This is a genomic window from Nocardioides sp. NPDC127503, from assembly GCF_040302165.1.
Classification (GTDB): domain Bacteria; phylum Actinomycetota; class Actinomycetes; order Propionibacteriales; family Nocardioidaceae; genus Nocardioides.
In genome coordinates, this window is sequence record NZ_JBEORH010000011.1 from 167,345 (window position 1) to 222,711 (window position 55,367).

55 protein-coding genes and 1 pseudogene (2 of these 56 running past the window's edge) are annotated in these 55,367 nt (G+C 67.8%); 39 read left to right on the plus strand and 17 right to left on the minus strand.

All coding sequences use genetic code 11. The annotated features are described in order from the left end of the window. From ABTW65_RS23625 to ABTW65_RS23645, 5 genes are all read left to right on the plus strand, one after another. Positions 1 to 975 carry the 3' portion of an ABC transporter substrate-binding protein gene (locus tag ABTW65_RS23625; RefSeq protein WP_350664676.1) on the plus strand. The gene continues 372 nt to the left of window position 1, outside the view, so the window shows 975 of its 1,347 coding nt (coding positions 373-1,347); the start codon falls outside the window, past its left edge; the stop codon is at positions 973 to 975. Then, positions 972 to 1,922: a carbohydrate ABC transporter permease gene (locus ABTW65_RS23630; RefSeq protein ID WP_350664678.1), complete on the plus strand. Its 951-nt coding sequence runs from the start codon at positions 972 to 974 to the stop codon at positions 1,920 to 1,922. The genes ABTW65_RS23625 and ABTW65_RS23630 overlap by 4 nt, the downstream gene beginning before the upstream one ends. 3 nt (positions 1,923 to 1,925) lie before the next feature. Beyond that, positions 1,926 to 2,762, plus strand: a complete 837-nt coding sequence (locus tag ABTW65_RS23635; RefSeq protein WP_350664680.1) for a carbohydrate ABC transporter permease — start codon at positions 1,926 to 1,928, stop codon at positions 2,760 to 2,762. Between the two features lie 38 nt (positions 2,763 to 2,800). Continuing rightward, positions 2,801 to 4,459 carry a glycoside hydrolase family 13 protein gene (locus ABTW65_RS23640; protein ID WP_350664682.1) on the plus strand — a complete coding sequence of 553 codons (1,659 nt, stop codon included), beginning with the start codon at positions 2,801 to 2,803 and terminating at the stop codon, positions 4,457 to 4,459. Between the two features lie 293 nt (positions 4,460 to 4,752). Beyond that, a complete protein-coding gene (locus ABTW65_RS23645; protein WP_350664892.1) occupies positions 4,753 to 5,205 on the plus strand; it encodes a phage integrase central domain-containing protein in 453 nt (150 codons plus the stop codon). Here ABTW65_RS23645 and ABTW65_RS23650 read toward each other — a convergent pair. After that, a complete protein-coding gene (locus tag ABTW65_RS23650; protein ID WP_350664684.1) occupies positions 5,119 to 5,967 on the minus strand; it encodes an N-acyl homoserine lactonase family protein in 849 nt (282 codons plus the stop codon). The two genes, ABTW65_RS23645 and ABTW65_RS23650, sit on opposite strands and share 87 nt — an antisense overlap. A gap of 50 nt (positions 5,968 to 6,017) precedes the next feature. Then, a complete protein-coding gene (locus tag ABTW65_RS23655) occupies positions 6,018 to 6,473 on the minus strand; it encodes an SRPBCC family protein (protein WP_350664687.1) in 456 nt (151 codons plus the stop codon). Between the two features lie 92 nt (positions 6,474 to 6,565). Between ABTW65_RS23655 and ABTW65_RS23660 the strand changes: the two genes are divergently transcribed. Beyond that, positions 6,566 to 7,018, plus strand: a complete 453-nt coding sequence (locus ABTW65_RS23660; RefSeq protein WP_350664689.1) for a MarR family winged helix-turn-helix transcriptional regulator — start codon at positions 6,566 to 6,568, stop codon at positions 7,016 to 7,018. Positions 7,019 to 7,211: 193 nt separating this feature from the next. On the opposite strand, the gene ABTW65_RS23665 is transcribed toward ABTW65_RS23660, so the two are convergent. After that, entirely contained in the window at positions 7,212 to 7,865 is a 654-nt protein-coding gene (locus ABTW65_RS23665; RefSeq protein ID WP_350664691.1) for a TetR/AcrR family transcriptional regulator, read from the minus strand. A gap of 93 nt (positions 7,866 to 7,958) precedes the next feature. On the opposite strand from ABTW65_RS23665, the gene ABTW65_RS23670 reads away from it, so the two are divergent. The 6 genes from ABTW65_RS23670 to ABTW65_RS23695 all read left to right on the plus strand — a co-directional run bounded on the left by ABTW65_RS23670 (position 7,959) and on the right by ABTW65_RS23695 (position 16,760). Next, entirely contained in the window at positions 7,959 to 8,822 is an 864-nt protein-coding gene (locus tag ABTW65_RS23670; protein ID WP_350664693.1) for an alpha/beta fold hydrolase, read from the plus strand. Further along, positions 8,819 to 9,856: a VOC family protein gene (locus ABTW65_RS23675; RefSeq protein ID WP_350664694.1), complete on the plus strand. Its 1,038-nt coding sequence runs from the start codon at positions 8,819 to 8,821 to the stop codon at positions 9,854 to 9,856. Before ABTW65_RS23670 ends, ABTW65_RS23675 begins: the two co-directional genes overlap by 4 nt. After that, positions 9,853 to 11,571: a bifunctional 3-(3-hydroxy-phenyl)propionate/3-hydroxycinnamic acid hydroxylase MhpA gene (gene mhpA, locus ABTW65_RS23680; protein ID WP_350664696.1), complete on the plus strand. Its 1,719-nt coding sequence runs from the start codon at positions 9,853 to 9,855 to the stop codon at positions 11,569 to 11,571. The genes ABTW65_RS23675 and mhpA overlap by 4 nt, the downstream gene beginning before the upstream one ends. Continuing rightward, positions 11,571 to 12,572: an amidohydrolase family protein gene (locus ABTW65_RS23685; RefSeq protein ID WP_350664698.1), complete on the plus strand. Its 1,002-nt coding sequence runs from the start codon at positions 11,571 to 11,573 to the stop codon at positions 12,570 to 12,572. The genes mhpA and ABTW65_RS23685 overlap by 1 nt, the downstream gene beginning before the upstream one ends. 767 nt (positions 12,573 to 13,339) lie before the next feature. Next, complete coding sequence (gene purU, locus ABTW65_RS23690; RefSeq protein ID WP_350664700.1) at positions 13,340 to 14,242, plus strand: formyltetrahydrofolate deformylase; 903 nt, start codon at positions 13,340 to 13,342, stop codon at positions 14,240 to 14,242. A 28-nt stretch (positions 14,243 to 14,270) separates the two neighbouring features. Continuing rightward, the gene (locus ABTW65_RS23695) at positions 14,271 to 16,760 is read left to right on the plus strand and encodes a GcvT family protein (RefSeq protein ID WP_350664703.1); all 2,490 of its coding nucleotides are present in this window, start codon (positions 14,271 to 14,273) and stop codon (positions 16,758 to 16,760) included. 52 nt (positions 16,761 to 16,812) lie between these two features. Here ABTW65_RS23695 and ABTW65_RS23700 read toward each other — a convergent pair whose 3' ends face one another. Next, positions 16,813 to 17,484, minus strand: a complete 672-nt coding sequence (locus ABTW65_RS23700; RefSeq protein WP_350664705.1) for a GntR family transcriptional regulator — start codon at positions 17,482 to 17,484, stop codon at positions 16,813 to 16,815. Positions 17,485 to 17,595: 111 nt separating this feature from the next. Between ABTW65_RS23700 and glyA the strand changes: the two genes are divergently transcribed. Genes glyA through ABTW65_RS23750 form a run of 10 tightly spaced genes read left to right on the plus strand, consistent with a single transcriptional unit; the run spans position 17,596 to position 29,290 of the window. Further along, complete coding sequence (glyA, locus tag ABTW65_RS23705; RefSeq protein ID WP_350664707.1) at positions 17,596 to 18,891, plus strand: serine hydroxymethyltransferase; 1,296 nt, start codon at positions 17,596 to 17,598, stop codon at positions 18,889 to 18,891. Continuing rightward, on the plus strand, positions 18,891 to 20,108 hold the full coding sequence (locus ABTW65_RS23710; RefSeq protein WP_350664709.1) for a sarcosine oxidase subunit beta family protein: 1,218 nt from the start codon (positions 18,891 to 18,893) through the stop codon (positions 20,106 to 20,108). The genes glyA and ABTW65_RS23710 overlap by 1 nt, the downstream gene beginning before the upstream one ends. 12 nt (positions 20,109 to 20,120) lie before the next feature. Then, positions 20,121 to 20,411 carry a sarcosine oxidase subunit delta gene (locus tag ABTW65_RS23715; RefSeq protein ID WP_350664710.1) on the plus strand — a complete coding sequence of 97 codons (291 nt, stop codon included), beginning with the start codon at positions 20,121 to 20,123 and terminating at the stop codon, positions 20,409 to 20,411. Beyond that, the gene (locus ABTW65_RS23720) at positions 20,408 to 23,317 is read left to right on the plus strand and encodes a sarcosine oxidase subunit alpha family protein (protein ID WP_350664712.1); all 2,910 of its coding nucleotides are present in this window, start codon (positions 20,408 to 20,410) and stop codon (positions 23,315 to 23,317) included. The genes ABTW65_RS23715 and ABTW65_RS23720 overlap by 4 nt, the downstream gene beginning before the upstream one ends. Further along, positions 23,310 to 23,942, plus strand: a complete 633-nt coding sequence (locus tag ABTW65_RS23725) for a sarcosine oxidase subunit gamma (protein ID WP_350664714.1) — start codon at positions 23,310 to 23,312, stop codon at positions 23,940 to 23,942. The genes ABTW65_RS23720 and ABTW65_RS23725 overlap by 8 nt, the downstream gene beginning before the upstream one ends. Then, the gene (locus tag ABTW65_RS23730) at positions 23,942 to 25,315 is read left to right on the plus strand and encodes an L-serine ammonia-lyase (RefSeq protein ID WP_350664716.1); all 1,374 of its coding nucleotides are present in this window, start codon (positions 23,942 to 23,944) and stop codon (positions 25,313 to 25,315) included. Before ABTW65_RS23725 ends, ABTW65_RS23730 begins: the two co-directional genes overlap by 1 nt. 30 nt (positions 25,316 to 25,345) lie before the next feature. After that, on the plus strand, positions 25,346 to 26,230 hold the full coding sequence (locus ABTW65_RS23735; protein ID WP_350664718.1) for a bifunctional methylenetetrahydrofolate dehydrogenase/methenyltetrahydrofolate cyclohydrolase: 885 nt from the start codon (positions 25,346 to 25,348) through the stop codon (positions 26,228 to 26,230). Further along, positions 26,227 to 27,111 carry a dihydropteroate synthase gene (folP, locus tag ABTW65_RS23740; protein WP_350664721.1) on the plus strand — a complete coding sequence of 295 codons (885 nt, stop codon included), beginning with the start codon at positions 26,227 to 26,229 and terminating at the stop codon, positions 27,109 to 27,111. Before ABTW65_RS23735 ends, folP begins: the two co-directional genes overlap by 4 nt. Continuing rightward, positions 27,108 to 27,962 (plus strand): methylenetetrahydrofolate reductase, encoded by an 855-nt coding sequence (locus ABTW65_RS23745; RefSeq protein WP_350664722.1) that lies wholly within the window; start codon positions 27,108 to 27,110, stop codon positions 27,960 to 27,962. Before folP ends, ABTW65_RS23745 begins: the two co-directional genes overlap by 4 nt. Further along, complete coding sequence (locus ABTW65_RS23750; protein WP_350664724.1) at positions 27,959 to 29,290, plus strand: bifunctional folylpolyglutamate synthase/dihydrofolate synthase; 1,332 nt, start codon at positions 27,959 to 27,961, stop codon at positions 29,288 to 29,290. Before ABTW65_RS23745 ends, ABTW65_RS23750 begins: the two co-directional genes overlap by 4 nt. A gap of 59 nt (positions 29,291 to 29,349) precedes the next feature. On the opposite strand, the gene fdhA is transcribed toward ABTW65_RS23750, so the two are convergent. Beyond that, a complete protein-coding gene (gene fdhA, locus ABTW65_RS23755; protein ID WP_350664726.1) occupies positions 29,350 to 30,561 on the minus strand; it encodes a formaldehyde dehydrogenase, glutathione-independent in 1,212 nt (403 codons plus the stop codon). A gap of 280 nt (positions 30,562 to 30,841) precedes the next feature. Between fdhA and ABTW65_RS23760 the strand changes: the two genes are divergently transcribed. The 3 genes from ABTW65_RS23760 (at position 30,842) to ABTW65_RS23770 (ending at position 34,284) form a co-directional block, all read left to right on the plus strand. Next, the gene (locus ABTW65_RS23760; RefSeq protein ID WP_350664728.1) at positions 30,842 to 31,582 is read left to right on the plus strand and encodes an IclR family transcriptional regulator; all 741 of its coding nucleotides are present in this window, start codon (positions 30,842 to 30,844) and stop codon (positions 31,580 to 31,582) included. Positions 31,583 to 31,849: 267 nt separating this feature from the next. Next, positions 31,850 to 33,100, plus strand: a complete 1,251-nt coding sequence (locus tag ABTW65_RS23765; RefSeq protein WP_350664730.1) for an aromatic ring-hydroxylating oxygenase subunit alpha — start codon at positions 31,850 to 31,852, stop codon at positions 33,098 to 33,100. Between the two features lie 17 nt (positions 33,101 to 33,117). Next, positions 33,118 to 34,284, plus strand: coding sequence for an FAD-binding oxidoreductase (locus tag ABTW65_RS23770; protein WP_350664732.1), 1,167 nt, complete (start codon positions 33,118 to 33,120; stop codon positions 34,282 to 34,284). Positions 34,285 to 34,345: 61 nt separating this feature from the next. On the opposite strand, the gene ABTW65_RS23775 is transcribed toward ABTW65_RS23770, so the two are convergent. The 3 genes from ABTW65_RS23775 to ABTW65_RS23785 form a co-directional block, all read right to left on the minus strand. Next, positions 34,346 to 35,020, minus strand: a complete 675-nt coding sequence (locus ABTW65_RS23775; RefSeq protein ID WP_350664734.1) for a GntR family transcriptional regulator — start codon at positions 35,018 to 35,020, stop codon at positions 34,346 to 34,348. Positions 35,021 to 35,100: 80 nt separating this feature from the next. Beyond that, positions 35,101 to 36,348 (minus strand): anthranilate synthase component I family protein, encoded by a 1,248-nt coding sequence (locus ABTW65_RS23780; protein ID WP_350664736.1) that lies wholly within the window; start codon positions 36,346 to 36,348, stop codon positions 35,101 to 35,103. Beyond that, positions 36,345 to 36,935, minus strand: a complete 591-nt coding sequence (locus ABTW65_RS23785) for an anthranilate synthase component II (RefSeq protein ID WP_350664738.1) — start codon at positions 36,933 to 36,935, stop codon at positions 36,345 to 36,347. Before ABTW65_RS23785 ends, ABTW65_RS23780 begins: the two co-directional genes overlap by 4 nt. A 62-nt stretch (positions 36,936 to 36,997) precedes the next feature. Between ABTW65_RS23785 and ABTW65_RS23790 the strand changes: the two genes are divergently transcribed. From ABTW65_RS23790 to ABTW65_RS23800, 3 genes are all read left to right on the plus strand, one after another. Next, entirely contained in the window at positions 36,998 to 37,528 is a 531-nt protein-coding gene (locus tag ABTW65_RS23790; RefSeq protein WP_350664740.1) for a RidA family protein, read from the plus strand. 131 nt (positions 37,529 to 37,659) lie between these two features. Beyond that, positions 37,660 to 39,450, plus strand: a complete 1,791-nt coding sequence (locus ABTW65_RS23795; RefSeq protein ID WP_350664742.1) for a BCCT family transporter — start codon at positions 37,660 to 37,662, stop codon at positions 39,448 to 39,450. A 23-nt stretch (positions 39,451 to 39,473) separates the two neighbouring features. Further along, complete coding sequence (locus tag ABTW65_RS23800; protein WP_350664744.1) at positions 39,474 to 41,801, plus strand: FdhF/YdeP family oxidoreductase; 2,328 nt, start codon at positions 39,474 to 39,476, stop codon at positions 41,799 to 41,801. A gap of 47 nt (positions 41,802 to 41,848) precedes the next feature. Here the strand turns inward: ABTW65_RS23800 and ABTW65_RS23805 are convergent. Next, positions 41,849 to 42,721: pseudogene (locus tag ABTW65_RS23805) on the minus strand (GlxA family transcriptional regulator); the annotation flags it as partial. Positions 42,722 to 42,828: 107 nt separating this feature from the next. On the opposite strand from ABTW65_RS23805, the gene ABTW65_RS23810 reads away from it, so the two are divergent. Then, complete coding sequence (locus ABTW65_RS23810) at positions 42,829 to 43,464, plus strand: isochorismatase family protein (RefSeq protein WP_350664746.1); 636 nt, start codon at positions 42,829 to 42,831, stop codon at positions 43,462 to 43,464. 13 nt (positions 43,465 to 43,477) lie between these two features. Here the strand turns inward: ABTW65_RS23810 and ABTW65_RS23815 are convergent, their stop codons facing one another. Beyond that, positions 43,478 to 44,341 carry an SDR family oxidoreductase gene (locus ABTW65_RS23815; protein WP_350664748.1) on the minus strand — a complete coding sequence of 288 codons (864 nt, stop codon included), beginning with the start codon at positions 44,339 to 44,341 and terminating at the stop codon, positions 43,478 to 43,480. 63 nt (positions 44,342 to 44,404) lie between these two features. Here ABTW65_RS23815 and ABTW65_RS23820 point away from each other — a divergent pair, with 63 nt between their 5' ends. The 4 genes from ABTW65_RS23820 to ABTW65_RS23835 all read left to right on the plus strand — a co-directional run bounded on the left by ABTW65_RS23820 (position 44,405) and on the right by ABTW65_RS23835 (position 46,458). Next, positions 44,405 to 44,782 carry a winged helix-turn-helix transcriptional regulator gene (locus ABTW65_RS23820; RefSeq protein WP_350664750.1) on the plus strand — a complete coding sequence of 126 codons (378 nt, stop codon included), beginning with the start codon at positions 44,405 to 44,407 and terminating at the stop codon, positions 44,780 to 44,782. A 199-nt stretch (positions 44,783 to 44,981) separates the two neighbouring features. Then, positions 44,982 to 45,587: a pyridoxamine 5'-phosphate oxidase family protein gene (locus ABTW65_RS23825; RefSeq protein WP_350664752.1), complete on the plus strand. Its 606-nt coding sequence runs from the start codon at positions 44,982 to 44,984 to the stop codon at positions 45,585 to 45,587. A 24-nt stretch (positions 45,588 to 45,611) separates the two neighbouring features. Further along, positions 45,612 to 46,184, plus strand: coding sequence for a CGNR zinc finger domain-containing protein (locus ABTW65_RS23830; protein WP_350664753.1), 573 nt, complete (start codon positions 45,612 to 45,614; stop codon positions 46,182 to 46,184). Positions 46,185 to 46,212: 28 nt separating this feature from the next. After that, entirely contained in the window at positions 46,213 to 46,458 is a 246-nt protein-coding gene (locus ABTW65_RS23835) for a hypothetical protein (RefSeq protein ID WP_350664755.1), read from the plus strand. Position 46,459: 1 nt separating this feature from the next. Here ABTW65_RS23835 and ABTW65_RS23840 read toward each other — a convergent pair whose 3' ends face one another. Continuing rightward, positions 46,460 to 47,755: a cation:proton antiporter gene (locus ABTW65_RS23840; protein ID WP_350664757.1), complete on the minus strand. Its 1,296-nt coding sequence runs from the start codon at positions 47,753 to 47,755 to the stop codon at positions 46,460 to 46,462. Between the two features lie 120 nt (positions 47,756 to 47,875). On the opposite strand from ABTW65_RS23840, the gene ABTW65_RS23845 reads away from it, so the two are divergent. Then, positions 47,876 to 48,274 carry a DUF5709 domain-containing protein gene (locus ABTW65_RS23845; protein ID WP_350664759.1) on the plus strand — a complete coding sequence of 133 codons (399 nt, stop codon included), beginning with the start codon at positions 47,876 to 47,878 and terminating at the stop codon, positions 48,272 to 48,274. Positions 48,275 to 48,359: 85 nt separating this feature from the next. Then, positions 48,360 to 48,914 (plus strand): hemerythrin domain-containing protein, encoded by a 555-nt coding sequence (locus ABTW65_RS23850; protein WP_350664762.1) that lies wholly within the window; start codon positions 48,360 to 48,362, stop codon positions 48,912 to 48,914. 15 nt (positions 48,915 to 48,929) lie between these two features. On the opposite strand, the gene ABTW65_RS23855 is transcribed toward ABTW65_RS23850, so the two are convergent. The 4 genes from ABTW65_RS23855 to ABTW65_RS23870 all read right to left on the minus strand — a co-directional run bounded on the left by ABTW65_RS23855 (position 48,930) and on the right by ABTW65_RS23870 (position 52,209). Beyond that, on the minus strand, positions 48,930 to 49,463 hold the full coding sequence (locus tag ABTW65_RS23855; RefSeq protein WP_350664764.1) for a PaaI family thioesterase: 534 nt from the start codon (positions 49,461 to 49,463) through the stop codon (positions 48,930 to 48,932). 6 nt (positions 49,464 to 49,469) lie between these two features. Then, positions 49,470 to 50,636 (minus strand): acetyl-CoA C-acyltransferase, encoded by a 1,167-nt coding sequence (locus ABTW65_RS23860; RefSeq protein WP_350664766.1) that lies wholly within the window; start codon positions 50,634 to 50,636, stop codon positions 49,470 to 49,472. 65 nt (positions 50,637 to 50,701) lie between these two features. Beyond that, entirely contained in the window at positions 50,702 to 51,493 is a 792-nt protein-coding gene (locus ABTW65_RS23865) for a thioesterase family protein (RefSeq protein ID WP_350664768.1), read from the minus strand. Positions 51,494 to 51,513: 20 nt separating this feature from the next. Then, positions 51,514 to 52,209 carry an SDR family oxidoreductase gene (locus ABTW65_RS23870; RefSeq protein WP_350664771.1) on the minus strand — a complete coding sequence of 232 codons (696 nt, stop codon included), beginning with the start codon at positions 52,207 to 52,209 and terminating at the stop codon, positions 51,514 to 51,516. 101 nt (positions 52,210 to 52,310) lie between these two features. On the opposite strand from ABTW65_RS23870, the gene ABTW65_RS23875 reads away from it, so the two are divergent. Further along, positions 52,311 to 52,745 (plus strand): winged helix-turn-helix transcriptional regulator, encoded by a 435-nt coding sequence (locus ABTW65_RS23875; protein ID WP_350664773.1) that lies wholly within the window; start codon positions 52,311 to 52,313, stop codon positions 52,743 to 52,745. A gap of 25 nt (positions 52,746 to 52,770) precedes the next feature. On the opposite strand, the gene ABTW65_RS23880 is transcribed toward ABTW65_RS23875, so the two are convergent. Beyond that, positions 52,771 to 53,232, minus strand: a complete 462-nt coding sequence (locus ABTW65_RS23880) for a DUF3817 domain-containing protein (protein WP_350664775.1) — start codon at positions 53,230 to 53,232, stop codon at positions 52,771 to 52,773. A gap of 65 nt (positions 53,233 to 53,297) precedes the next feature. Between ABTW65_RS23880 and ABTW65_RS23885 the strand changes: the two genes are divergently transcribed. The 3 genes from ABTW65_RS23885 (at position 53,298) to ABTW65_RS23895 (ending at position 55,026) form a co-directional block, all read left to right on the plus strand. Then, complete coding sequence (locus ABTW65_RS23885; RefSeq protein ID WP_350664777.1) at positions 53,298 to 53,852, plus strand: Dps family protein; 555 nt, start codon at positions 53,298 to 53,300, stop codon at positions 53,850 to 53,852. Positions 53,853 to 53,861: 9 nt separating this feature from the next. After that, on the plus strand, positions 53,862 to 54,257 hold the full coding sequence (locus tag ABTW65_RS23890) for a hypothetical protein (protein ID WP_350664780.1): 396 nt from the start codon (positions 53,862 to 53,864) through the stop codon (positions 54,255 to 54,257). Positions 54,258 to 54,351: 94 nt separating this feature from the next. Continuing rightward, positions 54,352 to 55,026 (plus strand): DUF6766 family protein, encoded by a 675-nt coding sequence (locus ABTW65_RS23895; protein ID WP_350664782.1) that lies wholly within the window; start codon positions 54,352 to 54,354, stop codon positions 55,024 to 55,026. 27 nt (positions 55,027 to 55,053) lie between these two features. Here the strand turns inward: ABTW65_RS23895 and ABTW65_RS23900 are convergent, their stop codons facing one another. Next, on the minus strand, positions 55,054 to 55,367 hold the 3' portion of the coding sequence (locus tag ABTW65_RS23900) for a DNA topoisomerase IB (protein WP_350664784.1). It continues 703 nt past the right edge of the window; 314 of the gene's 1,017 nt are visible here — the last part of the coding sequence; the start codon falls outside the window, past its right edge — the gene reads right to left on this strand; its stop codon occupies positions 55,054 to 55,056.

The following is a 55,367-nucleotide window of genomic DNA, read 5'->3' on the forward strand; positions in this document are numbered from 1 at the left end:
CTGGACGCCTACGACGAGGCGTACGGGTGGAGCGAGAAGGTCCCGGCGAGCGTGCTCGACGCTGGCAGGGTCGAGGACGGCGCCATCGGCACGGGCTCGTTGTATGTCGGGGGCGGTGCTGCCGGTCCGCTGGTGGGGGTCTTCTACAACCGGGAGTTGGCCGACAAGGTCGGGATGACCAAGATCCCAGCGAACCTGGACGAGCTCGAGGACGTGATGGCCAAGGCCAAGTCGACGGGGGTCACGCCGATCGTGGCGTCCAACGCCGACGGCCTGATCGGACACCTCTACAACCTGCTGCTGGGGGACTACCTGGGCTCGAAGTCGGTATTGGACGTGGTGTGGCGCAAGCCCGGCGCGAGCCTGGACACGCCGGAGGCAGTCGAGGCGACTGCGCGCCTGCAGGAGTGGGCGAAGGCAGGCTACTTCAACGAGGACGCCAACGCCATCAACCAGGACGCGTCCTATGGGAGGTTCGCCTCCGGGGAGGGCCTGTTCATGTTCCAGGGCAGCTGGATGACGCAGGCGTTGCCTGCTTCGTTCGACGGTGAGTACGGAGTCTTCCCGATGCCGCCGCTGGAGGAGGGCGACCCGGCCGTCAGCATGACCGCCAACACCCTGGCGTACTCCATCGCGTCCCGCTCGGACGAGAAGAACGCAGCCGCGCTGTTCCTGGACTTCCTCACCTCGCCCGAGGCAGCTGCGGTGGCCGCCGAGAACGGCTACCCGGCCGCGGGCGTGGCTGGAGCCGAGGAGGTCAGCCTCGAGGCTGACGCGGAGACCCAGATCCAGGCCGGATACTCCGCGATCGCGGCATCGAACGGCTTCTTCTCCTGGATCCAGAACTCGGTGCCGGCGGTGAATACCGATCTGCCGACGCAGCTGCAGCTCCTGGTCAGTGACAAGACCACTCCCGAGGATGCGGTCGGTCACCTCCAGGAGGCCTACCAGGGCGGACTGCAGGAGACGTCATGACCAAGGTCGGTATCGCATCGGGGGCAACGACGCCGCCGGTGGCATCCGAGCGGCGCCCCCGCCCTCGGCGTAAGGGCCCGGGGTCGATGGGCCGGCGATGGGGTGGATGGCTCTTCGCGCTCCCCGCCCTGGGGTTCTACGGGTTCTTCAACTTCCGCGCCGTCGTTCAGTCGGTGGAGTACTCCTTCTACGACTGGAACGGCATCGGCCCCTCGACCTGGGTCGGGCTGGAGAACTACCGGGCGATCTTCACCGATCCCGAGCTGCTGCAGCCGCTGATCCACGCGCTGATCCTGATCCTCTTCTTCACGTTGCTCCCGGTCGCCTTCGGCCTGGTGGCAGCCGCGACCATGCAGTCGATCAAGGGACGGTTCACCGGAGCGCTGGCTCGCACGGTGCTGTTTCTCCCGCAGGTCATCCCCGGCGCTGCGGCCGGTGTGGCCTGGGTGTGGATGTACTCCACCAACGGAGTGGTCAACCAGATCCTTCAGCTGATCGGCCTCGGCGGGTTCACCCGGGCCTGGCTCGGAGACTCCGACTGGGCGCTGGTGGCCGTCGGGTTCATCGGCACCTGGCTCTCGACCGGCTTCTGCACCCTGCTGCTGATGTCGGGCGTCGGCAAGATCGACCCTGCGCTGTACGAGGCCGCACGCCTGGACGGGGTCGGGCCTGTCGCTCAGTTCTGGCACATCACGATCCCCAGCCTCAAGCAGGAGATCGGTGTGTGCGCGACCGTGACCATCATCAGCGCCCTGGCCAGCTTCGACGTGGTCTACCTGGCCACGCAGGGCGGGCCCGGCGGCGCCACCATGGTCCCCGGCGTCAAGGTCTACAACCTGGCTTTCAGCGAAAGTCGGCTCGGTGACGCCTCCGCGCTCGCAGTCGTGCTCGCGCTCCTCGTCATCGCGATCATCGTGCCCCTTCAGCGCTTCTTCCGAGAGGACTGAGCCATGTCCTTCGCTCTCTCGCTCACTGTGCGTCGACGAGGCCCCGGCGCGGCCCTCATCGTCGTCGCCGGCCTGTACTCGATCGTCCCGCTGGTCAGCATGCTCTCCGCCGCCCTGGCACCTCAGGGAACCATTCCCGACGGGCTGTCGTGGCCCAGTGACCCGCACTGGCACAACTTCGTCGACGCCTGGACCGTCGCCAACGTCACCACCTTGCTCAAGTCGAGCGTCCTCATCGTGCTCGGCGTCGTCCCGATCTCGGTACTCATCGCGACGATGGCGGCCTATGCCATGACGGTGCTGCGGATCCCGTTGGGCAAGGTCTTCTACCTGGTGTTGCTGCTCACCCTGACCCTGCCCTACGAGATCGTGATCGTGCCGCTCTATCAGCAGGTCAACCAGCTGGGACTGCTCGACAGCCGGCTCGGCCTGATCCTGCCTCTGATCGGCCTCAACATGCCGTTCGCGGTGTTCTGGATGAGGGCGCATTTCCTCAATGCCCCAGAAGAGCTCACCGAGGCCGCCTCGCTCGACGGCGCGGGACCGTGGCGCGCGCTCGTGCATATCCACCTTCCGTTGGCCAGACCGGCGGTGACCTCCCTGGTACTGCTGATGTTCCTGTCGACCTGGAACACCTTCCTGCTCGCCCTGGTGCTGGTCAACGATCCCGACAAGCGCACCATGGCCGGCGCCCTGCAAGCGTTCCAGTCCCGCTACAGCACCGACATTGTGCTGCTCAACGCCGGTGCGCTGCTGCTGATGGCGCCGACCATCCTCGTGTTCATCCTCCTCCAGGGCCAGTTCACCAAGGCCCTTCTCCAAGGTGCGGTCAAGGGATGACCGGCCACCACTCCATCCCGACAAGGAAGGCCACAGCCATGCACACCGACTGGTGGACCGATGCCGCCGTGTACCAGATCTACCCGCGCAGCTTCGCCGACTCCAACGGCGACGGGATCGGTGACCTTCGTGGCATCACGTCCCGGGTGCCCTACCTCGCAGCCCTCGGCGTCAACGCCGTGTGGCTCAGTCCGTTCTACCCCTCGGCCCTGGCCGATGGCGGGTACGACGTCGACGACTACCGCGCCGTCGACCCCCGCCTGGGCACCCTCGATGACTTCGACGAGATGGTCTGGACGCTCCACGCTGCGCACATCAAGCTGATCATCGACATCGTCCCCAATCACAGCTCGAACCGACACCGTTGGTTCACCGAGGCGCTGGGATCGTCCAAGGGTTCACCAGCCCGGGAGCGCTATATCTTCCGCGACGGAACCGGCCCTGACGGCTCACAGCCGCCATCGGACTGGCAGTCGATCTTCGGTGGCAGCGCGTGGACCCGAGTCCCGGACGGGCAGTGGTATCTGCACATGTTCGCCCCCGAACAGCCAGACCTGAACTGGGACAACCCCGAGGTACGCGACGACTTCCTGACCACATTGCGGTTCTGGTCCGACCGAGCAGTCGACGGGTTCCGCGTCGATGTCGCCCACGGACTGGCCAAGGACCTCACCGAGCCGTTCCTGCCCGCAGCGCACCTTCCCGACCTGGCAGAGGCCGACGGCGCCCACCCGCTGTGGGACCGCGACGAGGTCCACGACATCTACACCGAGTGGCGCAACGTGTTCGACGAGTACGACCCGCCCCGGATGGCCGTGGCCGAAGCCTGCGTTCACCCCACGCGCCGAATCCGCTATGCCCGTGCCGATGGCCTGGGGCAGGCGTTCAACTTCGACTTGCTCGAGGCAGCCTGGAGTGCAGAGGAGTTCCGCGTCCGCATCAACGCCCACCTCGTAGAGGCTGAGACGTCTGCCGCCTCCGCTACCTGGGTGCTGTCCAACCATGACGTCGTCCGGCACGCCACCCGCTACGGACTCCCCGGCACCGAGCAGACACCACGCGAGGTGGCCATGGCCTGGCTGCTCAGCAACGGGACCCACCCGCGTCTCGATCCTGCCCTGGGACTGCGGCGCGCGAAGGCCGCGACCCTGCTCATGCTGGCGCTGCCGGGATCGGCATACCTGTATCAGGGCGAGGAGCTCGGACTGCACGAAGTCGGCGACCTCCCCGACAACGTCCTGCAAGACCCGGAGTTCCACCGATCCAACGGCACCCGAAAGGGCCGCGACGGCTGCCGAGTGCCGATCCCCTGGAGCGACCACGAGCCGTCCTTCGGCTTCTCGGAAGAAACCCCCCACCTGCCCCAACCTGCCTGGTTTGCCACTTACGCGGTTCAAGCCGAGGAGAGGGACCCCGACTCCACCCTGGAGCTGTACCGGCGAGCGCTCGCGCTCAGGACGAAGCTGTCCAGCCACGGATTCACCTGGGCCGACGAGGACCGCCCCGACGTACTCCATTTCATCCGTCCTGGGGGATGGCACTGCGTGGCCAACTTCAGCCCAGAGCCGGTGTCGCTACCCCGAGGGACCGTCCTCGTCGCCAGCTCACCGCCAGTCGATGACCAACTCCCGCCGGAAACCACGGCATGGATCCTCACCAGCCACGAATCAGGTGGCGGCGGCGACGTTCGCGGGTGACCACCCGCCTGCTCGCGTCAACCGTGGAACGGTGAGGTGAGACCGGACCGCAATCAATATGGCCGCAGCGTTGCTGCTGGTCTGTGCTTCCGCGCGAAGGCGGCGAGGCAGTCGACCCTGAGGCTTCCGAACCGGTGGGGAGCTGCTGCGTCGTGGGCAGGTCGAGAACTGGCGGGTTGTTGGTCACGGAGGCAATCTAAGAGCTTGACGCATCGGTGAAGGTCAACCCGGTGATCCCCAACAGGTATACGTCGTCTCGAATGACTGTTCGAGACGACGCATACCTGAGAGGTATGGATGGGAGTGGCAACTTGGACGACCAAGGAAGGCCAGGTCAGGACCAAGGTCCGCTGGCGCGCGGTCTACGTCGACCGAACCGGCGAGGAGCACGTCAGCATTTCGACCGTAAGACCGAGGGCCAGGACTGGTGTGCGCGACAGGTCCATGTTGAGTCGACCAGGACGACCTTCGAGATGGCCCTGAATGCCCACATCTATCCGAAGATCGGCGCCTGTCGGATCGCCTCGATCCGACAGGCCGACGTCCGGGAATTGGTCGCCAAGTGGTCAGCAACCGCGACGCCGACCACCGTCCACTTGCGCTACGGAGTGCTCGCCATAGTCATGAAGGCGGCCGCCAAGGAGCGGGTGCTCGCTGGCTCACCGTGCCGCCACGCCGTGGTGTGCGGCCTCGAGGCGGGCGGCGGCGCCCGGGTCGTGTGCCGGAAGGATGACGAGGCCAGGTAGGTGCTGGCGAAGCTGGTTCACCATGTCGATCGCGGTTCTCATCTGGCGCTTGCTGCCGACTCCGGGCATGTGGCCCTCCTTCAGCAGGTTGTCGTCGTAGGTCAGGTCGCCGACCATGAGCAACGGAGCTCGTCGTGGTCGACGGACCAACAGGGAGAGCGATCCTGCCGTGTGCCCAGGTGTCGGGAGCAGCAGCAGCGAGCCGTCGCCGTACAGATCGTGCCCACGGGTGAACGGGCCGACTGCGTCTGGGCCGAGTTCCTCGAAGGACACCTGGTTCCAGTTGAGACCGGGCAGGTCGATGTGTCGTGGCATCAAGCCGCGGGCTTCGGGCAGCGACTTGTGCAGCGAGTCCCACTCGTTTCGGCTCACGACGATCTCGGAGTGGCCAAGGTGTGGGAGTCCGCCGATGTGGTCCTGGTGAAGATGTGAGATGACGGCTGTGCTTACGTCGTCGGTCTGGTGCCCGAGGCGTTGCAAGCCTGCTGTCAGGGTCTCGTCGGCGGGGACCTCGAATCGCGCCAAGCGTGAGTAGACCTTGCCGTTGAGGCCGCCCGGGAAGTAGTCGGGGTCGGTGACCGAGGCGCGGTCCTGGCCGGTGTCGAACAGCACCAGCCCGTGACGATGCTCGATGACGTAGACGTTGATCGGGAGCGGTGGCGTCCAATGACGCGAGCTGAACAGCCAGACGTAGGTGTTCTTACGTGTGGGGCCGACGTGCTCCGGGCGGATTGCGACCGATCCGGTGCTGATGACAGACACGGACGAGATCGGGTCAGACGGTGTCATTGTGTGTTCCTGCTTCTATGTCGTTACTGGTCAGCGAACCGGCTGGCTCGCTCGATGATCGATGCGAGCTGCTGGAGGTTGTCCTGCATCCCGCGCTTGAAGAGCTGCTCAGCGAATGGCCCCAGAAGACCCGCGGGACCGGGTAGGCCCGCAGTGGTGATCGAGCCGTCGAGCTGCAACTGCGTGCGCCCCGATATGGGGGAGACTCGGTAGCGGTAGGTGAACGGCGTTGGGCCGGTGATCGAGGTGAAGGCGACTTCGGTGCTTGGAACGTACGCCGAGGTCTGGACCTCGTTCTCTGCATTGCCCGTGGGCAGGCGACGGCGGACTCGGTAAATGGCTGTGAGTGGCGTCGCTCCCTCCAGTAGGTGCACCGACTCCACCGCCGAGTACCACCGAGGCATCGTGCGGAGGTCGGAGACGAAGTCGAAGACGGTCTGTGGCGGGGCGGCGATCGTGGTGGTCAGGTGGAATGTCATTGGCTCCTGCAACTAATGTCGTGTCATCTAATGCCTCTCTATTAGATGACGTATAATCTGTTTCGTCAACTGCCGACCGAACGGATGATGCTGTGGACCTGATCGAGGAGTTCCGATACTTGGTGCTGGCGATCCAGCGCGAGGGCAACAAGCTCTTCGCGGAGCGACTGCGGCCGCTGGGGCTCACGCCGTCCCAGGCGGAGGTTCTGCGAGTCATGTCAGGGCGCGATTCGATGACGTTGTCCGAGCTGGGCGGCCTGTTGGTGTGTGAGACCACCTCGAGTCCCAGTCGGCTGGTCGACCGGCTTGTCGCAGCCGGACTGGTCCTTCGCGAGGTCGGCCCGAGTCGTCGTTCGGTCAGCCTCTCCCTGACGGCTCTCGGCAAGGAGATCGAGCTCGAGGTCAAAGACGCCGAGGAGCAGCTCTACGCCGCACTGGCGCCGCTGCTGGACGAGGACCAGCTCGCCTCGACGGTGGAGGCCCTGCGTCAGGTCGCTGGTGCTTTCCCGGCCGGACGCGCGCTGGCGCGCAGGAAGGCGACCTGAACCCGCAGCTTCGGTGACGCTCGAGGCTGTGTCGGTAGGGTCATCACCACGGAGGCGGGCGCGCTCAGCTACGAGGGCAAGGCGTACGCCGTCAAGCTCCGCCCGGCAGCTTCCGGTCGCGGCTGGCGCTATCAGCCAAGCGACCAGCGGTGATTCGTACCAGTGGCCGCACGGAGAGCCGAGGAAACCGTAATCAGAACTGGCTGAGATCGGGCTGCGCCGGGAGATCTCTCGAGCACAGGTCGTCGGCATCCTCTTTCGACATACCGAATCCCTGCAGCACGCGCGCGGTCATCAGATCCGCTACCTCGCCGGCGTCGAGGTCGGGCTCGGCATCGAGCAGTTGGAGAAGACCGAGCAGTGCTCCACCGGCAGCCATGAGGCCGAGCCGGGCAGACTCGATGTCGAACCGACCGGCGGAGATCGCCGCTTCGATGTCGTGCATGGCTCGAGGAGCAAGGCCCTTGTCGCGGGTCAGCACACGCGTGCCCTCGTTGAGCAGGACCCGAACCATTTCGGGGATCTGGCGCTGCAGCCGTCCGGTCATCCGGAAACTGACGGCGAACACCTCGGCCGGGTCCTCGTAGCCGGCGACGACCTCGTCGCGGAAGGCGACGTAGACGTCCAGGACTGACTCGACGGCTGCTTCGAACAGGGCTTCCTTGCTGTCGAAGTGGTTGTAGAAGCTTCCGAACCCTACGTCGGCGGCGTCGGTGATCTGTTGGATGCTGACCGCCGTGCGGCCATGGGCGAGGAACTCGCAGGCGGCACTGATCAGGGCAGCGCGCGTGCGCTCCTTGCGGCGGTCGAGTCGCGTCGGGCGTTCCGCGGCTGCCTCGGTGCTCATATCGGAACCATACCTGATGGATTCATCAGAAATCCTTGACAGATCGTCTTCTCAGAACTGATTATTTCATCACTGTTACCGAGGAGGCCGCTGATGAACGAAGTTGTGACACGGACCGAGCGCATGATCGAGGTGGGGCGGCGCAGCCTGTTCGTGACGGAGGCCGGCGACGGTGCTCCCGTCGTCCTGCTGCACGGGGGTGGCCCGGGTGCTACCGGTGCATCGAACTACTCCCGCAACATCGATGCCCTGGCCGCGCACTTCCGCGTGATCGTCCCGGACATGCCGGGATATGGACGGTCGTCGAAGGACCTGGACATGGCGGATCCGTTCGGAGACCTGGCCCTCGCGGTGCGCGGTCTGCTCGACGCCCTCGACATCGACCGTGCCCACCTCGTCGGAAACTCCTACGGCGGCGCCGCGGCGCTCCGGCTCGCCCTGGATCGGCCCGATCGCGTGAGCCGGCTCGTCCTCATGGGACCCGGTGGCATCGGCACCACCCGCGCCTTGCCCACGAGGGGGCTCAATCACCTGTTGAACTACTACGGCGGCGATGGTCCTTCGCGCGAGAAGGTGGCCACGTTCATCCGCGACTACCTCGTCCACGACGCCGGTGAGATCTCCGACGAACTGATCGACCTGCGCTACGAGGCCAGCATCCAGCCCGAGGTCGTAGCCTCTCCACCGCTGCGCAGACCCTCCGGTCCGGGGGCGCCGCGAACGCTGTGGCGAATGGATCTCACCCGCGACCCGCGGCTGGCGCGTTGTGAGATCCCGACCCTGGTGGTGTGGGGCCAGGACGACAAGGTCAACCGCCCGACCGGAGGCCCCGCCCTGGCGCGCACCATGCGCGACTGCGATCTCGTCTCGCTCGCTCGAACCGGCCACTGGGCACAGTGGGAGCGGGCCGAGCTGTTCAACACCATCACCGTCGCGTTCCTCGAGGGCGAGCGATGACCAGCGTCCTCGAGCGCCCCTTCACCGGCAGCCTTGCCGACAGCGTGTTCGGGGCGGTGCACCTGGGCTACCTCGTGGTCGAGTCGCGGCGGATGACCGCTTGGCACCGCTTCGGCGCCGACGCCATCGGCCTGCACGTCGACGAGCTCGACGCGGACACTCTCCGCTTCCGGCTCGACGACCACCAGTGCCGCTTCCTGATCCGCCGTGGCCCGGCTGAGGACCTGATGGCCGTCGGCTGGCAGGTCGACGACCACGCGACCTTCGACCGCATCCTCGCCCGGCTCACCGAGCGCGGCGTACCGATCGCCGAGGGCAGCGCAGATCAGGCGAAGCTGCGCGGGGTGGAGCGCCTGTGGTGCTTCCCTGGCCCCAAGGGCATCGTCCAGGAGATCTTCACGACCCCGCTCACCACGGGCCAACCCCTTCGGATGATCAGCTCGGGCTTCGTCACCGGAGAAGGTGGGATGGGGCATGTTGCGATCACCTCGCGCGACCCCCTCGGCATCCACCGCTACTACGACACGCTCTTCGACTCCCGGCTGTCGGACTACATCGACGAGAACGTCAGTGGCCTCACGCTGAGGATCCGCTTCCTGCGCGTCAACGAGCGTCACCACTCGCTCGCTGTTGCCAACGTCCAAGGCGTGCAGATGGACCCGATCCGCACCCGCGCCCAGCACGTCAACATCCAGGCCGCGACCCTCGAGGACATGCTGGGCGCCTACCAGCGCGTCCGCGAGCTCGGCTTCAAGATGGCCTGGTCCGTCGGACAGCACACCAACGACAAGGAGCTGTCGTTCTACTGCGTGACTCCTTCAGACTTCGAGCTCGAGGTGGGTTGGAACCCGATCGTCTTCACGCCTGAGCTCGAGCGGGCCTGGCGTGTCGCCACGCACCAAGGCATCAGCATCTGGGGCCACCAGCCCGTCGACCCAGGTGTCCTCGACAAGCTCGGCCAGATCCGTCAGGCCGCGCTGAACGTACGCCGCCACGAGATCACCGTCCCTGAGCTTTCCGGAGCCGCATCATGAGAACGCCGAGCCAGCAGACCCAGTACGACGTCGTCGTGGTCGGTCTCGGCCCGACGGGCCTGACGATGGCGACACTGCTCGGCCGCCGCGGACTCAGCGTGCTGGTCCTCGAGCGTGAGCCCGAGTTCTACGGGATGGCGCGCGCGGTCTACACCGACGACGAGGCGCTTCGCGTGTTCCAGACCGCCGGCGTCGCCGACGAGATCCACGCCGACATGAACGTCGACAGTGCCGTTCAATGGATCAAGGCCGACGGCACCCTCCTGGTCCAGTTCCGCCAGTCTCAGCGCCCGTTGTCGTGGCCTGTCACCAACTTCCTCTACCAGCCCTACCTCGAGAACCGGCTCGAGGAACTGCTCGCTCGTTACCCTCATGTCGAGGTCCGCCGCGGCCGCGAGGTGGTCTCCTTCGCCCAGGATAACGACGGGGTGACCGTCGTGCACGCGGGTTCCACGGGGTCCGGGTACGGCACGCGGGCGGCGGTGATCGAGGAGGCCACCGAGTCGGTGCGTGCCTCGTTTCTCGTCGGTGCAGATGGCGGCCGTAGTGTGGTGCGCACCTCGCTCGGCATCGACATGACAGGCAAGAGCTACCCGGAGCGGTGGCTGGTCGTCGATCTGGCGGCAAAGGACGGTGTGGACGCGTTCCGCCACCTGCCGTACTTCGACTTCGTCTGCGACCCGGACATGCCGACGGTCAGCTGCCCCCAGCCACGTGGGCACCATCGCTTCGAGTTCGCCCTCGAGGACGACGATGACAAGGACGAGTTCGAGTCGGACGAGACCGTGCGGCATCTGATGGCCCGCTACGTCGACCCGGACGAGGTCGTCGTGATCCGCCGGCTCGTCTACACCTTCAACGCCGTCGTCGCCGACCGGTGGCGCGAGGGCCGGATCCTGCTCGCAGGCGATGCCGCGCACATGACCCCGCAGTTCATCGGGCAGGGCATGAATGCGGGCGTACGCGACGCCGACAACCTTTCCTGGAAGCTTCAGGCGATCCTCGAGCACGGCGCTGACCTCAAGATCCTCGACTCCTACGAGGCCGAGCGCCGTCCGCACGCCAAGGCCATGATCGACTTGTCGGTCTTCAACAAGTCGCTGGTGTCGGTGAAGAACCCGACCATCGCACGTGCTCGCGACGCCGCGTTGTGGACGGCGCTTCGCACCCCCGGCGTCGGTGCCTGGGTTCGGCGCGCCGGCATGAAGCCGAAGCCGCGGTTCAGAAAGGGCGCCTATGTCGGGATGCCGCGCCGTGTGCGCGGCATCGAGGGCACCCTGGCGCCCCAGCCGCTGGTCCGCAGGTACGACGGCAGACCCGTCCGGCTCGACGACGCGCTCGGCATCGGATGGTCCGTGATCGGGATCGGTACCGACCCGCGTGAGGCACTCGGCGCGGACCTGGCGACATGGTCGAGGGTCGAGCCGTCCTACGCGACGCTCTACGACTTCGGTGCCCGCCCGCAGGGCGCGCCGGGGGACGGTCGCCGCCGCGCAGGCCTGGTCGACCTGGAAGACAACTCCGGCTCGTTCGTGCGCTGGCTGCGCCGCCACGGCGTCCGTCAGGGAGCCGTCGTCGTGCTCCGGCCGGACAAGTTCGTCTTCGGAACGTCCGGGAGCGACACGACCGCGCTGACCCAGGCACTGGTCGCGCAGCTCGGACTCGCCCCGAGCGCCGGTGTCCCGACGCCTCGCGAGCTCGCGCAGGTGGGTTGATGCGCCAGGAGATCGGACGCATCGACGTCCACCACCACGTAGTGCCGCCGGGTTACGCCCGGTTCCTGGCCGAGCAGGGTCTGCGGCCGGGCGGGGTCGCGGTCCCGCAGTGGTCGGCCGAGCGCTCGTTGCGGCTCATGGACCGCAACGGCATCGCCACCAGCATCCTCTCGCTCTCGACGCCCGGGGCATGGTTCGGCCACGACGACCAGGCCCGGCGGATCGCTCGAGAGGTCAACGAGTACGCCGCTTCCGCGGTTCGAGACCACCCGAGACGGTTCGGCTTCTTCGCGACCCTCGGCGTGCCGGACCTGGAGGGGTCCCTGGCTGAGGCCGAGTACGCGCTGGACACACTCGGAGCCGACGGCATCGTGCTACTCAGCAACGCCGCCGGGCGCTATCCCTATGAGAAACACCTGGACCCCCTCCTCGCCTATCTCCACGAGCGTCGTGCGGTGGTGTTCCTGCACCCGGGCGAGCTTCCCGCCGAGCCAGCTCCGGGCATCCCCTCCTTCACCGCCGACTTCCTCCTGGACACGGTTCGTGCAGCGACCGGGCTCGTGCTGTCGGGCGCTGTGGAGAAGTACGACGGCATCCGCTGGATCCTCGCGCATGCCGGAGGCTTCCTGCCCTATGTCGCCCACCGCGTACTACTCACCATGATCCGCGTCGAGCCCCGCCTGTCGCAGGCGAGGGCGCTCGTGGCACGCAAGCGCGAGCGGGAGCGCCGCTTGGACGTGCTCCGCCGCTTCTACTTCGACGTCGCGTTGTCGTCCAGCGCCCACGCCCTGCCCAGTCTGCTGTCGTTCGCACACCCGAGCCACGTCCTCTTCGGCAGCGACTACCCCTTCGCGCCAGCCCCGGCTGTCCGCTTCATGCGGCAGGAGTATGAAGACGTCGCGCTGAAGGCGGGCCAACGCGATGCCATCGACCGCACCAACGCCCTCGCCCTGTTCCCCCGGCTTGCCGAGCACGGCATCGCTAGACAGGGGCGCCCATGAGTCTTCGGACGACCACCGCCTCGCCCCCGTAGGGTCCGATGGACTCTCGTGAGGTGCGAGAAACCCCAGGTTCCCTGGGGCTTCTCTCTGTGCGCGGGGGGACTTGAACGACTTCGCTCCATGTTCGCTGAATCTCGGCCCGAGTTGACTTTGCGTCATCTCGCGCTCTCTCGACGGGTCTCCAGTTTCCGAGTCTCTTGCTGTTGCAGTCACATAATTGGTCACAGTATTGGCGGCATCCGTCCGCACGAGAGCGCGTACCCTGGCAAGGTCGTGAAGCTCACGCGACGATCGCGAAGGGCGATGACTCCACATCGCCATCATCAGTTTGCCCAGGTCAGGGCATAAATCGGCAGAAGAGGACAGTGTGCCGCACCCGTGAGGGGTGACGGTGCTCAGGTCAGGCAAACACTCCGAGCAGACAGCGGAGGGTTGTTGGTTCGAGTCCAACCGGGGGAGCCACCTAAGAGCCTCTGGCCAGGCAAATGAACTGGTCAGAGGCTTTCTTCATTTCGACGGTGGGCTGTATCTCCCGCCTTTCACCCGGCTTTGGTGTTCGCTGCGGATGCGTGAAGCCGGATCTCGGCCAACCGCGGAGGGTTCCCGCGGCCCCGGCCTGCCTGGCTGATGCCTGGCTCAGCGGCTCTCGCCCAAGTGCTCAGGCCCATTGTCCAGGGCGCGAAGCCCTTGACGGCGATCTGAGAGCCGTTCTACGATCATTCTGATATATGAGTTGTGTATCATTACCGGCAAATCAGGAGCTCAGCATGACCATCAGCCCGCCAAGCTCGACCGCCGTTGCGTCCGTGGCGACCGCTCCCACAGCTACGGCCAACGTGCTCACGCTCTCCTGTCAGGAGCGCCCGGGGATCATGCAGGCGGTCACGAGCTTCCTGTATGACCGCGGGTTCGACATCCTCGAGCACCAGCAGCACGACGACCGGGTGGGGGAGCTGTTCTTCCTGCGGACCGCCTTCGCGTCAGTCGATGGCGCGGACGTCGATGAGCTCACCGCCGCGTTCGGTCCGATCGCGGACCGGTTCGGCATGTCGTACGCGTTCCACGACGAGCGCAAGCCGCGACTGCTGGTGATGGTCTCCAAGTTCGGCCACTGCCTCAACGACCTCATCTTCCGATGGCGTGGTGGGACCCTGGGGGCCGAGATCGCGGTCGTCGCGTCCAACCATGAAGATCTCCGACCCATGGCGGAGGCGGCCGGACTGGAGTTCATCCACATTCCGGTCACGTCCGAGACCAAGCCGCAGGCCGAGCAGCGCATGCTCGACCTGGTCGAGGAGTACGACGTCGACCTGGTCGTGCTCGCCCGCTACATGCAGATCCTCTCGGACGGCCTCTGCCGCCAGCTCGAGGGTCGCGCGATCAACATCCATCACTCGTTCCTGCCCGGCTTCAAGGGCGCGAAGCCCTACCACCAGGCTCACGAACGTGGCGTGAAGCTCGTCGGTGCGACGGCTCACTACGTCACCGCAGACCTCGATGAGGGGCCCATCATCGAGCAGGAGGTCAACCGGGTCGACCACACCTACACACCGCAGGCTCTGGCCACGGTTGGCCAGGACGCCGAGTGCCTCGCACTCTCGCGCGCCGTCCGCTGGCACTGCGAGCACCGCGTCTTCATGCACGGCTCCAGCACCGTCGTGTTCCGCTGACCACCAACCCCGAATCACGGAGAAGCTCATGACGTCCTCGCCCCGCACAGTCATCATCGGCGCCGGCATCGTCGGCACGAACCTCGCGGACGAACTCGTGTCACGCGGGTGGTCCGACATCACGGTCATCGAACAGGGCCCACTCAGCCTGCCCGGCGGCTCGACCTCCCACGCGCCCGGTCTCGTCTTCCAGATCAACCCGTCGAAGACGATGACCCTGTTCGCCAAGTACACCGTGGAGAAGTTCCTGTCCCTGGAGAAGGACGGGGTGAGCTGCTTCAATCAGGTCGGTGGCCTCGAGGTCGCGACCACCGAGGCCCGCGTCGCTGAGCTCTACCGCAAGCTCGGCTACGCGAAGTCCTGGGGGATCGAGGCGCGGGTCATCGGACCCGCCGAGTGCAAGGACCTCTACCCGCACATCGACGAGTCGCAGGTCCTCGCGGGTCTGCACATCCCGAGCGACGGCCTGGCCCGAGCGGCCCGCGCCGTCGACATCCTCATCGAGCGTACGCAGGCGGCCGGCGTCACCTACCTCGAGCACACGGCTGTGACCGGAGTCCTCCAGGAGGGCGGTCGCGTCACCGGTGTGGAGACCACGAACGGTGTGGTCGAGGCTGACATCGTCGTCTCCTGCGCCGGGTTCTGGGGCGTCGAGGTGGGGAAGATGGCGGGCACCGACGTGCCGCTCCTCCCGCTCGCCCACCAGTTCATCAAGACCACTCCCGTCCCGGTGCTGAGCGGCAAGCACGAGGCACCCGACGGCGCGACCCTGCCGATCCTGCGACACCAGGACCAGGACCTCTACTTCCGGGAGTGGGGCGATGCCTACGGGATCGGCTCGTACGCGCACAAGCCGATGCCGTACGTCGCCTCCGATCTCGGCCCGACCCCGGAGCACGTCGACGACGAGAACATGCCGTCGCGGCTGGACTTCACGCCCGAGGACTTCGAAGGCCCGTGGGACGAGTGCCGCAAGCTGCTCCCATGCCTGCAGGAGGCGGAGATCGCGGAGTCATCGTTCAACGGCATCTTCTCGTTCACGCCGGACGGCGGCTCGCTCGTCGGTGAGTCCCGTGACGTCGACGGGTTCTGGGTGGCCGAGGCGGTCTGGGTCACCCACTCGGCCGGCGTCGCCCGGGCGGTGGCCGAGGTGCTGACCACCGGACGGTCTCAGTACGACCTCGCCGACCTCGAGCTCAACCGCTTCGAGGAGACGCAGCTGGCTCCGGCGTACGTCAGCGAGACCTCGCAGCAGAACTTCGTCGAGATCTACGACATCCTCCACCCGCTGCAGCCCAAGGACTCGCCCCGCGACATCAGGGTCAGCCCGTTCCATGCCCGTCAGGTCGAGCTCGGCGCCTTCTTCCTCGAGGCCGGGACCTGGGAGCGGCCGCACTGGTACGAGGCCAACGCGGCCCTGCTGGACGAGCTGCCGGAGGAGTGGAAGTCGCCGACGCGCGACGACTGGTCCGCCCGTTACCACTCGCCGATCGCGGCCGTCGAGGCCTGGAAGACCCGCACCGCGGTCGCCATGTACGACATGACGCCGCTGCGGCGCCTCGAGGTCTCCGGCCCCGGTGCCGAGACGCTGCTGCAGCGGCTCACCACCGGGGACGTCGCCAAGAAGCCCGGTGCGGTGACCTACACCCTGTTCCTCGACGAGCAGGGCGGGATCAAGAGCGACATCACCGTCGCCCGTCTCGAGCACGAGCTCTATCAGGTCGGTGCCAACGGCACCGTCGACCTAGCGTACCTCCGCCGGGAGGCCCGCAAGCTGCGTGCCGAGGACCCGGCCCTCGCCGCCCACGTCCGCGACATCACCGGTGGCACGTGCTGCATCGGGCTGTGGGGACCTCTGGCCAGGGACCTCATCGCCAAGGTCAGCACCGACGACTTCACCAACGACGGTCTGAAGTACTTCCGTGGCAAGCGGGCCACCATCGGCGGGATCCCCGTCACGGCCCTGCGACTGTCCTACGTCGGCGAGCTCGGCTGGGAGATCTACGCCTCCGCCGAGAACGGCCAGAAGCTGTGGGACGTACTGTGGAACGCGGGCCAGGAGCACGGAGTCGTCGCCGCCGGCCGGGCCGCGTTCGGCGCGCTCAGGCTCGAGAAGGGCTACCGGTCCTGGGGGGCCGACATGACCACGGAGCACGACCCGTACGAGGCGGGCGTCGGGTTCGCCGTGAAGCGCGCCAAGGAGGACTTCGTGGGCAAGGCCGCGCTCGAGGGTCGCTCGGTGGAGACGTCGGCTCGCCGGCTTCGCTGCCTCACCATCGACGACGGAAAGTCCATGGTGCTCGGCAAGGAGCCCGTGCTGTCGGGCGAGACCGCGGTCGGGTACGTCACGAGCGCGGCGTACGGGTTCACGATCGGCAAGCCGATCGCCTATGCCTACCTGCCGGCGGAGATCGGCGAGGACGACCAGGTCGAGATCGAGTACTTCGGTCAGCGGATCGCGGCGACGGTCACCCCGGAGCCGCTCTTCGACCCCGAGATGAGCCGCCTGCGCGGCTGACCCGACGGGTCGAATCGGGCGCCGGCCGGGGGGCCGGCGCCCGATCTCGCGTTTAGAGAACGCGACGGATCTCGGTCGAGAAGCCGTCGATGTGCTCGCTGGTCAGGCGCTCGGCTCGTTCGGAGTCGCCGTCGGCGATCGCATCCAGGAGCTGGGCGTGCTCGGAGATGTGGGAGGCCAGATCCGGGAGCTTGTCGACGACCAGGCACCAGATCCGCGTGGCCAGGTTGTCATAGCGGATCAGCACGTCCTCGAGATGCTTGTTGCCCGTCGCGCGATAGATCAACCGGTGCACCGACATGTCGAGCCTCATCAGCGTGCGCCGGTCGCCCGAGGCGTCCAGGGCGCGAACCTTCTCGGCCATGGCGCGCAGCTCGACGCGCGTCGGCTCGGAGGCAGCTGCCGCGGCTCGGTTCGCTGCGAACGGCTCGAGCTGCCGGCGGAGGTCGGAGATCGCGCCCAGCTCGGTGACGTCGACCGCCGTTGCGAACGTTCCACGCCGGGGGTAGGACACGACCAGGTGATCGGTCTCCAGGCGCTTGAGGGCCTCCCGCACCGGGGTGCGGCCGATCCCGAGGGAGGCCGCGAGCGCACCGTCGTTGATCGGCTCACCCGGCCTGATGTCCAGCATGATCAGCCGATCCCGGATGCGCTCGTAGGCCGCGTACGCCAGCGAGATCGGCGCGCCGATCGCCGTCGGGACGGGCGCCTGAACGTCGGTCATACCAAGTCACCGCTTTCTGATCCGGACCGTTGACATGTGTCTTCGCTACCAAGCATACTGGTGATCCGGAACTAATATATCAATCGTACTTCAAGAGTTTGGGAGTTCATCGTGGTTGACGTCTTGACCGCCTCGCTCGCGGACCTCGATCCCGAGGTCAGCGAGCAGATCGACGCCGAGCTGAGCCGCCAGCAGACGACGCTGGAGATGATCGCCTCGGAGAACTTCGCTCCCGCCGCCGTCATGGAGGCCCAGGGTTCGGTCCTCACCAACAAGTACGCCGAGGGCTACCCCGGCCGCCGCTACTACGGCGGCTGCAAGCACGTCGACGTCATCGAGCAGCTCGCCATCGACCGCCTCAAGGCGCTCTTCTCCGCGGAGTACGCCAACGTGCAGCCGCACTCGGGAGCCCAGGCCAACGCCGCTGCGATGTTCGCGCTCCTCGAGCCCGGAGACACCATCCTCGGTCTCTCGCTGGCCCACGGCGGCCACCTGACCCACGGCATGAAGATCAACTTCTCCGGCCGCCTCTACCAGGTCGTTCCGTACGAGGTCAGCCGCGAGGACTTCCTGATCGACATGGCCGAGGTCGAGCGCCTCGCTCTCGAGCACAGGCCCAAGCTGATCGTCGCCGGCTGGTCCGCCTACCCCCGTCAGCTGGACTTCGCGGAGTTCCGCCGGATCGCTGACCTGGTCGGCGCCCGCCTGATGGTCGACATGGCCCACTTCGCCGGCTTGGTCGCGACCGGCCTCCACCCGAACCCGGTGCCCTTCGCCGACGTCGTCACCTCGACGACGCACAAGACGCTGGGCGGCCCGCGTGGCGGCGTCATCCTCACCAACGACCCTGGCGTCGCCAAGAAGATCAACTCCTCGGTCTTCCCCGGTCAGCAGGGCGGGCCGCTCGAGCACGTCATCGCCGGCAAGGCGGTCGCCTTCAAGGTCGCCGCCGAGCCCGAGTTCCGCGAGCGCCAGGAACGTACGCTCCGCGGCGCCCGCATCATCGCCGAGCGGCTGCTCGCCGAAGACGTCGCGGCCGCGGGGGTCTCGGTCGTCAGTGGGGGCACGGACGTCCACCTTGTGCTGGTCGACCTGCGCGACTCCGAGCTCAACGGCCAAGACGGCGAGGACCGGCTCCATCGCATCGGTATCACGGTCAACCGCAATGCCGTCCCGTTCGACCCGCGTCCGCCGATGGTCTCCTCCGGTCTGCGGATCGGCACGCCCGCTCTGGCCACGCGCGGGTTCGGCGACTCCGACTTCAGCGAGGTGGCCGACATCATCGCGGCAGCGCTGAAGGACGACTTCACCGACGAGACGGCGGATGCGCTGCGCAGCCGAGTCACCGTGCTCGCCGAGAAGCATCCGCTCTACCCGCATCTCCTCGATTCGAACGGAGCCGAGTGATGGCAGACCTGCTGCCCGAGCACCCCGACTTCCTCTGGCGCAACCCGGAGCCCAAGTCCTCCTACGACGTCGTCATCATCGGTGGCGGTGGTCACGGCCTGGCGACGGCGTACTACCTGGCGAAGAACCACGGCATCACGAACGTCGCCGTTCTCGAGCGGGGTTGGCTCGCCGGCGGCAACATGGCGCGGAACACGACGATCATCCGGTCCAACTACCTGTGGGACGAGTCCGCGGCGATCTACGAGCACTCCCTCAAGCAGTGGGAGGTGCTCCCGGACGAGCTCGACTACGACTTCCTGTTCAGCCAGCGTGGCGTGCTCAACCTCGCCCACACGCTGCAGGACGTACGCGACTCGGTGCGGCGTTGCGAGGCCAACCGTCTCAACGGGATCGACGCCGAGTGGCTCGACGCCGACCAGGTGAAGGAGGTCTGCCCGATCATCAACACCAGCGACAACATCCGCTACCCGGTCCTCGGCGCGACCTACCAGCCACGCGCGGGCATCGCGAAGCACGATCACGTCGCCTGGGCGTTCGCGCGCAAGGCCGACGAGCTCGGCGTCGACCTCATCCAGGACTGCGAGGTGACCGGTTTCGTCAAGGACGGCAACCGGGTGGTCGGCGTGCAGACGAGCCGCGGCACGATCGCGGCCGGCAAGGTCGCGCTGTGCGCGGCAGGGCACTCCAGCGTCCTCGCCGAGATGGCCGGTTTCGACCTGCCGATCCAGTCGCACCCGCTCCAAGCGCTCGTCTCGGAGCTCCACCAGCCCGTCCACCCCACAGTGGTGATGTCGAACCACGTCCACGTCTATGTCTCCCAGGCCCACAAGGGCGAGCTGGTCATGGGTGCTGGGGTCGATGCGTACAACGGCTATGGCCAGCGTGGTGGATTCCACGTGGTCGAGGAGCAGATGGCGGCGGCCGTCGAGCTGTTCCCGATCTTCGCCCGCGCGCATCTGCTCAGGACCTGGGGTGGGATCGTCGACGTCACGCCGGACGCCTCACCGGTCGTGAGCAAGACGCCGATCGACCAGCTCTACGTCAACTGTGGCTGGGGGACCGGCGGCTTCAAGGGCACCCCCGGAGCGGGCTGGACGATGGCGCACACGATCGCCCACGACGAGCCACACGAGTACAACGCACCGTTCGCGCTCGAGCGATTCAGCACCGGTGCCCTCATCGACGAGCACGGCGCAGCAGCCGTGGCCCACTGAAAGGAGCGGACGATGATTCTCATCAGCTGTCCCAACTGCGGGCCTCGTGACGAGACCGAGTTCCACTACGGCGGTCAGGCCCACGTCCCCTACCCGGAGGACCCGAACACCCTCAGCGACGAGGAGTGGGGTCGCTACCTGTTCTACCGCGAGAACACCAAGGGCATCTTCGCCGAGCGCTGGGTCCACAGCGCCGGCTGCCGCAAGTGGTTCAACGCCCTACGCGACACCGTCACCTACCGCATCGCCGCCGTCTACGGGGCCGGCGAGCGACGTCCCACCCTGGATGGAGGCCCACAGTGAGCACGACGTCGCACCGCCTCGAAGACGGCGGCCGAATCGACCGATCCACCCGACTCGCGTTCAGCGTCGACGGCCAGGAGTACGCCGGTCACGCCGGTGACACCCTTGCCTCCGCGCTGATCGCCAACGGCGTGCTCGAGTGCGGGCTGTCGCTGTACCGGCAGCGCCCGCGTGGAGTCCTCGCCGCAGGACTCGAGGAGTCCAACGCGCTGGTGAAGCTGCGGCGCCCGGGCGACTCGGTCACCGAGTCGATGCTCCCCGCCACGGCCGTCGAGCTCGTCGACGGGCTCGAGGCCGACTACCTCAGCGGCCTCGGCGAACTCGACCCCGCCGACGACACCGCGATCTATGACAAGAAGTACGTCCATACCGACGTGCTCATCGTCGGTGCCGGACCGACCGGGCTCGCCGCGGCCAGCACCGCCGCCGCCTCCGGCGCCCGCGTGATCCTCATCGACGACCAGCCCGAGCTCGGGGGGTCCCTCCTCTCCGCCCGCGACCTCAGCATCGACGGTGTGGACACCGACACCTGGCTCCGCGGCGTCACCGAGGAGCTCGCGGCCGCGCCCGAGGTCACGGTCCTCAGCCGGACCAACGCCTTCGGCAGCTACGACGCCAACTACGTGATCGCGCTAGAGAGCCGGCTGGACCACCTGGAGGCCTCTGCCAAGGAGGCACTGACCGGGCTGTCGCGACAGCGCCTCTGGCACATCCGGGCACAGCAGGTCATCATCGCCACCGGCGCGCACGAGCGTCCCCTCGTGTTCGGCAACAACGACCGCCCCGGCGTCATGCTCGCCTCCGCCGTCCGCACCTACCTCAACAGGTACGGCGTCGCGGCAGGCGAAAGGGTCCTGCTCGCCACCACGAACGACAGCGCCTACGAGGTCGCCGCCGATCTGGCCGGCGTAGGAGTGACCGTGGCGGCCGTCGTCGATGCTCGCCCCGAGCAGTCGGAGGCAGCACGCCGCGCCGAAGCCGCCGGCATCGAGGTCATCCTCGGCTCCGCCGTCCTCGACACCGACGGCGACCCGAGGGTCACCGCCGCCACGGTGTCAGCCATCGATGCCAACGGCGTCGCGGTCGGAGAACGGCGCGACATCGCCTGCGACGTCGTCGCCGTCGCCGGTGGGTGGAGCCCTGTGGTCCACCTGCACAGCCAGCGGCAGGGCAAGGTCCGTTGGGACGAGGACCTCGCGGGGTTCGTCCCCGACGGCGACGTCGCCGATCAGCAGATCGTGGGATCGGCACGAGGCAGCTACACCCTCGAGGCATGCCTCGCCGAGGGCCGGTACGCCGGTTCGACGGCCCTGCTCGCCGCCGGTCTCATCAGCGCGGCCGAGGCCCCGACGGAGCCGCTTCCTGCGGCGACGGGTGACGGCACGACCCGCGCTCTGTGGCTCGCCGTCGAGGACGGGGTGCCGCTCGACGATCTGGTCGACCACTTCGTCGACTTCCAGCGCGACCAGACGGTGCACGACGTTCTGCGTGCGACCGGGGCCGGCATGCGCAGCGTCGAGCACATCAAGCGCTACACCTCTATCAGCACCGCCAACGACCAGGGCAAGACCTCCGGCGTGAACGCGATCGGAGTCATCGCGGCGGCCCTCAACGACGGTCGCAGCCCCGGGGAGATCGGCACGACCACGTACCGTGCGCCGTACGCTCCGGTCCCGTTCGTCGCGCTCGCCGGCCGCGAGCGCGGTGACCTCTTCGACCCGGCCCGGCTGACCTCGATCCACCCCTGGCACGTCGCGCAGGGTGCCGAGATGGAGATCGTGGGCCAGTGGCTGCGGCCGTGGTACTACCCGCAGGACGGCGAGTCGCTGGACGAGGCCGTGCTCCGCGAGTGTGCCGCGGTCCGTGAGTCCGTGGGCATGATGGACGCGACCACCCTGGGCAAGATCGAGGTGTGGGGGAGTGAGGCCGGTGAGTTCCTCAACCGGATCTACACCAACGCCTTCAAGAAGCTCGCTCCTGGCTCCGCGCGCTACGGAGTCATGTGCACGCCGGACGGGATGATCTTCGACGACGGCGTAACGCTCCGCATCGACGAGGGCCGCTACTTCATGACGACGACCACCGGCGGCGCCGCGAAGGTCCTCGACTGGCTCGAGGAGTGGCATCAGACCGAGTGGCCGACCCTGGATGTCAGCTTCACCTCGGTGACCGAGCAGTGGGCCACCGTCGCCGTCGTCGGCCCGAAGTCCCGCCAGGTGATCGCCAATATCGCTCCCGACCTCGACGTCAGCAACGAGGCGTTCCCGTTCATGACGTTCCGCGAGACGACGCTCGCCTCGGGCATCCCGGCTCGGGTGTGCCGGATCTCGTTCTCCGGAGAGCTCGCCTTCGAGGTCAACGTCGAGACCTGGTTCGGTCAGCGGGTGTGGGAGGAGATCCACGCCGCCGGCCAGGAATGGTCGATCACCCCGTACGGCACCGAGACCATGCACGTTCTCCGTGCCGAGAAGGGCTACCCGATCGTCGGCCAGGACACCGACGGCACGGTCACGCCCCAGGACGCCGGCATGGAGTGGATCGTCTCCAAGGCGAAGGACTTCGTCGGGAAGCGGTCCTACAGCCGGGCCGACACCGCACGTACGGACCGGAAGCACCTCGTCTCGGTGCTTCCCGTCGACACCAGCTTCAGGCTGCCCGAGGGCGCCCAGCTGGTCGAGTCCGGTACGCCGATCACCCCTGCTGAAGGTCCGGTGCCGATGCTCGGGCACGTGACCTCGAGCTACCACAGTGCCGCGCTCGGGCGCTCGTTCGCCCTGGCACTCATCAAGGATGGCCGCAACCGCATCGGCCAGACCCTCGTCGCGCCGGTCGGCGACCGACTGGTCGACGTCGTTGTCGCTGAAACCGTCCTCTACGACCCGGAAGGAAGCCGCCGCGATGGTTGAGACCACGATCGAGCCGCTCGACAAGACGATCTCCGATCTGCGCGTCAGCCCAGCCCAACACCTTCACGGCGCCTTCGTCGACGCCGGCGTATCGGGATCCCGTGGCGTGCGGGTGCGCGAGGAGCAGTTCCTCACCATGGTGGGTCTGCGGGTGCAAGTCGACTCGCCCGACCGGGCGCGCCTGGCCCAGATCCTCGGCACCGAGCTCCCCGGACGATGCGGCGAGGTCGCCACCGGCCACGACGTCGTCATCCTGTGGCTCTCGCCCGACGAGTACCTGGTCATCTCGCAGAGCGTGGCCGGGTCCACCCTGGTGTCCTACCTCCGCGCAGGCGTATCGGGAGGCGGTGCCGCGGTCGTCGACCTGTCGGCCAACCGCACCACCTTCCGGCTCGAGGGGGCTTCCGCGCAGGCGGTCCTCGAGAAGGGCTGTCCGCTCGACCTCCACCCGAGGGCCTTCACGAAGGGCACGGCGGTCGCCACCAGCATCGGACGTGTCCCGGTGATCCTCTGGAAGGTCGACACCGAGTCCTACCGGATCCTTCCGCGCGCCTCGTACGCCGACTACCTGGGCCGTTGGCTGATCGACGCCATGGCCGAGTTCAAGATCTTGGGATCCGGCTGATGGCGCTGAGCGTGTTCGACATGTTCTCGGTCGGCATCGGGCCGTCGTCCTCCCATACGGTCGGCCCGATGCGGGCGGCGGTGCAGTTCACCGAGGCTCTGAAGGCGGCTTCGCTGCTCGACGCCGTCGCCCGGGTCGAGGTGGAGCTGTTCGGTTCCCTCGGCGCCACCGGGCATGGACACGGCTCCGACAAGGCGGTCATCCTCGGACTCGAGGGCAACCGGCCCGAGACCGTCGACACGGACAACGCCGACGCCCGTGTGGCCGAGGTCCGTGCCGCTCGACGCCTGCGGCTCTCCGGAGCCCGGGACATCGAGTTCGACGCCGACGACGTGGTCATGCACCGCACCAAGACCCTCCCCGCGCACCCGAACGGGATGATCTTCCGCGCGTTCGACCCCACCAGGAAGATGCTCCTGGAGAGCACCTACTACTCGGTCGGCGGCGGTTTCGTCGTGGACGAGGCCGCGGCCGGCGCCGACCGGATCGTCGAGGACTCGACCCCGATCCCGTACCCGTTCACCACCGGAGCGGAGCTGCTCGCGGTCTGCGCGGAGTCGGGCAAACGGATCAGCGACATCATGATGGCCAACGAGCTGGCCTGGCGTACCGAGGAGGAGGTACGCGCCGAGCTGCTGCACATCTGGTCGGTCATGCAGGAATGCGTGCACACCGGATGCACTCGCACCGAACCCACGCTGCCCGGTGGGTTGAAGGTGCCGCGACGTGCCCCTGGTCTCTACACCCATCTCCAGGGCTCCACGGACGAGACGGACCCGCTCAGGGCGATGGACTGGGTCAACCTCTTCGCCCTCGCCGTCAACGAGGAGAACGCGTCGGGCGGACGGATCGTGACCGCTCCGACCAACGGCGCGGCGGGCATCGTCCCGGCCGTCCTCCACTACTACGAGAAGTTCGCGCCCAACGCGGACGAGGACGGGATCGTGCGGTTTCTCCTCGCCGCCGCCGCGGTCGGGATCCTGTTCAAGATCAACGCGTCGATCTCCGGCGCCGAGGTCGGCTGTCAGGGCGAAGTCGGCTCGGCCTGCGCCATGGCTGCCGGAGCCCTGTGCGAAGTACTCGGAGGAACCCCGGAGCAGGTGGAGAACGCGGCCGAGATCGGCATCGAGCACAACCTCGGGCTCACCTGCGACCCCGTCGGCGGCCTGGTGCAGATTCCCTGCATCGAGCGCAACGCCATCGCCAGCAACAAGGCCATCAACGCCGCCCGCATCGCCGCCCGCGGCGACGGCAGCCACCGTGTCTCTCTCGATGCCGCGATCAAGACCATGCGCGAGACCGGGGCCGACATGAAGATCAAGTACAAGGAGACCTCCCGCGGAGGCCTCGCCGTCAACGTCATCGAATGCTGACGTCACGGGTCTCGCGAGAAGGAGAAGTGCATGACCACCGCAGCAAAGATCGACGGCAAGCGCGTCGCTGCTGACCTGAAGGCCGGGCTCGCCGAGCGGGTGAAGACACTGCACGAGGCCGGGATCGACCCCGGCCTCGGCACCATCCTCGTCGGTGACGACCCAGGCTCCCGTTCGTACGTCGCGGGCAAGCACCGCGACTGCGCGGAGGTGGGCATCGCCTCGATCCGGATCGAGCTCCCGGCCAGCGCATCGCAGGCCGAGATCGAGACCGCGGTGCAACGGCTCAACGAGGATCCGACCTGCACCGGGTTCATCGTCCAGCTGCCCCTGCCGCCCCACGTCGACACCCACCGGGTCCTGGAGCTCATCGACCCGGACAAGGATGCTGACGGGCTCCACCCCACGAACCTCGGCAAGCTGGTGCTCGGCACCCCCGCCCCGCTGCCGTGCACGCCGCGCGGGATCATCGAGCTCCTCAGGCAGCACGACGTGCCGATCACCGGCCAGCGGTTCTGCATCATCGGCTGCGGGCTGACCGTCGGCAGGCCCCTCGGGCTCATGCTCACCCGCCCCACCGAGCACGCCACCGTCACGCTGTGCAACATCGAGACCCGTGACGTCGCCGCCCACGCCCGGGCCTCGGACGTCATCGTCGCGGCGGCAGGTGTCGCCCACCTGGTCAAGCCCGACTGGGTCAGCCCCGGCGCCACCGTTCTGTCCGTCGGGATCACTCGCACCATCGAAGGCATCCTGGGCGACGTCGACCCGAACGTGGACGTCGTCGCGGGCAAGATGAGCGGTGCCACCGGCGGGGTCGGACCCATGACCCGTGCCATGCTGCTGACCAACATCGTCGAGATCGCCGAACAGCATCTGGCTGCCAGGGAGGCGATCGCCGGGGCGCTGACATGAGCGTCACGCAGCTGCTCACCGAGGCAGATCTGCGTTGTCAGGTGATGGGCATCATCAACGTCACCCCCGACTCGTTCTCCGACGGCGGCCGGTTCCTCGACGTCGACGCAGCCGTACGCAGAGGCCTCGAGCTCATGCGCGACGGTGCCGATCTCCTCGACATCGGCGGCGAGTCCACCCGGCCCGGTGCCCAGCGGGTCAGCGCGGCCGAGGAGATCGCCCGCGTGATCCCGGTAGTCGAAGCCCTGGCCCGGGAGGGGTTGCCGGTCTCGGTCGACACCATGCGCGCCTCGGTCGCCCGGCGAGCCGTCGAGGCTGGTGCCGTCATCGTGAACGACGTCTCCGGCGGGCTCGCCGATCCCAGGATGCTGCCGTTCCTCGCCGAGGCGGACGTCACCTGCGTCCTCATGCACTGGCGCGCCCACTCCACGCGGATGGACGACTTCTGCTACTACGACTCGGTCGTCGACGACGTGTGCGCCGAGCTTCGAGGCCGTGTCGAGTCGGCACTCGACGCTGGCGTACGTCCCGAGCGCATCATCCTCGACCCCGGCCTGGGGTTCGCGAAGAACAGCGCCCAGTCCTGGGACCTGCTCTCGGCCCTCCCGAGGCTGCAAGGTCTCGGCTTCCCCGTCCTCGTCGGGGCCTCCCGCAAGCGGTTCCTCGCCGAGGCGGCGACGTACGGACGGCGTGACCCGGACGTCGCCGCCGACCGGGACGAGGCGTCGGACGCCGTGGCGGCCGTCGCTGCCGTGGGAGGCGCCTGGGGAGTGCGCGTGCACTCGGTCTCCGGTGCCGCTGCCGCCTCCAGGGTGGCCGCGCGCCTGCGTGGATCCACAGCCGCAGCCGACATGGTCGGAGCCCGGGCAGGGCAGCGATGAGCCGGCGCTCGGCCGCCGCGACCGTACGGAGACTGCTGCTCGACGCACGTTTCGAGGTCCTGCCCACCGCCACGATCGAGAACGTCGTCACCACCTCCCTCCCCGCCGGCCGCACCGTCACCGTGACCGCCTCCCCGGCCAAGGGCCTGGAGCGAACCGTGGACCTCTCCATCCGCCTCGCCGGACACGGGTACGACGTCGTGCCGCACCTTGCCGCGCGCATGGTCTCGAGCCGGGCTGAGCTCGCCGACATCACCGGTCGCCTGAAGGCTGCCGGCATCGAGAAGGTCTTCGTGCCCGCCGGAGATGCGGAGCGACCCGGGGTCTTCCCCAGCGCGCTCGAGCTCCTCGAGGCCCTCGTCGATCTCGGCGACCCGTTCCGCCACGTCGGCGTAGCCGGCTACCCGGAGGACCACCCGACGATCATCCACGACCGCCTGGTCCAGGCGATGTGGGACAAACGCCACCACGCCACCCAGATCGTCAGCAACCTCACCTTCGACGACAGAGCACTCACGGACTGGGTACGTCGCGTGCGCGCCCGAGGCGTCAGGACGCCGATCATCGTCGGGCTGCCCGGTCCGGTCGAGCGCACCAAGCTCCTCACCATGGCGACCAAGATCGGCGTGGGGGAGTCGACGCGGTTCCTCGCCAAGAACAAGGGCATGTTCGCGCGCATCGCCGCGCCCGGTGGCTACTCGCCCGAGCGGTTCCTCACCCGTGCGGCGCCGGAGCTGGACAAGCCCGAGGCCGCGATCGCCGGTCTGCATCTGTTCACGTTCAACCAGGTCGCCGAAACCGAGGCCTGGCGCCGTGACCTGCTGGCACGCCTCGGCGGAGGACCTCAGTGACCGGCACCGGCCTCGACCTCGACATCACCGAGGTGGAACACCGACTCCTCGCCCGCTGGCCCGAGACCAGGATCGCGCCCTCTCTCGAGCGCATCCGGGCGGTGATGGAAGCGCTCGGCCAGCCACAACGCGACTACCGCTCGATCCACATCACCGGCACGAACGGCAAGACGAGCACCGCGCGGATGGTGGAGGCGATCCTGCTCGAGCTGGGCACTACGGTCGGCAGGTTCACCAGTCCCCATCTCACCGACATCCGGGAACGGATCAGCATCGGTGGCCGGCCGATCTCGCGCGACGGGTTCGTCCGGGCCTACCGGAACGTCCTGCCTGCGGCCGAGGCAGTGGACCGCGAGAGTCCCACTCCGCTGTCGTTCTTCGAGATGACTGTCGCCATGGCCTACCAGGCCTTCTCGACCGCGGCCGTCGACGTCGCGGCGGTGGAGGTCGGCATGGGCGGCATGTGGGATGCGACCAACGTCATCGACGCCCCGGTTGCCGCGATCCTCCCCATCGGCCTCGACCATGTCGATCACCTGGGGCCGACGAGGCTCGACATCGCGGCCGAGAAGGCCGGGATCATCAAGCCGGGTTCGCTGAGCGTCACGGCTCGGCAGACCCCAGACGTCGAGCAGCTCCTCCGAGCCCATGCCGACGCGCATCTCGCGCGGCTCATGGTCGAAGGCCGTCACTTCCGCCTGAGCGGCAGACGCGCGTTCGGCGATGGTCAGATCATCTCGGTCAACGGCCTCGCGGGTCACTATCCCGAGGTCCCGCTGTCGCTTCACGGCCGCCACCAGGCGCACAACGCGGTGCTCGCCATCGCGAGCGTCGAAGCCCTCCTGGAAGACGTGATCCCGCTCGACGCACTGCGACGGGCGCTCGGCTCGGCCCGCTCGCCCGGGCGGCTGGAGGTGCTGCCCGGCACGCCCGCGGTGATCCTCGACGCAGCCCACAACCCCGACGGTGCCCGGGCCCTGGCCAGCGGCCTGTCCGATCTGGGCCGTCGGCCGACGGTCGCCGTGGTCGCTGCGATGGGCGACAAGGACCTCACCGGCATGCTCGAGGAGCTCGAGCCCGTGGTGTCGACGATGATCTGCACCCGGAACAGCAGCCCGAGGTCGCTGTCGTCCCGCGACACCGCCGCTGCGGCGCGCGGGGTCCTCGGGGCGGATCGGGTCGTGGAGATCGACGACCTCGCCGACGCCCTCCTCGAGGCCACCAGAGCGGCCTCGGCCATCTCCGAAGAGGGCGGAGGTCCGGCTCAGGTGCTGGTCACGGGCTCTGTCGTCACCGTGGGGGAAGCGCGCCGCCTGTTGGGTATGTGAGACGGTCCCGCCCCTGGCTGATGTGGCCAGGGGCGGGACTCTCTGGAAGCCCGGTTACGTCAGTTCACCATGCCGTGCGGGTCGATGACGTACTTGGTGGCCGCGCCCTGGTCGAACGCGGCGTAGCTCTCCGGAGCCTCGTCGAGGCTGATGGCCTTCGCATTGACGGCGTCGGCGATGTGGGCCTTGTCGGCGAGGATCAGGTTCATCAGCTGGCGGTTGTACTGCTTGACCGGGCACTGGCCGGTCACGAACGTGTGCGACTTCGCCCAGCCCAGGCCGAGCCGGACGCCGATCTGCCCCTGCTTGGCGGCATCGTCGACCGCACCCGGGTCACCGGTCACGTACAGGCCGGGGATGCCGAGGGAGGCGCCTGCGCGGGAGACCTCCATGATGTCGTTGAGGACGGTGGCGGGCTGCTCGGCGGCGTCGCGCCCGTGGCCGCGGGCCTCGAAGCCGACCGCGTCGACGGCCGCATCGACCACCGGCTCGCCGACGATGTCCGCGATGATGTCCGCAAGGGCGTCACCGGAGGACAGGTCCGCGGTCGCGCAGCCGAAGCTGGCGGCCTGCTTGAGCCGGTCCGCGTTCATGTCGCCCACGATGACGGTGGCCGCGCCGAGCAGCTGCGCCGAGTACGCCGCGGCGAGCCCGACCGGGCCTGCGCCGGCCACGTACACGGTCGACCCGGTGGTGACGCCGGCGGTGTAGGCGCCGTGGTACCCGGTCGGGAAGATGTCGGAGAGCATCGTCAGATCGAGGATCTTCTCCAGGGCCTGGTCCCGGTCGGGGAACTTAAGCAGGTTGAAGTCGGCGAACGGGACCATGACGTACTCCGCCTGGCCACCGATCCAGCCGCCCATGTCCACATAGCCGTACGCCGCGCCCGCCCGTGCCGGGTTCACGTTGAGGCAGATGCCGGTCTTGCCCTCGTTGCACATGCGACAGCGCCCGCAGGCGATGTTGAACGGTACCGAGCAGATGTCGCCCACCTCGTGGAAGAGGACGTCTTCGCCGATCTCGACGATCTCGCCGGTGATTTCGTGGCCGAGCGTCTGACCCACCGGCGCGGTCGTCCGGCCGCGCACCATGTGCTGGTCGCTGCCGCAGATGTTCGTGGTCACGAGCTTGAGGATCACCGCGTGCGGCGCCGCACGCTTGATGCCCAGGCCGCTGACGACATCCTGGGGGAGTTCCAGCTTCGGGTACTCGATGGACTCGACGGCCACCTCGCCCGGCCCCTTGTAGACGACGACTCTGTTGTCTGCCATGGCGTCTCTTCTTCCTGCCCCCGGATGGGGGCGTCCGGCGTAGTCAGGTTGCAGGGATGTTTCTCATAGCGAAACAAGAGCGCTATATGAAACAAACTAGACCGTCGACGCCGCCGGCATCAAGACCCTGTTTCGACCGATTTCAGGGCGCGTACGGGGGTGTCTGCTCGCTCGTGCCGCAGCTACCCGGCAGTAGGGGCGAAGAGGAGGATCTGACAAGGAGGCATACTGTTTCAGCATGAGCAACACGAGCGAAACACGGAGCACGACCGTTCACTCAGTGGATCGAGCCATCTCCATCCTCCAGGTGCTCGCCCGTCGGGGGGCTGTCGGAGTCACGCCGATCTCCGAGGAACTGGGGGTGCACAAGTCCACGGTCTTCCGTTTGCTGGCCACCCTCGAGGCGCGCGGTCTGGTGGAGCAGAACGCGAGTCGGGGCCACTATCAGCTCGGCTATGGAGTCATCCAGCTGGCCGCCGGCGCGACCCGCAAGCACGACATCTCGGTCACGAGTCGCCCGATCTGTATGGCGCTGGCCGACGCCGTCGGCGAGACGGTCAACATCGTCATCAACGACGGCGAGGAGGCCATCACGATCGACCAGGTGATCGGGAGTGCTGAGATCACGTCGGTGAACTGGGTCGGGCAGCGGAGCCCCCTGCACACCACCGCGTCCGGCAAGGTCTTCCTGGCGACCATGTCGCCGGAGGATCGTCGGGAGATTCTTGAGGGCGGGCTGGAGCGCTATACCGAGGAGACCGTGATTGATCCGGCCAAGCTCGAGGAGCAGCTCGCCGAGGTCAGGAAGCTGGGCTACGCCTACTCGGTCGACGAGCACGAGATCGGTCTCGCCGGGCTGGCTGCGCCGATCCGTTCCTTGGGTGGCGGGGTCATCGCCGCGGTGGTGGCCTCGGGCCCGTCGTTCCGGATCACGTCCGAGAAGGTGCCCGAGCTGGCCGAGCATGTGCTTGCCGCCGCCGCGGCCATCTCCGAGCGGAACGGCTTCCCCAAGGCTGAGTGATCCGCGCCTGCCGAGGCGACGAATCGGCACCCTCGAAGTGGCCCGCATGCCTCGTGCATGCGGGCCACTTCGCGTACGTCGTAAAGCCCGCGTAAATCCTGCGGACGAATCCAGATCGACCCGTTGACAGCGTCTTCTTTGGCGCGGCAGAATCGTTTCACGCTACGCAGTAGTTGTGCAGAGTGAAACAACCGCCGTCTGGCGGACCGCCGTATCTGAACCCGGAATCTGCCCGGTTTGAGCGTGGGAGACATCAACGTGACGCGTATGAGCATCGAAACGACGCCGGTGGAACTGGCGTCCCTGGCGGACAGGCGAGCATCCGGCTACAGCCTGGAGGCGCCCTTCTACACCAGCTCGGACGTCTACGAGCAGGACCTCGACGTCATCTTCGGCCAGCACTGGATCTTCGCTGTCGCCGAGGCCGAGATTCCGGACCCCGGTGACTACGTCACGGTCGATCTGGGCGCTCACTCCGTGATCGTCGTTCGCGACGATGACGAGAACGTTCGTGCGTTCCGGAACATCTGCCGGCACCGCGGGTCGCGACTGCTCGAGTCGGGCTGTGGCTCGATCGGCAACATCGTGTGCCCCTACCACCAGTGGACCTACCGGGTCGACGGCAGCCTCATCTTCGCGGAATCCCAGACGCCCACCTTCGAGTACGACAAGTTCGGGCTCAAGCCGGTGAACGTGCGTGCGGTCGGCGGGCTGGTCTTCCTCTGCCTGGCCGACGAGCCGCCGGCCGACTTCGACGAGGTCAGCGAGTTCATCGAGCCCTACCTGAAGCCGTACTCGCTCGCCACGGCGAAGGTCGCCCACCAGACCGACATCGTGGAGGAGGGCAACTGGAAGCTGGTGATGGAGAACAACCGCGAGTGTCACCACTGCGACGCCTCCCACCCCGAGCTGGTGACGGCGTACTTCCCGATCAGCCGCTACGAGGCCGAGGACGTGCCGCCGCGCATGCAGGCGACCTTCGAGCGCTACCAGGAGGCGCAGGCCGAGCTCGAGAAGGCCTGTGCGGCCATCGGATTCCCCGTCGGGGAGCGCTGCGAGCTCGAGGGCCGTACGACGGCGTTCCAGATCTCTCATCTGCCGCTCGACGGCGCCGGCGCCTCGTTCGGCCCCGACGGCCAGCAGCTGTGCGCGAAGCTGATGGGGTCCATCGAGGACCCGAGGTTCGGGGACCTGTCGCTCCACATGCAGCCCAACTCGTGGTTCCACTTCCTCGGTGACCACGCCGTGGTCTTCTCGGTGATCCCGCTCGCGGTCGACCGGACGCTGGTCCGGACGACCTGGCTGGTGAACCCGGAGGCCGTCGAAGGGGTCGACTACTCGGTCGAGTCGCTCACGTCCGTCTGGCGGGCCACCAATGACCAGGACCGCGTCCTGGTCGAGGGCACGCAGCGAGGAGTGGCGGACCCGGGCTACGTTCCCGGTCCCTACTCCACTGTCGAGGGTGAAGTCGATGCCTTCGTCACCTGGTACGTCCAACGCGTCCAAGCCAACGCCTAGCCGGAGTGGGAGCAGACATGACCATCATGGAGACCGACGTCCCCGAGGTGTCGGAGCCGAACTCGTTCGGCCTGCAGAACGGCCGCCCGGCGGCCCTCCGCAGCAAGCGGATGCTGGAGCCCTGCTGGGCCGAGAGTGACGTGATGGACCTGGTGTGCAGCCAGGTTCTCGCCGTCACCCATGATGTGAAGACGTTCGTCTTCACCACCCCGGACCGGCGCGCCTTCGACTTCGAGGCGGGCCAGTTCATCACCATCCGGGTCGAGATCGACGGCGAGATGATGACCCGCTGCTACACGATCGCCTCACCGCCGACCAGGCCCGACCGGCTGGCCATCACAGTCAAGCGGGTCCCCGACGGCGTCGTGTCGAACTGGCTCCACGACAATCTCGAGCCTGGGGCATGGATCTCGATGCACGCGCCGGCGGGTGCTTTCGTCCTGCCGGAGGAGGACGCGCCGAAGTATCTGTTCCTCTCGGCCGGGAGCGGCATCACCCCGGTCCTTTCGATGACGCGGACGTTGTACGACCTCGGGTCCGAGGCGGACATCCTCTTCGTGCACAGTGCGCGTACGCCGGCTGACATCATCTATCGCGGCGAGCTCGAGGCGATGGCACGCCTCATGCCCAACCTGCGAGTCGTGGAGATCTGTGAGGGCGATGCCCCCACCGAGCGATGGATGGGACTGCAGGGACGCATCTCCAAGCCGGTGCTCGAGATCCTCGCCCCCGACCTCAACGAGCGTGAGACGTTCATCTGCGGTCCGGCCGGATACATGGCCGCGGCGAAGTCGCTGCTCGAAGAGCTCGACTACGACATGGAGAAGTATCACGAGGAGAGCTTCGACTTCGGCGCTCCCGAGATGCCTACCCCGTCGGCCGCGCCGCCGAGCGAGCAGGATGTCGAGGACGAGGCCGCCACGGGGTTCTCGGTCGAGTTCGCACGTAGTGGGCGGATGATCACGTGTGGCCCGGAGGAGACCCTCCTGGAGGCGGCGGTGGCCGCCGGCATGCGGCCCTTGGCCGCCTGCGGTCAGGGGATGTGCGGGACCTGCAAGGTGTCGATGCTCTCCGGGGAGGTCGACATGCAGCACAACGGCGGCATCCGGCCGAAGGAGATCGCCCAGCAGAAGGTCCTGATCTGCTGCTCCAAGCCCTTGGGCGACATCCGCCTGGACTGCTGAGGAGGCGTACGCAGCGGCGGTGGCTGTTCGGTCGTGGCCCGATCTGACAGCCAGCCGCGGTTCAGAGAACCTGACGGATTTCGCTCTCGAACCCGCTGATGTGCTCGAGGGTGAGCTTCTCGGCCCGATCCCCGTCACCGTCGGCCACGGCGTTGAGGAGCTGTGCCTGCTCGACGACGTGGAGGGCCAGGTCGGGGAGGCGATCGATCACCATCCACCAGATCCTGATGGCGAGGTTGTCGTACCTGATCAAGATGTCCTCGAGGTGGGCGTTGCCGCTCGATTGGTAGATCAGGCCATGGGCGGCCCTGTCGACGCGCATCAGGTCAACGCGATCTCCGTCGCCCAGCCTGCCTTCGCCGATCTGAGCCGCGAGCGCGCGCATCTGCTCACGTTGCGGCGCCGACGCGCGTTCCGCGGCGGCGCGCGACGCGAACGGTGCGAGCTGACGCCGGATCTCGGCGATCGCGCTGAGCTCGGTGGCGTCGATCGTCGTCGCGAAGGTGCCGCGGCGCGGGAAGGAGTGGACCAAGTGGTCGGCCTCGAGGCGTTTGATCGCCTCGCGGACAGGAGTGCGGCCCATACCGATGGCTTCGGCGATCTGCCCGTCGTTGATCGGCGCGCCCGGGCGGATGTCGAGCATCACCAGGCGTTCGCGGATGTATCGGTAGGCCTGCTCGGCGAGTGAGGTGGCAGGGGGATTGGCCGTTGCTGCCAGAATCTCGTCAACCGTCATTGAGTCCCTGCCCACTTGTCCGTTCCGGCTTGTTGATCAGATCTTCCTGTACGCGCTTTTTACAATCTTAGTCTGATACATCAGTCGCGAGGAAACGCCCCTCCGAACACCTGCAGGAGGCGCTCGGCCTTCCAGCCTGATTCGGCGTACTCGTCATCGGCGGTCGAGTGGACGGTGATTCCGCCTCCGGTGCCGAGCTGCCAGGTGCCGTTGCCGGCGGTGGTGAGGCTTCTGATCACGACGCCGAGATCCGCTTGGCCGTCAGGTGAGATCCATCCGAAGGCGCCGGAGTAGACCCCGCGTGGGGTCGTCTCGACGCGTTGGATGATCTCCATGGTCCGGCGCTTCGGTGCGCCGGTCATCGAGCCGGCGGGGAAGAGGGCGCGCAGTGCCTCGATGCCGGTCACGTCGTCTCGCAGCCGGCCGCGCACGGTCGTCACCAGCTGATGGACCGACGCGTAGGACTCGACCTCCATCAACGACGGGACGGAGACCGTTCCGGGATCGCACACCATCCCCAGATCGTTGCGGAGAAGGTCGACGATCATCAGGTTCTCGGCGCGGAATCTGGGGTTCGACGCAAGGTCTTCTCGGAGCGCTTCGTCCTCCTCGACGTCCTTCCCCCGGGGCGTGGTGCCCTTGATCGGCCGGGTCTCGATCATCCGGTGCCGGTCGATCCTCGCGTAGCGCTCGGGGGATGAGCTGAGGAGCCGGAAGTCGTGATGCTGGATGAAGCCGGCGTACGGGGCGGGGTTGAGCTCGCGAAGACGCAGGTACGCGACGGCCGGGTCGATGGTGTTCTGCACCTCGATCCGGTGCGTCAGATTCACCTCGTATGTGTTGCCGGCCAGCAGCTCCCGCTGCACCTCGTCGAAGGCCCGCGTGTAGGCGATCGGGGTGGTGTTCACGGACGACGCGGGATGAAATCGTGTGGTGGTGCGGGCGAGATGTGCGGGTGGCTGTCCGATGGGCGACGAGTGCCGGGTGCGCATCCAGATCGCGTCAGACATCGCGGGGTCGCCGGTGTGACTGATCCTGGCTGGCAGGTCCGGACGACATGCGTAGCCGAAGTAGCCGACCCAGATCTCGTTCTCGGGCGTGCGGGCGAGCTCGTCCCCGAGGACGGTGAAGATGTCCGTGCCGACCAGGCTGACATCTCCGCCGCGGTGCCGAAGCACCTCACCTCGCCCGGCGTCGTAGGTGAGGGAGATGTCGTCGTCGCGCAAGGCTCCCATGATCGACCGGGAGGTCGGACCGGGACCTGCTTCCAGCCAGAAGCAACGTGGATGGGTGCTCGCCATCTCGGCGAACCGCTCCTCGGCGCTCACGCCGTCGCCGAGAGGAAGTTGGTGATCAGAGCGGCTCCGTGCTCGCTCAGGATCGACTCGGGGTGGAACTGCACGCCGACGTGCGGCAGCGACCGATGGCGTACGGCCATCACCACCGGCTCGCCTGCGTGGCCGTCCGTCTCGGCGATGACCTGGAGCTCCGGCGGGATGCTCGTGGCGGCGAGGGAGTGATAGCGGACGGCGGAGAAGGAGGAGGGAACGCCGGTGAACAGCTGGTCGCCGCGGTGCCGGACTCGCGCGACATCGCCGTGTGCGGGTGGAAGCCTGTCGACCCGCCCGCCGTAGGTGGTGACGACGCCCTGCATGCCGAGACACACGCCCAGCACGGGAACCGTGCCTGCGCGGAGCACCTCGCCGCCGACGGCGAAGTCGCCAGGATTCGCCGGGTGCCCCGGTCCGGGGGAGAGGACGGCGTAGTCGAAGCCGAGCACGTAGTCAGCAGTCGTCGTGTCGTGCTGGACCACTGCCGGGAGTGCTCCCGTGACACCGGCGATCAGGTGGACGAGATTCCAGGTGTAGGAGTCGTAGTGGTCGACGACCACGACCCGCGGGGCAACGTCGTGCATGTGTGCCAGCTCTCTAAAATTCACACTAACGACAACTAGTATATCAGTGATAGCGTCAGCGTATGACGGATCGTTCGGGCCGGGTGCTGCGGCTGCTGAGTCCTCGGGGGTCCAGGGTGGCTGCCTCCGGGCAGGATGCGGCGCTGGCCGGGCTCGGCCTGTCCGTTCGTGAGACCGTGCCCGCCGTGGCTCCTGTGCCGGCAGTGCGCGCGGGAACGCTCGTCTTCACCTCGGGGCAGCTGCCGATCCGGGAGGGCGAGCTTCTCGCCACGGGCAGGGTAGGTGACGCTCTCGGCGTCGCCGACGGCCAGACCTGTGCGCAATGGTGCGTGCTCAATGCGCTCGCCGCGATCAAGTCGGAGATCGGTGATCTCGGGCAGGTGAAGCGGATCGTCAAGGTCGTGGTGTACGTCGCCTCCGGCACCCTCTTCGCGGAGCAGGCCCTGGTCGCCAATGGTGCCTCGGAGCTTCTCGGCCGGGTATTCGGCGACTCGGGGCGACATGCGCGCTCCGTGGTAGGGGTTTCGGCCCTGCCTCTGGATGCCCCGGTGGAGGTCGAGCTCGTCGTCGAGATCGACCCTTGCCTGGTGTGATGCATCACATATAAGGTAACTAGTATATCAGCGTCTGACCGCGTAGCGCCCCACTGTCGTGCCGCCACCCGGAGCCTCTCTGGCACCGACAGATGCTGCTCATCCCAAGAGCTCTTTGATCGGAGTGCGTCATGAGATCCTCTGCACGTAGCGGAGACCTGTCCCCGGTATCGCCGCGCCACAAATCCGTCGGCCAGAACGGAAGCCCGACCCATCCGGCCCTCGACTGTCCTCCTGAGGAGCCCGCCAAGGATGCCGGTGGTCTTGATCGCGTCGTCTTCGGCGTGACCGCGGTCATCGCGATCGGCTTCCTGGTCTGGGGATTCGTCAGCACGGAGTCGCTGGCTTCGGTCTCAGGAAAGTCGTTGTCCTGGGTGATGGCCAACCTGGGCTGGCTCTTCGTCACCGCGGCATCGACCTTCGTCGGCTTCGTACTGTGGCTCGCCTTCGGCAAGTTCGGGAACATCCCGCTCGGCAGGGACGGCGAGGAACCCGAGTTCCGTACGGTCTCGTGGATCACGATGATGTTCAGCGCCGGAATGGGGATCGGCCTGATCTTCTACGGCGTCAGCGAGCCGGTCAGCCACTTCGTCGCACCTCCGCCGGGCGCTGTCGGCGATGGTCAGTCCGAGAAGATCCAGACGGCCATGGCCACCACCCTCTTCCACTGGGGAATCCACCCATGGGCGATCTACGCCCTGGTGGGGCTGGCGATCGCCTACAGCGTCTTCCGAAAGGGCCGCGGTCTGCTCATCAGCTCCGTGTTCGAGCCCATTCTCGGGCGTCACGCCCATGGCGCCGGCGGCAAGGTCATCGACATGCTCGCGATCTTCGCGACGCTCTTCGGGTCGGCCGCGTCGCTCGGCCTGGGTGCGCTCCAGATCCGCAGTGGGCTCGAGATCGTCGGCGGGCTCGGCAAGACGGGCAACGGCGTCCTGGTCGCGATCATCGCCGTCCTCACGGTCGGGTTCGTCTTCTCCGCGGTCACAGGCGTCGCCAAGGGGATCCAGTGGCTCTCGAACATCAACATGGTGCTCGCCGTCGGGCTTGCCCTGTTCGTCTTCGTGGCCGGTCCCACCGTGTTCATCCTCAGCCTGGTCCCGACAACCGTCGGAAGCTACTTCCAAGAGGTTGCGATGATGTCGGCGCGAACCTCGGCCGAAGGGTCTGCGACCGCCACCTGGCTGTCGGGCTGGACGGTCTTCTACTGGGCCTGGTGGCTCTCGTGGACGCCCTTCGTCGGGATGTTCATCGCGCGGATCTCACGCGGCCGCACCATCCGCCAGTTCGTGACCGGTGTGCTCCTCGTCCCGTCGCTGGTCAGCCTGGCCTGGTTCGCGATCTTCGGCGGAGCGGCTCTCGACCTGCAGCTGGGTGGTGTGGACATCGCCGGCGCGGGTGGCGTCGAGACCCAGCTGTTCACGACCCTCGAGTCGTTCCCGTTCGCGACGGCGGCAAGCGTCGTGGTCATGATCCTGGTTGCGCTCTTCTTCGTCTCGGGAGCGGACGCCGCATCGATCGTCATGGCCACGCTCTCGGAGCGCGGATCCATCGAACCGGGGAGGCCGACGGTGATCTTCTGGGGTGTCGCCACGGGCGCGGTCGCTGCCGTGATGCTGCTGGTCGGCGGTTCCGACGCGCTGAGCGGCCTGCAGACCATCACCATCGTCGCGGCAGTCCCGTTCGTCGTCGTCATGGTCGGGCTGTGCGTATCGCTGGTGAAGGACCTTCGGGAGGACCCACTCGTGGTGCGTGCCCAGTACGCCTCCAAAGCCGTCGAGCAGGCCGTTGTCTACGGGGTCTCGGAGCACGGTGACGACTTCGTCATCCGGGTCTCCCGTGATCCCGATGCGCCCGCCGACGAATTGGCTGATGAGCCGGTCGATGACGAGGAGGCCGAGCTGCCCAGGTCGGCCAGCTAGCTCGAGTCGCGAAGGGAACGGGTGTGGTGAAGCGAGACGCGGACGGCGCGTACTCCGTGGAAGAGCCGGTGGAGGCACTCAGTGTCACCGAGCCGAAGACCTGGGCTGCCGGCGTGCCGGCGGTGCGGAAGGCGATCGAGTATTCGCTGACGCAGACATCGGTGCGGCGTACGGCGTTGACGCTGTTGAACCTCAACCAGGCCGACGGGATGGACTGCCCGGGGTGTGCGTGGCCCGAGCCGGGTCACCGGCACCGGAACGAGTACTGCGAGAACGGTGCGAAGCACATCGCCGACGAGGCGACGTCGCGCCGGGTGACGCGCGAGTTCTTCGCGCGTCACCCGGTCTCGGAGCTGGACGGGAAGTCGGACTACTGGCTCAACCAGCAGGGCCGGCTGACGGAACCGATGGTCAAGCGGCCAGGTGCGACGCACTACGAGCCGATCACCTGGGAGGACGCGTTCCACATCATCGCTCAGGAGCTCAACGGCCTGGACTCTCCCGACGAGGCGATGTTCTACGTCTCGGGCCGGCTCAACAACGAGGCCGCTTTCCTGCTCCAGCTCTTCGCCCGCGCGTACGGCACCAACAACCTGCCCGACTGCTCGAACATGTGTCATGAGTCGAGCGGCTCGGCGCTCAGCGAGACGCTGGGGATCGGCAAGGGCAGCGTCCAGCTCGACGACATCTACAACGCGGACCTCGTGTTCGTGGTCGGCCAGAACCCGGGCACGAATCATCCGCGGATGCTGTCTGCGCTGGAGGAGACCAAACAGCGGGGCGGCAGGGTCGTCGCGGTCAACACGCTGCCCGAGGCGGGACTGATGCGGTTCAAGAACCCGCAGAATGCCCGCGGAGTGGTGGGCCGGGGCACCCAGATCGCGGATCAGTTCCTCCAGATCCGCCCCGGCGGCGACCTCGCGCTGTTCCAGATGCTCAACCGCCGTCTGCTCGAGACGGACCGCGCCGAGGGTGGCGGCGTACTGGACTGGGAGTACATCGCGGAGTACACGACTGGGTTCTACGCCTTCGCCGAGCACGCCCGCACGATCACCTGGGAGGCGGCGCTCGAGGCCACCGGTCTGACCCGCGAGGAGATCGAGGCGGTCCACGAGCAGGTGCTGGCCAGTCGATCGGTCATCGTCTGCTGGGCGATGGGACTGACCCAGCACAAGCACGGCGTGCCGACGATCCGGGAGGTGGTCAACTTCCTGATGCTGCGGGGCAACATCGGCAAGCCCGGGGCAGGGGTGTGTCCGGTCCGCGGTCACTCCAACGTGCAGGGCGACCGGACGATGGGCATCTGGGAGAAGATGCCCGACTCCTTCCTCGACGCACTGGGTGCCGAGTTCAGGTTCGACCCACCGCGCAAGCACGGCTACGACTCGGTCGACGGCGTGCGAGCGATGAGAGACGGGAAGGCGAAGGTCTTCGTGGGCGTCGCCGGCAACTTCGTCAGGGCGATCTCGGACAGCGACGTCGCCGAGGCCGCACTGAGGAACTGTCGCTTGACGGTCCAGGTCTCCACCAAGCTGAACCGCTCGCACACGGTGGTCGGGGAGACCGCGCTGATCCTGCCCACGCTGGGTCGCAGCGACATCGACGTCCAGTCCAGTGGTGAGCAGTTCGTCACCGTCGAGGACTCGATGAGCTCCGTGCACGCCACCCGCGGCAAGCTCCAGCCCGCCTCGGAGCATCTCCTCAGCGAGGTCGCGATCATCTCGCGCCTGGCACAGGCCACGATCGGCGGCCGGTACGGCATCCGCTGGGCGGACTTCGAGGCGGACTACGGCCGGATCCGCGATCGGATCGCCCGAGTGGTGCCGGGGTTCGAGGACTTCAACGAGCGGATCAAGAATCCGACCGGCTTCGTTCTCCCGAACCCGGTCAACTCCGGTGTCTATCGCACGCCCAGCGGCAAGGCCGTCTTCACGCGCAACGACCTGACGTGGTTGCAGGCCCCGCCGGGTCATCTGATCCTGCAGACGCTGCGCTCGCACGATCAGTGGAACACCATCCCGTACGCCATGGACGACCGTTACCGCGGCATCCACAACGCCCGCCGCGTCGTGATGGTCAACCCGGTCGACATCGCCGAGCTGGGTCTGGCCGACGGTGACCGCGTCGACATCGTCGGGGTCTGGGAGGACGGTGTCGAGCGGCGCGCCCCTGGGTTCACGCTCGTCGCCTATCCGGCGAGCCGGGGTTCGGCGGCTGCGTACTATCCGGAGACCAACGTGCTCGTGCCGCTCGACAGCGTTGCCGAGGGCAGCAACACCCCGACCTCGAAGGGCGTCGTGGTGCGACTCGAGATCGCCGTATCGGCAGAGGGGGCGAACCGCCTGCGGTAGGAGGTGGGCGTGGTCGCGAATGCCGTGGCGAAGTTCTGCCGGAACGTCACGGCGCTGCTGAACCCGCAGGCCCCGGCGATGCGGGTGATCGGCCAGGTCGTGGTCTCGAGAAGACGGCGCGCTTCGTCGAGGCGGCGGGTCAGGACCCATCGCGCGGGCGTGGTCCCGGTGACCTCGGCGAAGCGGCGGGTGAAGTTGCGCCGGCTCATCCGGGCGCGGGCTGCCAGGTCATCGACGTGGAGTCGTTCGTCGAGGTGGGCGAGGGCCCAGTCGATCGTCGGTCCGAGGTCGCCCACGCCTCCTGACCCGGGCATCGGACGGTCGACGTACTGGGCCTGGTCGCCCTCGCGGTGGGGCGCGACCACGAGGTGGCGGGCCACGGTGGCTGCCGCGGTGGAGCCGAGGTGCGTGCGTACGATCGACAGGCAGGCGTCGATGGCCGATGCCGTGCCGGCTGAGGTGAGTACGTCACCGTGGTCCCGGTAGAGCGCCGCCGGAGTGACGGTGACGGCCGGGCGCCGGCGGGCCAGCTCGTCGACCGCGCCCCAGTGGGTGACGGCATCTCTTCCGTCGAGGACGCCGCTGTCGACCACGGGGAACGCACCGAGGCACAGGCCTGCGACTCGACTGCCCCGCGTCTGCGCGGCGCGGATCCTGCCGGTCAGGGCGGCACTGGCCGGCGGGAGGTCGCTCGGCCACGACGGCAGGACCACGAGATCCGCGTCCTCGACGACATCGGGGCCCGCGACGTCGTCGACTCGCAGCCCCTCGGCCGTTCGTACGCCGCGCCCGTCCTCGGTCCACACCACGGGATCCCATCCCTCGGCCAGGCCCAGGCGGCCGACCTCGCCGAAGACCATCAACGGTGCGGAGAGGTGAAACATGGTGATGCCGTCGAAGGCGTGTACGGCGATGCGCATCCTGGCCCGATCTCATCGTAAGTCGTCATTTGTGCCACTCACGATACCGCCGCGCAGCGGCCAGAGTGAAGGGGAAGGCCAATGCCACCGAACAGAGGAATCCAGCCATGACCACGCCCCGCCGCGCCCTGATCGTCGTCGACGTCCAGCAGGAGTACTTCGACGGAATCCTGCAGATCCAGTCACCAGACCGGGAGCAGGCGCTCGCCAACATCCTGGCCGCGCTCGACGTCGCCGATCGCGAGAACCTGCCCGTCGTCGTCGTCCAGCACGAGCTGCCCGAGGGTGCTCCGGTCTTCGCCACCGGTAGCCCCAGCTGGTCCCTGCACCCCGAGATCGAGCGGCGCGTCAAGCCCTCCTGGAAGCGCGTGACCAAGGACAAGAGCAGCGTCTTCGCCGGCACAGACGTCGCCGCGTGGCTGGCCGAGCAGGGCGTCGACACCGTCACCATCGTCGGCTTCATGACCAACAACTGCGACATCGCCACGGCGGTGGGCGCCGAGGAGCTCGGCCTGGCCGCCGAGATCCTCTCCGACGCGAGCGGTGCCATCCACCTGGCCAACGAGGCAGGCAAGGTCTCGGCCGACCAGTTGCACCAGACCCTGCTCGTCCTCCTGCACTCCAACTTCGCCGCAGTCGCCAGCACCGACGCTTGGAAGGCAGCGGTGACCGCTCAGACGCCGCTCCCCAAGAGTGACCTGGGCACCTCCGCCATGCAGGGCCGCGCCGCCTTCGCCGGCTGAGGACTCGGGCCGGTCAGAGGGAGACGTCAGCGAGCCAGGCCGCCACGGTTCGCGGCTGGATGCCGAGAAGCTTCTGGGCGCTGTTGTCGGAGGTGATGGAGTTTCCTTCTTGGGTGTTGAGCGCCTGGTAGAGGCCGACGACGGGGGCGCTGGCCTCAGGCCCGAAGAGCGGGGAGATCAGCTCGCCGAACGTCTCGGGTGTGATCGCCTCGTAGGCCATCTCTCGGCCGAGCTGTCCGGTGAAGGCTGCGGCCAGGTCGGGGCCGGTCAGGCCGGGGAGGGCGCCGACCGCGACGACGCCTGCGGTCGAGTGGTCGGTGAGCAGCCGGACCACGACGTCGGCGACGTCACGGTGCGAGATCCACGACGTCGCGAACGCGGCCGGGAGCGGATAGCGGAGCACGCCATCGAGCTTCGCGGGGCCGGAGACCACGGGCAGGAGCAGGTTCTCCAGGTAGAGGCGGGTGGCGACGACGGCGGTCGAGACGCCGGTGTCGCTCACCCGGCGGATGAGCGTCGCGATCGGGCTGTCGTCGGGGGCCTGCAGGGGAGAGCCTGGCTGGTCCACGATCTGGCCGCTGGTGGAGATCACCACGCGGGTCGGCCGTGCCTTGGCGACAGCGGTCGCGATCGCTTCTACGTACTGCAGGGACTGCTCGGGTGGCCCCATCGGGAGATGGACGAACACGCCGTCCGCGCCGGCGTACGCCTCGGCGAGGGAGCCGGCGTCGGCGAGGTCGACGGCAACCGAGGCGACGCCGTCCGGTAGGGCGTCCTGAGTGCGTACGGCGGCCACGGCCGGCTTCTCGGCGGCGAGCATTGCGGCGAGGACGGGGGAGCCCTGAGCGCCGGTGGCGCCGTGGATGATGTAGGTCATGGGCCTATTGGTGCATATAGTGCACCAGTTACGTCAACTGCACTATTGGGTTAGTGTGAAGAAATGTCAGAGATCGAGCTTCCAGAGCTTCCCGAGTGCGGAGTGTCGCGTTTCCTGATGCTCTTCGATGGTCCGTGGGCGACGCTCATCGTCCGGGAGCTCATGCACGGCCCGCACCGGTTCGGTGAGCTGCGAGCCGCCCTTCCCGGGATCAGCGCCCATACGCTGACCAATCGACTGCGTCTGTTCGAGGCTCGCGGGATCGTCACCCGCACCGCGTACGCAGAGATCCCGCCGCGGGTGGTCTATGAACTGACCCCGCTCGGCTGGCAGCTGCGCCCGGTGCTGGATGCGATGTACGACTGGGGAATCGCCGCGCCCGTCTCAGCTTTGGTGTCCATGCCGGACCAGCCTCCGGCGAATGGACGACCCCGCGCCTAGCTGGGCGGGCGATTCCTGCCGCGGGGGAATACCCATGCGGATCTAATGCTTCGCATCTGTGTAAGCATTAGATGCTGCCTGCCTCATTGGCGGCTCCCGAAGGGAAGAACACGATGAACCGATTCCTCCTGATCGATGCGACTTCAGGACGGCCCGCCGCATGACCGGGCATTACGCGCAGGTGGCTTTCACGCCCCTCGTGACCAGCCACCAAGCCGCCCACGGGAGTGCCGACGCGTACGCGCGGATGGCTGCCTCAGGGGATGGCTCCGATCGTCTCGGCGCCGATGAGGCGGACTTCATCCAGTCCCGGGACAGCTTCTTCATCGCGTCGGTCAGTGAGACCGGCTGGCCGTACGTCCAGCACCGTGGCGGGCCGCCGGGCTTCCTCCGCGTGCTCGATGAGCAGACACTGGGGTTCGCGGACTTCCGCGGGAACCGGCAGTACATCACTCGGGGCAACGTGGACCACGACGAGCGGGTCTCCCTCTTCCTCATGGACTACCTGCACCAGGCCAGGATGAAGATCTTCGGGCGAGCGCGCGTCGTCGAGCCTGAGGACGATGCTGCGTTGGTCGCGTCGCTCGTTCCTCCGGACTACCCGGCGAAGGTCGAACGCGCCGTGCTGATCGAGATCGAGGCGCTGGACTGGAACTGTCGCCAGCACATTCCGAAGCTGGTTCCGCTCGACGTGGTGAGGAACACGGTGGAGGAGCTGGCCGGGCAGGTCGCGCGGCTCGAGGCCGAGCTCGCCGAGGCGAGGGCGGGCAGCGCCGTCGGCGTGGAAGACTCCAGTCGTTCCTAGATGCCGGATGAGGAGGTTGTTGCGATGGACGACGTACCTGTCCTCTATCTGACGCAGCCGAAGGCGGTGCGTTTGATGAACACCGTCTGGGCCGATCGGGCAACCGTCCATGACTCGCTCGAGACGCTCGCTCACCTACAACGGTGGGCGGAGCGGGCAGGCGTCGGCGACGGTGAGGTCGACGAGTCCGACCTCGACCTGGCCAGAGAGCTCCGGGATGCGCTGCGCCGGCTCGCCGCCGACGCCACGCACGACGATCGCCGAGGAGCGGTGAGCGCGGTCGTCGACACCGAGACGGCGCTGGCCGTGACGAACCGCTTCCTTGCGGATTGCACGCCGGTGCTACGCCACGAGTCGGGTCAGGATTTCAGCCGCGGCTGGCGGGAGGTCGGTGCCAGCTCCTTCCGGAGGGATCTCGCCGCGATGGCGCTTGAGGGGGCAGACCTGCTGGCCGGGCAGGGGCTGCGGGCCTGTGGCGGACCCGGGTGCGTCCTCTACTTCGACCGGAGCCATTCACGGCGGGAGTGGTGCTCGGCGGAGTGTGGCAACCGTGCCCGCGTCGCGCGGCACTACCAGCGCAAGCGCGACTCTGCATGACCTCGACCAGGCCGGGTACCGCCTGCGCATGACTGAGATGAACCAGGACGAAGCTCGCGTACAGGCACTCCAAGGTGTGGTCGAACGAGTCAACGCATGGCAGGAGACCGCGCCCGAGGGAACCATCCGGGACGAGCTGGCCAAGGCGCTGCACGAGGCCGGCGTGACGCTCACCGAGGAGCAGCAGGAGCTCGTGACGGACCGGATCTCGCGTCAGGAGGACGTCGACGTCGACCTGCTCGCCGCCGACAGCGGTGAAGGCGGCCCTGCCTGACCTAGGGATGTCGCCGTCTTCCCTCGGCGGGGTCGACGCGTGCCATGACCGGGGTGGCGAGGACTCCGTGGATCAGCACCGAGGCGACGATGGTGAAGGCGACCGTCGACCACAGCCAGTCCTGAGCCAGCGCCTCGTCCTGGCCGGCGGCGTAGGCGAGGTAGTAGACGGACCCGACCCCGCGGACCCCGAAGAACGCCGTGGCCCACCGCTGGTGCCGGGTGAGAGGTGACCTGCGCTCTCCTCGGCCCGGCCACGGCGCGAGGGCCAGGATCCCCGCCGCTGGACGCACCACCAGGATCAGCGCCAGCCCGATGGCGATCCCGCGCCAGTCGAGAGCCTCGAGCAGACCTCGCGTGAGCGCGATGCCGAGGATGAGCAGGACGAAGAGGGTCAGCAGGCGCTCGAGCCGCTCGGCCACCTCGTGCATGGCTGCGTGGTAGTCGTGTGAGCGCTCGGCCGAACGGAAGGCCATGGCGCAGACGAAGACGGAGAGGAATCCGTAGCCGCCGAGAACCTCGCCGACGCCGTACGACCCGATCAGAGCCGCGAGGGCGAGCAGCGACTCGCCACGCTCGGCCACGCGCAGGGACCGGCTGCTGGACCGGAACGCGATGTACGCGAGGACCTTCCCCACCACCAGCCCGGCGAGGACGCCGATCACGATCTTGGCCACCAGGTAGAAGCCGACCCATTCCAGAGCCCAGTTCGAGACCGCTCCTTCGGTGGCGAGCAGGATCGCCACGTACACGAACGGGAAGGCGAGACCGTCGTTCAGGCCCGCCTCCGAGGTGAGGGTGAACCGGAGCTCGTCGCGCTCATCGACCTCGTGGTCACCGGTCTGCGGACCCGCCACCTGGACGTCGGAGGCGAGCACCGGATCGGTGGGCGCCAGCGCCGCGCCCAGGAGTATCGCCACAGCGGGGGCCAGGCCGGCGGCCCACCCGAGAAGCGCGATGGCGGCGATGGTGATCGGCATCCCGATCGCCAGCAGCCGCCAGGTCGACGACCACCGGCGCCAGGTCCTCGGATCGCGGAGCTCGAGCGGTCGGTCCAGCGCCAGGCCGACCCCCATCAGCGCCACGATGATGACCAGCTCGGAGGCATGCTCGATCGCGACCCGGTTGGTCTGCGGGTCCAGTGGCAGACCGTCGGGGAGCGGCGTGAGCCCGATCAGCATCCCGACCCCGACCAGCACCATCGGAGCCGAGATCGCCCACCGGTTGAGGAGGTCGGGAAGCACGATGGCCAGCAACAGGCTGGCACCGATCACCACGTAGGCAAGGTCGGCAGTCATAGCTACGTCGCCCCGATCCGTCGCGTTGCAGGTCCAGCACGGCCTCCCTGAACCAGATTACGTACGAACCAACCCATCCGTGGAGCATGGGAGGTCGTGTCGGGGGTTACCGGTCGAGTCATGAGTGAAGAGCAGCTTCAGCCGGAGGACACGCTCGACGACCGTGGTGTCGACGATGTCCTGGACGAGGGCTATTCGCCGCCCGAGCGGCCGCGCGGTGTCACCGCGAAGGGCGTGACGCCTCGGGAGGAGATCGAGGGGGAGACCATCGACGAACGGCGCGCTCAGGAGGAGCCCGAGGTCTGGGAGGAGGCCGAGGCCGAGGCCGACGCCGACATCCTGGACGGGCCGGTGACCGGGGAGGTGGGCGAGGCACGTGCCGGTCGGCTCACCAGCCCCGACGAGGGCGTGCGCGAGGACGATGAAGGGACGCTCATCGGGCACGACGAAGGGATCGACGGGGCCGGCGCCTCGGCCGAGGAAGCAGCCGTGCACGTCGTCGACGAGCCCCCTGACTGAGGCTGATCCTGCGTCTTCGGGGGTACCGGTGGACGGCCGGATCCCTTCCAACGCCGGATCCCTTTCAACACAGAGGAGAGCTGCCGTGTCCGAAGACGTGACCGACCTGATCATGCAGGACCACCGCGAGGTGGAGAGCCTGTTCGAGAAGCTTCAGCGAGATCCGGACGTACGCGCCGGGCTGACCCCGATCTTGGTGACGCTCCTGGCCGCACACAGCCGCGCCGAGGAGGCCGAGGTCTACCCGGTCGCCCGGGACGAGGCGGGGGAGGCGGAGGACGTCGCGCACAGCCAGGAGGAGCACCTGCTGGCAGACCGCCTCCTCGCCGAGCTCAGCGAGTGCGACCCCTATTCAAAGGAGTACGGCGACAAGCTGGCCGAGGTGGTCGAGGCGGTCAGCCACCACGTCGAGGAGGAGGAGAGCACCGTGCTGCCCGGCATGCGCGACCGTCTCGACGACGCCCGCCGAGCCGAGCTGGGCAAGGCCTTCCTGAAGAGTCGGCAGGAGCACCTCGGCGAGATGCCCCAGGACATCACCCGTGACGAGCTGCGCCGCCAGGCCGCCAACGCCGACATCCCCGTCGGGGAGAAGGGCAAGGAGGACCTGAAGCGCACGCTCGATCAGCACGCTGACAGCTGACGGCAGCGGAAGCCGTCAGCTTCCTGACATGATCAGGCAGGTCGCGATCGCGTGACCGATGACGCGGCCTGTCTGGTCGGTGATCTCGGCTTCGGCGGTCGCGGCGCGGCGTCCGATGGTGACGACGCGTCCCACGCAGGTGAGGGTGCCGCTGTCGAGCGTGGCCGCGCGGGTGAACTTGATGGTCAGGTCGAGCGATGTGTAGCCGGTGCCCGCCTTGAGCTTGGTGTGGACCGCACACCCGAGAGCCGAGTCCGCGAGGGTCGCCAGGATGCCGCCGTGAACGGTGCCGATCGGGTTGTAGTGCCATTCCTCGGGCGTGAGCTCGAAGACGGCCCTACCGTCGCTGACCTCGACCAGGGCCATGCCGAGGGTCGCGTTGATGGGCGGCGGCGGGAGCTCGGCGTCTCCCAGCTGTTTGAAGAAGTCGAGCCCGTCGAGCTCCCTCGCGGCGGTGGCGAAGAGCTGTGGATCGGCCCATGAGTAGGTGCGTTCGCGCACCGCTCGGGACTGCTCGGAGGTCGTGTTCTGGGTCGTGTCCTGGGTCATGGCGGCTCAGATCCGCTCGATGATCGTGGCGTTCGCCAGTCCGCCGGCCTCGCACATGACCTGCAGCCCGTAGCGGCCGCCGGTCTGCTCGAGATTGTTCAGCAGCGTGGTCATCAGTCGGGCGCCCGACCCGCCCAGCGGGTGCCCGATGGCGATGGCGCCGCCGTTGATGTTGACCTTGGCGAGGTCGGCACCGGTCTCCTTCTGCCAGGCGAGTACGACGGAGGCGAACGCCTCGTTGACCTCGAAGGCGTCGATGTCGTCGATGGAGAGTCCGGCGCGGGCCAGCACCTTCTGGGTCGCGGGGATGATGCCGGTGAGCATGAAGATCGGGTCGTCGCCGGCGACCGCGAACGAGTGGACCCGCGCCCGCGGGGTCAGACCGAGGCGCGTGGCGGCCTCCTCGGAGGCGACCAGAAGCGCGGCGGAGCCGTCGTTGATGGGCGAGCTGTTGCCGGCCGTGACGCGCCAGTCGATGTCGGGGAACCTGGCCACGGAGTTCTCGTCCTTGAAGGCCAGCCGAAGACCCGCGAGCGAGTCGGCCGTGGATGAGGGGCGGATCGTCTCGTCGATGCGCAGGTCGTTCACGTAGGTGACCTGCGAGTCGAAGTGTCCGTCCTTCCATGCCGCCGCGGCCCGCTGGTGGGACTCCGCGGCGAACTCGTCCAGCTCGGTGCGGGAGAGGTCCCACTTGTTGGCGATCAGCTCGGCCGAGATGCCCTGGAGGACCAGGCCGCCGTCGTAGCGGGCGTTCACCTTGCTGCCATAGAAGTCCTTGCCTGCGAACTGCGACCCCATCGGGACACGGCTCATCGACTCGACGCCGGAGGCGATGGCCACGTCGTACGCTCCGGCGATCACGCCTTGTGCGGCGAAGTGGAGCGCCTGCTGCGAGCTGCCACACTGCCGGTCGACGGTGACGCCGGGAACCGACTCCGGGAATCCGGCCCCGAGCAGGGCCCAGCGGGCGGTGTTGCCCGACTGTTCGCCGACCTGTCCGACCGCGCCGCTGATCACGTCGTCGACGACGGCCGGGTCGATGCCGGTGCGCTCGACCAGCGCGGCGAGCGTGTGCGCATGGAGGTCGACGGCGTGGATCTCGGAGTAGGCGCCGCCGGGCTTGCCCTTTGCTACGGGCGTACGGACGGCATCGATGATGAAGGCGTTCGGCATGGTGGTCTTCTTTCTCGGTTCAAGCGGCGGTTGGCGAACTGGGTGGGAACGTGTTGGAGCGGGGCTCAGCGAGGCGCGACCATCAGGGGTTGCGCGACCTTGGCGAAGGTGCCGTGCTCGTCGGCCATGTCGCCCTGGGCCAGGCCGATACCGTCCGGGCCGATGGTGCTGCGGGCGTCGAGCAGCATCCACTCGCTCACCGGCGGCCGCTCGATGGTGACGGTCACGGTCGGCGGGATGAAGTACCACGAGCTCATCGGCAGCGAGCCGGACAGGCCGTTGGTGGAGTCGGCCAGGGTGAGAAGACGCTGCACGGGGGAGGCCTGCTCACCGGCAACCAGCGGGACACGCAGGCGCGCCCACACCGTCGCCGGACCGGGTTCATAGCCCCCGCTGATGAACCGCCAGTCGATGGCGCGGCCGTAGCCCCAGTCGGGGCTGACTCCGTCGAAGAAGCGCTCGGAGGAGGCCGCCGGGATGGCGGGAACCTTCTCCTCACGCCAGTGCTCGCGGGTCGACCCCGGCGTGGCCCGGATCAGCCAGGCGCTCGCCTTGACCGCGAGCCGGTCACCGGCCCACAGCGAGGCCTCGATGAGCTCGACGCGACGGCCCGGGCGGACCACGTTCGCCTCGACGCGCATGGTTCCCTGAGGAATGCCGCCGAGCATGTCGGCCGTGAACCGGGCGATGGACAGGGCCGGGTCGGAGCGTACGGACTCGATCGCCCGGGCCAGCAGGGCAGCGGGCGGGCCGCCGTGCTGCAACGACTGGTCCCAGGGGCTGGCGGTCGCCGGGGTCGACTCGTACGTTCCGTCCTCGTCGGTCGGCAGGTAGAAGGCGTCGAAGTCGAGGGTCATCAGCGTCTCCTGTGCGTGGGTCAGCGGGCCAGCTGCGGGTAGAGCGCCTCGATCGGCTGCGCGAGACCGGCCTTGACGTCGGCACTGATCTGGTCGGCGATGATCTCGTACGCGTCGGCCTCGAGGCCGTCGTACGCGCTGCGGACCACGTCGGCCGGATCGTTCTTCGGGTCGGTGATGCCGGCCGTCATCGGGGTGTCGGTGTAGCCCAGGTGCAGCGACGCGACATGGATGCCGTCGCCCGCCAGCGCGAGACGCTGGGTGTTGGTCGCCGACCACAGCGCTGCCTTGGTGGCGCTGTAGGCGTCGCCGACGCCGTACCAGCTCAGCACCGAGAGCACGTTGAGCACGACACCCTTGCTGGCACGCAGCGACGGCAGGAAGGTGGTCGTGACGTCGAGCGCTCCCCAGAAGTTGGTCTCGAAGAGGTCGCGAGCGGCGCTCAGGTCACCGGTCACGCTGGAGCCGTTGGAGGCGCCGGCGTTGTTGATGACGACCGTGACGTCTCCGGCCGCCGCAGCCGCCTCGGTGACCGAGGCGTGGTCGGTCACGTCGAGCTTCAGCGGCACGATGCGCGGGTCGTTCCACTCGCGGGGCTTGCGGGCCGCGGCGTAGACCTTCACGGCGCCGCGCTCCAGCGCCTGGTTGACGAAGTGTGTGCCGAGGCCGCCGTTCGCTCCGGTCACCAGAACGACCGCGTTCGCGAGAGTGGGCATGTGGTTCTCCTGTTCGAGGGCGGGGGCGCCGCTCCGTGATGAGTTGGTTTTTCCAACGTACTCGGGTTGGTTTGGTTTTCCAACTCGATTAGGATCGAACCATGATGACGCAGGTACGTGAGTGCTCGGTGGCGCGGACGCTCGAGCTCGTCGGCTCCAAATGGACCCTGCTCGTCGTTCGCGAGCTGTTCCTCGGGAGTCGCCGGTTCGAGGAGATCGCCCGGTTCACGGGCGGCCCGCGCGACATCCTCACCGACCGGCTACGCAGGCTCGAGGCGCATGGACTGGTGACCCGGGTCCAGTACGAGCAGCGCCCGCCGAGGTTCGAGTACCACCTGACCGACCTCGGACGCTCGCTCGCGCCGATCATCGAGACGATGCGCGAGTTCGGCGACCGTCACCTGGCGGGCGAGGATGGCCCGCCGGCGAGGTTCGAGCACTCCTGTGGCGCGGAGTTCCACCCCGTGCTGGCCTGCAAGGCCTGCGGGGAGGTCGTACGTCGCGGCGAGATCGAGATGGTCAACGCCGCGACGTGATCGGGCCGCGCGGTGCGGCCAGGGCTCAGCCGACCGGCGGCCCGGCGATGAGCGCGACCACGGTCAGCGCGGCGACGCTCGCGAGGCCGGCGGCCAGGCCGCGGACCGGGTTGCGCAGGAGCCACGCGAGCGGACGCTCGAGCGGCCGGGTGGGGGACTCGTCGATCAGCCGCCACGCCAGGGCGAGCAGGCCGCGGCGCTCGGCGAAGCGCTCGAACCAGAGGGTGAGGAACGGCGGGATCGAGGAGGCGAGGCCGGCGACGAGCCGGCCCAGCGACCAGCGCTGGTCGATCGCGATCACGATCGTGGTCACGCAGTAGGTGATGAACACGATCCCGTGCAGCATCCCGAAGATGCTGACTCCCAGCTCGGTCGTCTTGGTGACGTACTTCAGGAACATGCCGCTGAGCAGGCCGGCCCAGGTCACCGCCTCGGCAGTGGCGACGATCCGGTAGACACGAGACGGCGAGCTCAGAAGTGCGGACACGCGGAGAAGTTTATTCGCACCCGTGTACTTGTATGAATCGGGCGGCTATGGGTACCGGTTGCGGCATGACGACCGACAAGCTGCACTACACGATCCCGGGCCTCGACGAGGATGCTGCGCGGACGACCATCGGCCTGCTGCAGTCGCGCCTTCATGCGACGAACGACCTCCAGCTCACCCTCAAGCACGTGCACTGGAACGTCGTGGGACCCCACTTCATCGCGGTCCACCAGATGATCGACCCGCAGGTCGACGCCGTACGCGCGATGGCCGATGCGCTCGCCGAGCGCATCGCGACCCTGGGCGGTGCCCCGCGAGGCACCCCGGGCGCGCTGGTCGAGGAGCGGGAGTGGAACGACTACAGCATCGGCCGGGCCACCACCCAGGAGCACCTTGCCGCGCTCGACGTCACCTATCAGGGCGTGATCGGCTCCTACCGAGAGGCGATCAAGACCCTCGACGACATCGACCTGGTGACCCAGGACATCCTGATCGGCCAGGTCGAGCAGCTCGAGCTCTTCCACTGGTTCGTCCGCGCCCACTTGGAGGACCAGGGCGGTCAGCTGCAGACCAGCGGTGAGGCCACGGAGGCGGGCGCGGCACGAGCCGCCCACGACTGAGGGGTCCGCATGCGGTGGTGGTTCACGGCGTTGGCGCTGCTCCTCCCGATGGTCCTCACCGGATGCGGCACGGGTCAGGATGAGGCGGTGCGCGACAGCGCCGCCTCGTTCTATGACGCGGTCGCCGCCCAGGACTGGGGGCAGGCGTGTGCGCTGCTGGCTCCGGAGACGCGATCCGAGCTGGAGTCCTCGGCCAAGAAGCCCTGCGACGGCGCGCTGGCCGAGGAGGACCTGCCCGATCCGGGTGCGCCCGACGGCGTAGACGTCTTCGGGACCATGGCCGAGGTGCGCTACCAGGGCGAGACCCTGTTCCTGACCCGGTTCGCCGACGGGTGGCGGATGTTCGCGGCCGGCTGTACGCCGCAGCGCCCCAAGCCCTACGACTGCGCTCTGCACGGAGGCTGAGATGCGAGTCATGTATGTCGTCTACCTGACGGTCATCTGCGTCGGGCTGCTCTATTCGCTGATCATCGCCCTGAGACACGTGTGAGGAGCACCGATGCGCCGGTTTCTGAAGGAGAACTCCCTCAGCCTCGTTTTCGGGGCGCTCTTCCTGGCCAGCCTCGTCGGCCAGGCATTCGCAGGCTGGCACCAGCTGAACGACGAGCTGTTCGCGGAGGGCCTGCACCAGATCTCGCTGGGTCGGTATCTCACCTCGGCGAGCTTCGCCGTGGACGTGACGGAGAACTGGCAGAGCGAGTACCTCCAGTTCCTGCTCTTCATCTTGCTCACGGTCTGGCTCGTGCAACGAGGCTCCCCGGAGTCCAAGCCTCTGAAGGACGCCGGCCAGGAGTCCGACGAGCAACAGAAGGTCGGAGCGTACGCCCGTGCCGACTCGCCCAAGCTGGCCCGGGTCGGCGGCCTGCGGACCGCGCTCTACTCCCGGTCCCTCGGTATGACCATGGGGGCCATCTTCCTGGTGTCCTGGCTGGTCCAGTCGGTGTCGGGGTGGGCTTCGTACAACGAGTCCAGGCTGCAGCAGCTCCGCGACCCGATCCCGTGGGGCAGCTATCTGATGCACTCGGACTTCTGGGCTCGCACCCTCCAGAACTGGCAGTCAGAGTTACTGGCGGTGGGCTCCATGGCGGTGTTCGCGATCTACCTCAGGCAACGTGGATCGCCGGAGAGCAAGCCGGTGGGTGCGTCGCACGACGCCACCGGGGTCGAGGGCTGAACCGGGACCTACGCCGGGGCCGGCGCCTCAGCTGTCCTGCGTCAGCAGGCGCAGGACAGCGCGCTCGGCCGCGGCTTGGCGCGCCTGCGGGTCCTTGCTCACGCCGTCGCGTACGCGGATCGTGCAGCCCTGCTCGTGCAGCTCGAGCACCCGCGGGTCTACGTAGGAGCTCCGAGCGATCGTCGGTGTGTTCCCGAGGTACTCCGCGACCTCCTTGATCGCGGCGACCTGCTGCTTGCGGCGAGATCTGGCGGTCGGGGTCGAGCGCCCCGCAGCGTGCGGGTCCTCGGCAAGTGCGAGCGCCGCGAGCACGGTGGCGTGCCAGGTCCGGAAGTCCTTCG

Excerpts from the sequence above, each read along its gene's own strand:
- ABTW65_RS23795 (WP_350664742.1), top strand. The coding sequence starts at position 37,660 with ATGAGATCCTCTGCACGTAGCGGAGACCTGTCCCCGGTATCGCCGCGC.
- ABTW65_RS23870 (WP_350664771.1), bottom strand. The coding sequence starts at position 52,209 with ATGCCCACTCTCGCGAACGCGGTCGTTCTGGTGACCGGAGCGAACGGC.
- ABTW65_RS23715 (WP_350664710.1), top strand. The coding sequence starts at position 20,121 with ATGATTCTCATCAGCTGTCCCAACTGCGGGCCTCGTGACGAGACCGAG.
- ABTW65_RS23685 (WP_350664698.1), top strand. The coding sequence starts at position 11,571 with ATGCGCCAGGAGATCGGACGCATCGACGTCCACCACCACGTAGTGCCG.
- ABTW65_RS23860 (WP_350664766.1), bottom strand. The coding sequence starts at position 50,636 with ATGCCGAACGCCTTCATCATCGATGCCGTCCGTACGCCCGTAGCAAAG.
- ABTW65_RS23635 (WP_350664680.1), top strand. The coding sequence starts at position 1,926 with ATGTCCTTCGCTCTCTCGCTCACTGTGCGTCGACGAGGCCCCGGCGCG.
- ABTW65_RS23710 (WP_350664709.1), top strand. The coding sequence starts at position 18,891 with ATGGCAGACCTGCTGCCCGAGCACCCCGACTTCCTCTGGCGCAACCCG.
- ABTW65_RS23830 (WP_350664753.1), top strand. The coding sequence starts at position 45,612 with ATGGACGACGTACCTGTCCTCTATCTGACGCAGCCGAAGGCGGTGCGT.
- ABTW65_RS23725 (WP_350664714.1), top strand. The coding sequence starts at position 23,310 with ATGGTTGAGACCACGATCGAGCCGCTCGACAAGACGATCTCCGATCTG.
- ABTW65_RS23875 (WP_350664773.1), top strand. The coding sequence starts at position 52,311 with ATGATGACGCAGGTACGTGAGTGCTCGGTGGCGCGGACGCTCGAGCTC.
- folP (WP_350664721.1), top strand. The coding sequence starts at position 26,227 with ATGAGCGTCACGCAGCTGCTCACCGAGGCAGATCTGCGTTGTCAGGTG.
- ABTW65_RS23890 (WP_350664780.1), top strand. The coding sequence starts at position 53,862 with ATGCGGTGGTGGTTCACGGCGTTGGCGCTGCTCCTCCCGATGGTCCTC.
- ABTW65_RS23820 (WP_350664750.1), top strand. The coding sequence starts at position 44,405 with ATGTCAGAGATCGAGCTTCCAGAGCTTCCCGAGTGCGGAGTGTCGCGT.
- ABTW65_RS23855 (WP_350664764.1), bottom strand. The coding sequence starts at position 49,463 with ATGACCCAGGACACGACCCAGAACACGACCTCCGAGCAGTCCCGAGCG.
- ABTW65_RS23645 (WP_350664892.1), top strand. The coding sequence starts at position 4,753 with ATGGATGGGAGTGGCAACTTGGACGACCAAGGAAGGCCAGGTCAGGAC.
- ABTW65_RS23655 (WP_350664687.1), bottom strand. The coding sequence starts at position 6,473 with ATGACATTCCACCTGACCACCACGATCGCCGCCCCGCCACAGACCGTC.
- ABTW65_RS23840 (WP_350664757.1), bottom strand. The coding sequence starts at position 47,755 with ATGACTGCCGACCTTGCCTACGTGGTGATCGGTGCCAGCCTGTTGCTG.
- ABTW65_RS23765 (WP_350664730.1), top strand. The coding sequence starts at position 31,850 with ATGAGCATCGAAACGACGCCGGTGGAACTGGCGTCCCTGGCGGACAGG.
- ABTW65_RS23675 (WP_350664694.1), top strand. The coding sequence starts at position 8,819 with ATGACCAGCGTCCTCGAGCGCCCCTTCACCGGCAGCCTTGCCGACAGC.
- ABTW65_RS23835 (WP_350664755.1), top strand. The coding sequence starts at position 46,213 with ATGACTGAGATGAACCAGGACGAAGCTCGCGTACAGGCACTCCAAGGT.
- ABTW65_RS23775 (WP_350664734.1), bottom strand. The coding sequence starts at position 35,020 with ATGACGGTTGACGAGATTCTGGCAGCAACGGCCAATCCCCCTGCCACC.
- ABTW65_RS23665 (WP_350664691.1), bottom strand. The coding sequence starts at position 7,865 with ATGAGCACCGAGGCAGCCGCGGAACGCCCGACGCGACTCGACCGCCGC.
- ABTW65_RS23865 (WP_350664768.1), bottom strand. The coding sequence starts at position 51,493 with ATGACCCTCGACTTCGACGCCTTCTACCTGCCGACCGACGAGGACGGA.
- ABTW65_RS23630 (WP_350664678.1), top strand. The coding sequence starts at position 972 with ATGACCAAGGTCGGTATCGCATCGGGGGCAACGACGCCGCCGGTGGCA.
- ABTW65_RS23735 (WP_350664718.1), top strand. The coding sequence starts at position 25,346 with ATGACCACCGCAGCAAAGATCGACGGCAAGCGCGTCGCTGCTGACCTG.
- ABTW65_RS23745 (WP_350664722.1), top strand. The coding sequence starts at position 27,108 with ATGAGCCGGCGCTCGGCCGCCGCGACCGTACGGAGACTGCTGCTCGAC.
- ABTW65_RS23895 (WP_350664782.1), top strand. The coding sequence starts at position 54,352 with ATGCGCCGGTTTCTGAAGGAGAACTCCCTCAGCCTCGTTTTCGGGGCG.
- ABTW65_RS23815 (WP_350664748.1), bottom strand. The coding sequence starts at position 44,341 with ATGACCTACATCATCCACGGCGCCACCGGCGCTCAGGGCTCCCCCGTC.
- ABTW65_RS23695 (WP_350664703.1), top strand. The coding sequence starts at position 14,271 with ATGACGTCCTCGCCCCGCACAGTCATCATCGGCGCCGGCATCGTCGGC.
- ABTW65_RS23790 (WP_350664740.1), top strand. The coding sequence starts at position 36,998 with ATGACGGATCGTTCGGGCCGGGTGCTGCGGCTGCTGAGTCCTCGGGGG.
- ABTW65_RS23885 (WP_350664777.1), top strand. The coding sequence starts at position 53,298 with ATGACGACCGACAAGCTGCACTACACGATCCCGGGCCTCGACGAGGAT.
- purU (WP_350664700.1), top strand. The coding sequence starts at position 13,340 with ATGACCATCAGCCCGCCAAGCTCGACCGCCGTTGCGTCCGTGGCGACC.
- ABTW65_RS23700 (WP_350664705.1), bottom strand. The coding sequence starts at position 17,484 with ATGACCGACGTTCAGGCGCCCGTCCCGACGGCGATCGGCGCGCCGATC.
- mhpA (WP_350664696.1), top strand. The coding sequence starts at position 9,853 with ATGAGAACGCCGAGCCAGCAGACCCAGTACGACGTCGTCGTGGTCGGT.
- fdhA (WP_350664726.1), bottom strand. The coding sequence starts at position 30,561 with ATGGCAGACAACAGAGTCGTCGTCTACAAGGGGCCGGGCGAGGTGGCC.
- ABTW65_RS23670 (WP_350664693.1), top strand. The coding sequence starts at position 7,959 with ATGAACGAAGTTGTGACACGGACCGAGCGCATGATCGAGGTGGGGCGG.
- ABTW65_RS23785 (WP_350664738.1), bottom strand. The coding sequence starts at position 36,935 with ATGCACGACGTTGCCCCGCGGGTCGTGGTCGTCGACCACTACGACTCC.
- ABTW65_RS23640 (WP_350664682.1), top strand. The coding sequence starts at position 2,801 with ATGCACACCGACTGGTGGACCGATGCCGCCGTGTACCAGATCTACCCG.
- ABTW65_RS23770 (WP_350664732.1), top strand. The coding sequence starts at position 33,118 with ATGACCATCATGGAGACCGACGTCCCCGAGGTGTCGGAGCCGAACTCG.
- ABTW65_RS23810 (WP_350664746.1), top strand. The coding sequence starts at position 42,829 with ATGACCACGCCCCGCCGCGCCCTGATCGTCGTCGACGTCCAGCAGGAG.
- ABTW65_RS23730 (WP_350664716.1), top strand. The coding sequence starts at position 23,942 with ATGGCGCTGAGCGTGTTCGACATGTTCTCGGTCGGCATCGGGCCGTCG.
- ABTW65_RS23845 (WP_350664759.1), top strand. The coding sequence starts at position 47,876 with ATGAGTGAAGAGCAGCTTCAGCCGGAGGACACGCTCGACGACCGTGGT.